Source organism: Pantoea cypripedii (genome assembly GCF_002095535.1).
Taxonomy (GTDB): Bacteria; Pseudomonadota; Gammaproteobacteria; order Enterobacterales; family Enterobacteriaceae; genus Pantoea; species Pantoea cypripedii.
Genome location: NZ_MLJI01000001.1, coordinates 2,647,834 through 2,705,504 on the forward strand (window position 1 = coordinate 2,647,834; position 57,671 = coordinate 2,705,504).

Genomic DNA, 57,671 nt, shown 5'->3' on the forward strand with positions numbered 1-57,671 from the left:
CACGTTTCAGGCGTTCGAAGTACAACTCGCTGGTCGGCTTGTCGTAATCTGCCCGCGCAATCTGCGTCACAATCCGGCCACTTTTCATCACCACGATATCGTCGCAAACGGCACGTACCGCGTGCATGTCGTGGCTGATAAACAGCACGGACAAGCCCAGCTCACGCCGCAATTCGCTGATCAGATCCAGCACCGCCGCCGCCACTACGGTGTCGAGCGCCGAGGTCACTTCATCACACAGAATCAGATCCGGCTCGGCGGCCAGCGCCCGTGCGAGGTTAACGCGCTGTTTTTGCCCGCCGGAGAGCGCCCACGGACGTCGCCATAACACGCTGCGTGGCAGTTTGACCAGGTCGAGCAACTGATGCAGCCGCTGTTCACGCGCCGCACCACTCAGACCGTGGAACAAGGCCAGCGGGCGTGACAGGATGCGCTCAACGCTGTGCGCCGGATTCAGCGCGGTGTCCGCCATCTGAAAGACATACTGGATACGGCGCAGCTCGTTATCGGGCCGCTTATGCATGTCACCGTTGATGTAGTGACCGTTGAATAACAGATGTCCCTGACTCGGCGCATTCAGCCCGGCAATGGCGTGCGCCAGCGTGGTTTTACCGGATCCAGATTCGCCAATAATGCCAATCGCCTGCCCTTTCCACAGTTTCAGATTGATGTCTTCGAGGATGCGGATTTTGGGCTGACCATCGCTGCCGCGTGGGCCATAACCGGCACAGAGGTCGCGCACTTCCAGCAAGGGCTGCATCTCTGCTGTGGCACAGCTCCAGCTGCTTGGCCGTTCGGTCTGACGTGCGGCATCCATCAGCAACTGGGTATATTCCGCCTGCGGGTCGCCGATCAGGCGTTCGGTGGTGCCGTATTCCGCTATCTGGCCGCGCAGCAGTACCAGAATGCGATCGGCCATTTGGGCCACCACTGCCAAATCGTGGCTGACGTAGATTGCCGTGACGCCACGCTGCGCCACCACACGGCGAAACGCCTTCAGCACCTCCACCTGAGTGGTGACATCCAGCGCGGTGGTCGGTTCATCCAGAATCACCACATCCGGGTCGCCAATCAGCGCCATTGCGGTCATCAAACGTTGTAACTGGCCGCCGGATACCTGATGCGGAAAGCGGTCACCGATGGTGTCCGGATTCGGCAACGCCAGTTCACGAAACAACGCGATGGCCTTCTCTTTCGCCGCTTTGCGTTTCATGCTGCCGTGGATCACCACCGGCTCGATCACCTGATCAAGAATGCGCATGCCGGGGTTAAACGACGCCGCTGCGCTCTGCGCGATATAGGCGACTTTGTTACCGCGAAACTCGCGCAGCTGGACTGGCGACAGGCTGCGGACATCAGTGCCCGCCACATGGATCATGCCATCAGCGATACGACAGCCATGACGCGCATAGCCCATCAGCGCCATGGCGATGGTGGTTTTGCCGGAGCCGGATTCACCAATCAGCGCCAGCACTTCCCCCTTCTGCACGGTAAAACGAATGTCGGAAACCAGATCGATCTCTTCGCCTTTGTCGGTCTGCGCAGTGACGCGCAGGTTCTCGACGGCGATCACCGGCATCGCGGTGTGCGGTGTCACGTTCATGCTCCCTCCTTCGCAAAACTCAGCGGACGCATCGCCTGCAGGCTGTCGATAAACAGGTTGGCACCAATGGTCAGGCTGGCGATCGCCACCGCAGGCATCAGCACCGCAGGTGAACCATCAAACAGGCCCTGAATGTTTTCGCGTACCAGCGTGCCCCAGTCGGCATACGGCGGTTGTACGCCGAGACCAAGGAAACTCAGGCCGCTGAGCAGCAGCACGATGTAGACAAAACGCAGACCAAAATCGGTCAGCATCGGGTGCACCATATTCGGCAGGATGTCATGGATGGCGATGTACCAGCGGCTTTCACCGCGCAGCTTCGAGGCACGCACGTAGTCCATATTGCGCAGGCTGCTCGCCATGGCAAACGCGATACGAAATGCCCCCGGCCAGTAGGTGAAGATTGCGGTGAGAATCAGCATCGGCAGGGAAGAACCGAACACCGCCACAATCATCAGCGACAGCACTTTGCCGGGCAGCACCAGCAGCGCATCGTTGACACGTCCCAGCAGTTCTTCCAGCCAGCGCCCGGTGACGGCCGCCAGTAATGCCAGCAAGGTGCCAATCAGGCTGGCCCCCACTGCGGCACTCAGCGCCAGGCCGATGGAGAACTTCGCGCCGTATAGAATGCGGCTGAGAATATCGCGGCCAAGATAATCCGTACCCAGCCAGTTATCTGCGGTAAAGCCCCCCAGCATCGGCCCACCGCCAATATCTTCGACGCTGTGCGGTGCCAGCTGCGTACCGAACAATGCCATAAACACCCAGAACAGCGAGATCAGCAGGCCAAAACGACCGGAGATCGATAGCGACTGAAAAAAGCGCCAGGGAAGTAGCAAGCTATTCATCAGCTCCTCCATTTCGGGTTAAAGGCGATGGTGAGGATGTCGGCTGCCAGCAACAACAGCAGGTAGCAGGCGGCAAACAGCATCACGCAAAATTGCACCACCGGCAGATCGCGGTTGCTGACCGCATCCACCAGCGCACTGGCGAGGCCAGGGTAGCTGAAGATGGTTTCGATGATGATCACGCCACCAAACAGATACGACAGGCTGAGCGAGATGGAGTTAGCAATCGGCCCGACGGCGTTAGGCAGCGCGTGACGCAAAACTGCGCGCAGCGGTGAGACGCCTTTTAAGCGCGCCATTTCCAGGTAGGGGCTGTCGAGCTGATTGATGATGGCAGCACGCGTCATGCGCGCCATTTGCGCCACCAGCACGCAGCACAATGTCAGCATCGGCAGCGCATAGGATTTCAGGTAACTGAGCAGGCTCATATCCGGGCTGCCGAATGACATCGCCGACACCCAATGTAGTTTCACCGCGAAAATCAGCACCGCCACGGTAGCCACCAGAAATTCCGGTACCGCCACCGTCGCCATGGTGCTGACCACGAGGAAGCGGTCAATCATTGAACCCCGGTTCATCGCCGCCGCAATGCCGATCACCAGCGCCAGCGGTACGCAGATAAGCGTGGTGATCGCCGCCAGTTCGAAGGTGGCTGGAATACGCTGCGCCACCAGCTGTGCCACCGGTAAATGGCTGGCAAACGAGATACCGAAATCGCCATGCAGCATGCCGCCCAGCCAGCTGAAATAACGTACCAGCAGCGGCTGATCCAGCCCGAGCTGCTGGCGTAACGCCGCCACCGTTTCCGGTGTGGCGTTTTGCCCCAGAATCATCTGCGCCGCGTCACCGGGCAGCAGGCTGGTGATAAAAAACACCACCGCCGAGACGATAAGTAAAGTCAGGACGCCCGCGCCTGCGCGCCGGGCAATCAGGAACATCATGTATCGGTTCATCGGCGTACTCCTCTCAGGGTTAGGGATCAGGCAGAGAGCCAGGCAAACTCATGGAAGCGATAACCCATCATCATGCCTGATGGCCATGCCTCTACCCCTTTCACCTTCTTGTTGTAACCATCGGTGGAGCTGATGAAGGTGGGGATGATGGTGCCGCAGTGGTCGTAAATCAGCGTCTGCATATCGCCGTACATCTGCTTGCGTTTCGCCTGATCGCGCTCACCCCTTGCCGCCACCACCAACTGGTCAAACTGATCGTTTTTCCAGCCGGATTCATTGTTCGATGCACTGGAGAGATAGAACTGGGAGAACAACATATCCAGCGTCGGACGCGGGTTGATGGAGCCGTAGCCGACCGGATCTTTAGTCCAGTGCGTTGACCAGTAGCCGTCATACGGCACGCGACGCACCTTGAAATTCACCCCGGTGTTGCGCGCCACCTGCTGAATCAGCTGACCGCCCTCCACTGCCCCTTCGATGTTCGGTGTGGTGATGATTTCCACATTAGCGCCAACCATGCCGGCTTTTTTGAAGTGGAATTTGGCTTTTTCCACATCCAGCGGACGGGGTTTCAGGTCCACGTTGTACAGCGGATGCCACGGCGGCACCGGGGTGTCATTACTCACGTCGCCATATCCCTGCAACACGGTTTTCACCAGCATTTCGCGCGGTTGCAGATACTTCATCCCCAGCACGAAATCTTCGTTGCTGCCGGGTTTCATGTCGGTGCGCACGATCAGGTTGGTGTACATGCCGGATTTACTCTCCAGCACGCCAAAATCAGAGGTGGCCTTGATGCGTTTGCAGTCGGCAGCGCTGAGGGTGGAGATGATATGCAGGTCACCCGACATCAGCGCATTGACGCGCGCTGCCTGGTCGGTCACGCCCAGCAGTTCCACCTCGTCGAGATGGGGCAAATCGGGTTTGAAGTAGTTGGGATTCTTCACGCCCACGGTACGCACGCCAGGGCTGAATTCTTTCAGTTTGAACGGGCCGGTGCCGATACCTTTGCTGAAATCTTTGGTGCCATCCTGCACGATCAGGAACGGGGCCGCCGCCAGCATATAGGGGACGTCAAAGTTGGCCTGGCTCAGCACCAGCTGCACTTCGTTATCATTGACGGCGGTGAAGGTTTTAAATTGATCGGCCAGCTTGAAGGCGTTGGAGGCGACCGCCGGATCTTTGTGGCGGCTCAGGGAATAAATCACATCTTTGGCAGTGAGCGGTTTGCCATCGTGGAAGGTCACGCCCTTGCGCAACTTGATTTGCCAGGTAATGCCATCACTGGATGCCACCGATTCGGCCAGCCCCGGCTGAATTTGCAGGTTTTTGTCCAGTTCAGTCAGACCGCTGTAGACCATAAACTGACGGGTGTAGTCGCCGCTGTTGTTGCCTTTGGCGGGATCGAGGGTATCGGTGGCTGAGGCGTTGGCCATTGCCGCACGCAGCTTACCGCCTTTGACCGGCGTTTCCGCCGCAAAACCCATTTCCGGAAAACCGATCAGACCGGTGCTCATCACCGCACCGGCGGACAACAACTTCATCAGGCTGCGACGGGACAGCGACCCTTCGGTCAATGCACGCGTCAGGGCCGGATTTACAGCGTCAGATTCTTTCTTAAATTTACTCATCTGCACACCCTCAATATGAAATGTTGTTTAAAAGACTGATTTTTCTTAGGAGAGCCGGTCCTTAGCTTTGTAATACAAGCCCGCGAGAGGCAAAAACCACGGTTTGCCGTGGTAACCGGGCAACGCAGGCCAGGCCTCACGCTGCCACGGGTTATCATTGCGTTTTTCGGCCAGCACATCGGCCATCACCCGCCCCATCCAGGTTGACATCTGAGTGCCATGCCCGCTGTAGCCGAGGGAATAGAACACGCCGTCGTGCTCACCGGCACGCGGCAGCCGGTCGGCGGTCATATCGACCATGCCGCCCCAGCAGTAATCAATGCGCGCCTTGCCCAGCTGCGGGAACAGCGCGGTCATCTCCGCCCGTAACACCTCGCCGCTGCGCGAGTCTGACGTCGGATTGCTGACGGCAAAGCGGGCGCGGCCGCCAAACACCAGACGACGGTCGGCCGTGGTACGGAAGTAGTTACCGATATTCAGCGAAGTGACGTAGGTACGATCCTGCGGCAGGATCTGGCGCAGCAACTCATCGCCCAGCGGTTCTGTCACCACAATAAAGCTGCCCACCGGCACGATACGGCGCTGGAACCACGGGAATGGCCCTTCATTTGATACACCGGTGGCCATCAACACCTTGTCGGCTACGATCTCGCCCTGAGTGGTGGTGATACGGTGGCGATAGCCGTTCAGACGGGTTAGCCCGGTGACCGCGTGATGCGGGAAAATCTTCGCCCCACTGCGGGCAGCCGCTTCCGCCAGCCCGACACCAAATTTCCCCATATGCATCTGACCGCCACGCTTTTGCAGCAAGCCACCGTGAAAGGCATCGCTACCCACTTCGCGGCGAATGTCATCTTTGCTAATCAGCTCGATCTCCGGGTCCACGGTGTCGCGCATCAGTTGCCAGGCGCTGCGCAGGCCAGGAAAGTGCGTGGCCTTGCTGGCAAGTTTCAGCTTGCCGCACAGGCGGAAGTCGCAATCAATCTGCTCGTCCTGCACCAATTGCTCGACATAGCTCACCGCCCCATCAAAAGCGCGATAGAAGCGACTGGCCTGCTCCAGCCCCTGGCTGGCGACCAGTGAGGCAAAGTTTTGCGAAACGCCGGTATTGCAGTGGCCGCCGTTGCGCGCCGAGGCCTGGCTCATGATGTCGCCGCTTTCCAGCAGCACCACATCGATGCCGCCCCGTGCCAGGTTGAGCGCTGCCGAGACGCCGGTAAAACCACCGCCAATAACCACCACGCTGGCCGTGGCGGGCAGCGCACCCGTGGCTGCGCCGGTAAATTGCGGTGCGGTGGCCTGCCAGAAAGATTCGAGTTTCATTGCGCTGCCCTCCGGGCTTAGAGTCCGACCACAGCGGGCAGACCGCCGATATCTTTGATCTCGGTGTAGCCGTAAGCCGGGTTGGCCGGATCGTGGCCGCGATTGACCCACACCTTGTTGGTGATGCCCATGTCATGGCAGGTCATCAGGTCATAACGCAGGCTGGAGGAAACGTGCAGGATCTCGTCCGGGCGGCAGTCGAGCTTTTCCAGCATGTATTCGAAGCCCTTCATCTGCGGTTTGTATGCACCCACCTCTTCTGCGGTGATCGCCATGTGGATCGGCGCACCGAGACGCGGAATATGCTGTGGCAGCAGGTCTTTCATCGAGTTGGAGAGCAGCACCAGCGGGAACTCTTGTGCCACTTTCGCCAGACCGGCTGGCACATCCGCATGCGGACCCCAGGTGGCGCAGTCGGTGTAGATAAAGTCACTGTCGGCCTTGTCCCACTGCACGCCCCACTTGATACAGGCGCGTTGCAGCGCGTTACTCACCACGTCGTAATAAGGTTTCCATGCCCCCAGCACCTCATCCATTCGGTAGCGGGCGAAATCGGTGGTGAACGCCAGCATCGCTTCCGGTGCCACGCGTTCTTTGAAGCAGCGTTCCGCCGCCCCTGCCATATCGAAGTTGATCAAAGTGCCGTAGCAATCAAAGGTGATGTATTTCGGTTTAAACAGTGCCATGACGCGACCTCGTCGTTGTCTGAAACGGAAATTAAAAATCGATTAATACACTCTTCTGGCGCTGACAGGCCTGAAAAGCCTGACGCCCCAGATCTTTGCCAATACCGGAGCCAAGGAAGCCGCCGGTGGGGATAATAAAATCGCCGGAACGGCCATAGCGGTTGATCCACACGGTGCCGGATTCCAGTGCCCGCATCGCCCGCATCGCCCGTGGCAGGCTCAGGGTGTGCACCCCGGCGCACAGGCCATAGGTGTCATGCGCCGCCAGTTGCAGCCCTTGTTCTTCGTCGTCAAATTCCTGCACGGTAAGCACCGGGCCAAAAATTTCCTGCTGCACTGCCGGATTATCCGATGCCACGCCGCACAACAGCGTGGGTTGCCAGAACCAGCCTTCGGCGGTATCCGCAAAACGCTCGCCACCCACCAGCACCTCTGCTCCCTGCGCTTTGGCTGCCGCGATCACCGACGCCACTTTGTGGCCTTGCCGTTCGTCAATCAGCGGCGCATAACGGCTGTCATCCTGCCAGGTGACACCCGGACGCGGTTGCTGGCACAGCGTCACCAGACGATCCAGCAACGGCTGTGCGATACCACGCTGCACAATCAGACGCGTACCGGCCACACAGGCCTGGCCGCCATTGGCGGTAAAGCCGCGCAGAATGCGCTGCGCCAGCACCTCGATGTCACCTGCATCATCGAATACCAGCTGTGGACTTTTGCCACCCAGTTCCAGCGTTACCGGCTTCATGCCGTGCTGCGCTGCATCGCTCATGATGCGTGCACCGGTCACGGTGGAACCGGTAAAGGAGACTTTGCGCACCAGCGGATGGGTGACCAGTGCATGGCCGGTCACCGCCCCGCTGCCCTGCACAATATTCAGGATGCCTGCCGGTAATCCCGCCTGCACAGCCAGCTCAGCCATACGCACGGTGGAAAACGGTGTCAGCTCGGAGGGTTTCAGCACCACGGCATTGCCCGCTGCCAGCGCCGGGCCGCATTTCCACGACGCCATCGATAACGGGAAATTCCACGGGGTGATGGCACCGATGACGCCATAAGGCTCGGAGATCAGCATGCCGAGGCTGCTTTCTTTGGTCGGGAACAGGTCGCCGCTGTATTTGTCGGCGCACTCGGCGTAGAAACGAATCGCTTCGGCAGTGAACGGAATTTCATGCTGCACCACGTCACCGATCGGGCGGGTGGAGCCGAGCGCTTCCAGCTGCGCCAGCAGCAGATCGCTCTCAATCAGGTCCGCCCAGCGACGCAGCACTTTGCCGCGTTCACGCGGTGGGCAGCTGCGCCAGCCGCTGGCAGTTAATGCGTGGTGAGCGAGAGTGACCGCACCATCCACATCCGCTGCCGTGGCTTCATTCAGGCTGGCGTAGACTTTGCCATCGGAGGGGCGTTTAACCGCAAAAGACGCGCCCTGCGTATGTTGATGCTGACCATTAATATAATGTCCAGCGGGTAAAGAAACTTTTTCAGGGTCGAAACTTAACATGGAAAAATCCTTATTTGTTACACCCGTCATTAGCGTGCTAATTAAAACTTCTTGCCACAGTTATCTGTGCTGTTAATAAGCTAATGCAGAAAGTATGCCAGCCCACCAAAAAATAATAATGCGTAAAAAACAGCCCAAAAAAATTTTCTGCCGTATTGGCGAGCTAAATTTTGCGGAATTGCCGAAGCAATAAACAGATGATTTACTTCACAAAATACGTGCATCCCTTTGGTGCACCTCGCATGAAACTTGCACTAAAACAGCGAATGTCGGGAAAAACATGACATTGCGCACAAAATAAAAAGCGCCTGTTACCAAAGGCAACAGGCGCTGAGCGGTTCGTTTGTTAATTTTTAATCAGAGACTGCCAATATGAAAAGTTTTCTGCTCCAGATACTCTTCAATTCCGTAGCGTGATCCTTCACGTCCTAATCCGGATAATTTAATTCCACCGAATGGCGCGGCATCTAATGAAATGGCACCGGTATTAAATCCCACCATGCCAAATTCCAGCGCTTCGGCGACGCGCCATGCACGGCGGATATTTTCGGTGAAGAAATAAGCCCCCAGGCCATAAGGCGTATCATTCGCCATAGCGATGGCTTCTTCTTCATCATCAAAAATAAACAGCGGCGCGACCGGGCCAAAGGTTTCTTCATGGGCGATACGCATGCGGCTGGTGACATTACCGAGCACCGTTGGCTGAACAAAAGTGCCGTTGGGCTGACTGATGCCACCCGTCAGCAGGGTTGCCCCCTGGCTCAGCGCATCATCAATATGGCTGTTCACCTTTTCAACCGCGCGATCGTTGATCAACGGACCGATGGTGCTTTGTGCATCAAAGCCGTCGCCGACTTTTAACGTCGCTACCGCTGTCAGTAACCGTGCGCTGAAACGTTCATAAATGCCACGCTGCACCAGGATGCGGTTGGCACAGACGCAGGTTTGTCCGGCATTACGGAACTTGCTCGCCATCACACCAGCAATCGCAATCTCCAGGTCGGCATCGTCAAAGACGATCAAGGGTGCATTGCCGCCCAGTTCCAGGCTTAAACGTTTTACGCTGTCGGCACTTTGCTGCATCAGCAACTGCCCGATGCGCGTGGATCCGGTGAAGGAGATTTTGCGCACCGTGCGGCTGGCGGTGAGCGTGCTGCCGATATCGGCAGGCAGGCCGGTCAGTACCTGAAGTACGCCGCTCGGGAAGCCTGCGCGTTCGGCCAGCACCGCCAGCGCCAGTGCGGATAACGGCGTCAGTTCGGAAGGTTTCACAATGATGGGGCACCCGGCTGCCAGCGCCGGAGCGACTTTGCGGGTGATCATTGCAATCGGGAAGTTCCACGGCGTGATGGCAGCGGCCACCCCCACCGGTTGTTTCAGCACCAGAATGCGGCGATCTTCGCTCGGTGCCGGGATGGTATCGCCATAGATACGGCGCGCCTCTTCCGCGAACCATTTCACGAAACTGGCACCGTACAGCACTTCGCCTTTGGCTTCCGCCAGCGGTTTGCCCTGTTCGGCGGTCATGATAATCGCCAGGTCATCCGCATTTTCCAGGATCAGCTGATGCCACTTTTCCAGCAGCGCCGCGCGGGCGGCATTCGGCGTCTTACCCCAGCTGACGCGTACCGATTCGGCATAATCTATTGCCTGTTCGGTTTCTACCGCACCCAGTGCCGGGATGGTCACCAGCGTTTCCTGAGTGGAAGGATCGACAACCGGCAACGTCGCGCCGCTGTGCGCATCCTGCCAGCGCCCGCCAAATAACGCCTGCTGGCGCAGTAACTCCGTATCTTTCAGTTGAATTCGCGACATGCTTTTCCCCTGTGTCTATGTCATTTCACTGTAACGCGGCGGCACAGCGCAGGATGTTTTTCTGCGAGAACGAAATGACACAGCTACGCGTTTTGCGACGGGAAAAGAAATTTTATGCTGCGCGGCCCGAACGAGCCGCACGCGGGAGGTTAGATCTGGAAATCGATGGCCGGTTCTTCGCCGGTTTCGTAGGAGAGCGCCTGACGTTTGATCTCCTCCAGCGACAGGTTGGCGTTACAGAGTTCGAGGAATTGCCAGACATAGTTACGTTGCAGCTGGCCGCGTTTCAGGCCCAGCCAGACGGTGTTGGCATCGAATAAATGACGGGCATCGATTTTTACCAGGTCTTCACCATCGTAGATATCGCAAGCCTGGTCGGCGAGGATGCCGACGCCGAGACCCAGCTCGACATAGGTTTTTACCACATCGGAATCCTGGGCGCTGAGCACGATATCCGGCTTCAACCCGGCAGCCTGGAAGGCGCGGTCAACACGCGAACGACCAGTGATACCCTGACGGTAGGTAATCAGCGGATAGCGACTCAGTTGCCCCAGCGATACTGGCTCCGTCTGCAACAGTTCATGATCGTGCGGCACCAGCAGCGAGTGATGCCAGCTAAACCACGGGAAGGCTGCCAGGCTGGCGTTATTCACCAGTTGTTCACTGGCGATACCGACATCGGCCTCCCCCGCCAGCAACATCGCCACAATTTCCTGCGGTGATCCCTGATTCAGTTCCAGCCGGACATTGGGGTAGAGCTGGCGGAAAGCTTTGATCACTCGCGGCAGGCTGTAACGCGCCTGGGTATGGGTGGTGGCGATGGTCAGCACCCCGCTGGTTTCATTGGTAAACACATCGGCGAGGCGGCGGACTTTGCCCGCTTCATCAAGGATGCGTTCAGCAATGGTCAGCAACGCTTTACCTGGCTCGGTCATCCCCAGCAGACGTTTACCGCGACGGATAAAAATTTCGACGCCAAGTTCATCTTCCAAATCGCGAATATGGCGACTGACCCCGGATTGCGAGGTAAAGAGCGTGTTGGCGACTTCAGTCAGGTTGAACTCGCAACGGGCTGCTTCACGTATAATTTTAAGTTGCTGGAAATTCACACCTTTTCTCCTTGTTCCTGCCCCTGTTTCATCCATGTTATGAAGTTGGTGGCAGTACAACAAATAATAAAAAACGGTTCGTTATGCGGAATGGTAATAAGGGGTGGGGGAGCCAGACCGGGATGGGGGCGGTGGCGATCTTGTTCGCCTGTCGCTGGCAGCAGCGGTTGTGCTCTGAGAAGGTTCCGCCCGCCAGGCTTTAGGTAGTTTCAGGACCGCCTGTGCGAGCGGACGGACCTCGCGGATTTTAAATAATTGGGTATTGCGCGATAAATCGCGCCGCTACAAATACGGTGCAATTTTTATCAATTAATTCAAATACCTGAATATACCCGTAGCGGCGCGATTTATCGCGCGCCGTTAAGCAAACAACAACGGAAAAACCCCAGAAAGTCATTGCTGTTGCAGCGTGGGTGTGAGCGCCATCCGGACTCGCTGAGCGCGGGAACGATTCCAGGATGAGCCGCAAGGATGCGGCGAAAGGCGGCGTGTAGCGGCGCGATTTATCGCGCGAAAAAGCCGCGAAGCGGCGAGGAAGGCGGCGCAGGGCCGGGGAATGCAAAGGGGACGGCCAGGTCCCCTTTGCTCGGTCGCCGCACTGGCGAGCTGAAACTGCCAGTGCCGGTAGCGAACGAAACCAGCTCGTGGCGAACGAAACCACCTCAGAACCAGCAAGTGTCGGGCGCAGCCTGACCGGTCGCCCCCGACCGCAATCAACCTACCAGCATTAATTCACGATCTTCCACCATCGGCTTATTCAGCAGCGACAGCAGAATATTTTTCACCGCCTGCGCTGATGGCGACAGTGGCAGGCGCGCAGACACGTTCAGTGACAGCGGCAGATTCAGCGATGGGCTGTTGATACGCGCCATCCAGGCATGCGTGGAGCTAACCAGCGCACGCGCAGCCGATTCCGGCAGTACGGTCACGCCCATACCGCTCGATACTGCCGCAGTCAGCGTTGAAATCGATTCAATCTCACCAATAATGCGCGCGCTGAGGCGACGCAGGGAGAAGGCTTCATCCACACGTTTACGTACCGCACTGTAATCGCGTGGCAGGAACAGGTTCATCTGCGCCACATCGGCCAGATCCACCGTAGCTCCTGGGCAGTCGGTGGCACCGACCAGATACAGTTCTTCTTTCATCAGCGGAATGCTGTTGATGCCCGCCGTCGGTGCGCGGTCGTACAGCACCGCCATATCCAGCTGGCCGTTCATCACTTTCTCGTTCAGAGAGGTACCACTGTTTTCATGCAGATACACCAGCACATCCGGGTACTGCTCGCGCACGGTTTGCAGCAATGGCATGGTCAGCGATGATGCTGCGGTGCCCGGTGCCAGACCAATCGAAACCTGGCCATTCAGCGCCTGACCCGCATTGATCACCGCCGTCTGCGCCTGTTCGCACTGACGCAGGATGGTGCGTGCGTGGGCATAAAGAATTTTACCGGCTTCCGTCGGCGTTACGCCGCGTTTGGTACGAATCAGCAATTGCTGATCCAGCTCGTTCTCCAGCGTCGCCACCTGCTGGCTAAGCGCGGGCTGCGCAATATGCAACACTTCTGCTGCCTGAGTCAGGCTGCCGATATCGACGATTTTTACAAAGTATTTCAGTCGTCTTAAGTTCATTTTGCCTCCGTCACGGATCCCCGAATGCCCAATAATTATTGGTGCTCTTAGCCTGCTGGCTTGTGGTGATATAGGTTGCAATATGCAGGCCAGGTTTTATCAAAACACGTAAAAGCTTTACCAGATTTTTCCTAACGACGCGGAAAATAAGCGTTTCTGATTACCACTTTAGAGTTAATAAGCGCAGCACATGGCACGGATTGTTGAAAGATCGCGCGCAACGCACCAAATAAGTGCAGAAAATGCGAGGCAGGTGTGCAAAAAAGTGATGACCCGGCGACTCTTTTTAGTGCACTGAATGGCGTCAGCATGGGCAAAGACAGGGAAAATCAGTGAGTTAAATGAAGGTTATATTACAATATCAATAGTAAAACTTATCGTTCCACCTCGGTGATACGCTAAATCATTCGCGTTGTAGCAAGGCGGCATCTCCGGCTTAGCCCTGGGAGCATAGCTAACTATGTGACCAGGGTAAGCGGGAGATGCCAACGCGGCTACAGCACGAAGGATGCCGCGTATCAGCGTTTTTTGCGGTTGCGGTGCATATCGATCGACACCGCTGCGACGATAATGATGCCTTTAATGATGTCCTGAACGTACGCATCCACCCCAATAAAGGTGAACCCACTCTTAATCAGGCCAAGGATCACTGCACCGATTAAGGTGCCGGTGATACGCCCCACGCCGCCCATCAGGCTGCTGCCACCGATAACTGCTGCGGCGATGGCATCCAGTTCATAGGCGAGGCCCATACTTGACTGTCCGCTACTGACGCGTGCCGCCAGTACCACACCAGCCAGGCCCGAGAGCGCACCGGCGATGGTGTAAACGATAATCAGGTATTTATTGACGTTGATGCCGGACACTTTGGCGGAGGTCATGTTGCCGCCAATGGCGTAGACATATTTGCCGTAGCGGGTGTGCTTCAGCGCGATGTGGAACAGGAACGCCACCACCAGGAAGATCACTACCGGCATTGCACCCTGACCGATCGAGGTGAAGCCATCAGACAGGAAGCTGATCGGGTTACCCTGGGTGTAGTACTGCGCCAGACCGCGTGCGGATACCATCATACCGAGGGTGGCGATAAACGGAGGAATACCTGTTTTGGTGATCAGCACCCCGTTGACCAGCCCACAGACCAGCCCCACCCCAATACCCGCAACAATCGGGATGGCAGCGGGCAGGTTAACCAGCGAAGGATACATCGGCGACAGGCTATCGGAGGTTTGCGCCAGGCTGGCCGCGACCACTGCCGTCAAAGCGATGACCGAACCGGATGAGAGATCGATACCGGTGGTAATAATGACCTGAGTCACCCCCACCGCGATGATACCGATAATCGCCACCTGCAACACAATCAGCACCAGACGATTGGTGTTCATCAGGAAGGATTGGTCACGGACATACCAGCCCGCAATTTCAAAGATCAGGGCAATACCCAGCATCACCACAAAAATACCGGTATCTTTCGGCATCTTGTGGCGCAGATTGCTGAAAAAGGACGTCTGTTGTTCAGTTGCCTGGGGGGCCGTAACTTTCATGTTGCTCATAGTTGCCTCGCGCCTTACTCAGATGCCAGCGACAAAATGGTTTCCTGGTCGGCCTCTTCTTTATTGAGGATGCCGGTTATACGTCCTGCGTGCATCACCATCACGCGGTCACTCATGCCGAGAATTTCCGGCAGCTCCGAGGACACCATGATGATGGCGACGCCACGGTTCGCCAGTTCGCTGATCAAACGATAGATCTCAGCTTTGGCACCCACGTCGATGCCACGCGTTGGCTCATCAAGGATGAGGATCTTCGGCTGAGCCAGCAGCCAGCGGGCAATCAGCACCTTCTGCTGGTTACCGCCGCTGAGGTTATTGATGATTTGGTCCATGGTCGGCGTTTTGATGTTCAGCTTGCGGATTTGCTCCATGCAGTCCTGCGCCATCTTCATATGGCTGACAAAACCGCTTTTGCCGATGTAATCCGGCATGTTGACGATGCTCATGTTCTCCAGCACCGACAGCACCAGAAACAGTCCCGACTTTTTACGGTCTTCCGTCAGGAACGCCATGCCCTTCTCAATCGCTGTGGAGGGTGAGTCGATTTTCACCGGCACGCCGTCGATCAGCACTTCGCCACTGTCGAAACTCTCCATGCCAAACAGGCTTTCCATCACTTCACTGCGACCGGCACCCACCAGCCCGGCAACGCCAAGAATTTCCCCTTTGCGCAGCGTGAAGCTGACATCTTTAAAGCGACCTTTGCTGTTGAGGTTGCGCACCGTCAGCACGTCTTCGCCAATCGCATTGTTGAATTTCGGGAACAGCTGGGTCAGCTCACGTCCCACCATCTGGGTAATCAGCGACTGACGGGTAAACTGCGTGGTGCTGTTGCTGCCCACCCAGGCACCGTCGCGGAAAATGCTGATTTCATCGGTGATGGAGAAGATTTCATCCATTTTGTGACTGATATAGATGATGGCTTTGCCCTGCTCACGCAGGTCACGAATAATGGTGAACAGGTGCGAAACTTCTGTTTCTGTCAGCGCAGAGGTCGGTTCATCCATAATCACGATGTCGGAGTTCCACGACACCGCTTTGGCGATTTCCACCATCTGCTGGGCTGCGATGCTCAGTTCACCGACCATACGGTCGGCTTTCAGACGGATATTCAGTTTGTTCAGCAGCTGTTGTGTCTGCTGGTTGAGTTTGCTGTGGTCAACAAAGCCGTATTTCATCGGTTCGCGACCGAGCCAGATGTTTTCAGCTACGGTCATATGAGGCACCAGATTCAGTTCCTGGTGAATCATGGAGATCCCGGAACGCAGAGCATCCATGGTGTCCTGAAACTGCACTGGCTCCCCTTTAATGCGGATGGTGCCCTTATCGGGACGATACATCCCGATAAGGCATTTCATTAAAGTGGATTTGCCCGCGCCATTTTCGCCCATCAGGGCATGTACCGACCCCGGTTTAACGCGCAGTGAGACATTGTCGAGTGCCTTCACTCCAGGGAAGAACTTGCTGATGCCTTCGGCTTCAAGCGCAAAAGCGGTCATACATCACCTCCGTACGGCTTTGTCGGGATCGGTTTATTTCTGATTACGGGTTTCGAACTGTGCCATGTTTTCTTTGGTGATCAGCTGATACGGGATGTTGATGACCTTCTCAACTTTCTCGCCATTAACCAGCTTGATGGCTGCCTGTACCGCGCCTTCACCCTGGCCTTTTGCGTCCTGGAAGACGGTGGCGACCATTTTGCCGTTCTTCAGCATCTGTAACGCATCAGGTGTGCCGTCAACGCCAGCAATCAGGATGTGGTTCGGGTTTTTACCCAGTGCCTGCAGAGCACCAATCGCCATTTCGTCGTTGTTAGAAGCAATCGCCTGGATGTCATCACCTGCGGTCAGCCAGTTGCTCACCACATCGACTGCATCGTTACGCATAAATTTGGCTGTCTGTTTCTGTACCACTTTGATACCTGGGTATTTGGCGACCACCGCTTCCACCCCTTTGGTACGGTCACGGGTTGATTCGTTCGCCAGGTCACCCATCAGGATCGCGACGTTGCCTTTGCCGTTCATCGCTTTGGCCAGCGCTTCCATTTGCAGACGCCCTGCCAGCTCGGAGTCAGAACCGACGTAGGCCATTTTGTCCGTCAGTTCTCCGGCCGGTTTGCGGTTAACGAAGATTAACGGGATGCCCGCTTTGGTGGCCGCATCCATGACTGGTTTCACGGCGTTGGTATCCACCGGGTTAACGATGATGGCGTCCACACCCTGACCGATAAAGTTCTGCACCTGTTGCAGCTGCTGTGATACGTCGCCTTTTGCGTCTTCGACCTGGCCTTTGACGTTGTCTTTAGTCATCTCTTTCTGCATCGCGGTGCGCAGAATCGTCAGAAAGTTGTCATCAAACAACGCCATAGAGACGCCAACCTGGATATCTTTTGCCATTACAGCGGCAGGTAACATGCAAGCTAACAGGGAAGTCACTAACGCTTTTTTAATGTTCATAGGTAACCCTTCATTATCGTTAACATGCGCAGGTTGGCTGATACCGCGAATGAAAAAATTCTTTTACATTCATTCAACGTCGCTGGCGTTTTTTATCTGGTTGTAGAGGTAAGGCTTCTGGTTTAACGCTATCGGTTTTCAACGACTCCTTATTGCAACTTATTCCTTATCAACAAGTTATTTTCAAAACGGCGTTTCGGGTTATAAAAGTTGTTCCACCCGTGATGATAAGCAGTTCATTTATTCCATCTTAACGACATTTGAAATTTTCATCATAAAAGCACTGAAACAGTTGTTTTAAAATCGGCAAATAACAAAACTTTGACACGCATCTAACATCTGCAAGGAATTGCGTTTAAAGTGAGATCTTGCTGGCAGTTTGAATTGTGATCATTCAAGGCAGAAAAACAGCAATCCGCTGCTTTTCCGCGCACTTAAACCAGAAGTGTGCAGGAGGGCTTTGACAACGGGGATCGGCATCGCTAATATGCGCCTCGTTCCAACGATTCCTCTGTAGTTCAGTCGGTAGAACGGCGGACTGTTAATCCGTATGTCACTGGTTCGAGTCCAGTCAGAGGAGCCAAATTCGAAGAAAAGCAGCCTGAAAAGGCTGCTTTTTTTTGCCTGGCACGGTGCGATTACTGACTATAGTAGAAATGCAGCGTGCCATATTGCGGGAGTATGTCCCCAGGGGTGATAAGCCCGTGCACATCCTTATCACCGGTATCCATATGTTCCTTATTTACGGTTGGCGCTTTATCGGTGTTTTCAAACGTTGATAGCGGCTTCCAGCCTACATTGGTAATAATGAGTATCAGCGGGCCACTCTCTTTTATCGCATCATTGATGGCCTGATAAGTCCCTGCTGTGATCCGGTGCTGTTTATAGAGGCTGCTTAGCGTTAACCAGCTATCATCCGCCAGATAAGGTATCGGTGCAGGCCGGTTTTCATCGCCCCAGTTCAAAGTGCAGGGCTGCGCGGCGTCAGCAGGACTTCCCGGACACTGCATAAGGAAGTTGAAAGGTGTGATGGAATCATCTTTTAACGGCGTGACCAGCTGCGTGCGGTTTAACTCCTCATTTTGCGCAATCACCACCGCCGTCAGGCTGAAGCTAAAGGGATCGGTGGGGATAGGAAGATCAGCATTAAAACAGCTGGCATCCTTAACATCGCATTCTGTCTGTAGCGTCATCGGCCAGCTGTGTGTGCCGTCGGTCAGACTGAGTTTATCGGTTGATTCCATCCCCTCGGCGACAACATGCGCGGTGAAGGTCTTCTTATCTTTGACCTTCTGCGATCCAGCCTCCAGGGCATGCACAGAAACCCGTGTTTCAACCTTCACATTTTTTTTCCCGCCCGTTACGCTGTTCTGAGCAACAATCCGGTCCGCTGAATCCAGTTTCACACTTGCCGACTGCCCGATGGCGGCTTCAATTGGGGCAAGCTCTGCGGGCAGGGTCTTCTCCAGGGTCAGTGGCACCGTCAGGCTGTAGCTTTCTCCCGGCTGTAAATCCAGCGCGAGGAGAATCATCTGATGCCCTTCTTTACCTGTCCAGGTGTTATCAATATCGTATTTGCAGTCGGTATGCTGCGAGCAGCGCACCACGATATCTCCGTGGGTTGAACGCACGACTCCCGCAGGGAGGATTAATTTCAGTTCGGTAGCTTTGACGACTTTATCTATCTGCGACTGGGTTTTGAAATTCACCGTCAGGCTTTGCACGGATTGTGTCTTGCTGAATGTCAGGGGTTGATCAGGATCCATATCAATGGAATAAACATTCTCAGCTTTCAGCAGAGAATCATCGGTATTAAGAACCTGGTGCCGCTGTTTAATATCAGCGGTTGTTCCAGATACATTGGTAATTAATGAATCATTGTTATTTATAAAGTTACCGGCCTGTACAGAGACCGGAGCAACAGAGATCAACACTGCGCTCAGGGGAATATATTTATCTGCTATCATCTTAACCGTCCTTGCATATGATTGATTATTCCAGATTTATTCAGAGTGAAGCTTATTCCCCTGCAAATCTCAGCTTCTGAGCAATATGTTAAGCGTTATAATAATCACAACTGACATGACAACACTGGCTGAATGGAGGATTTTTCCGGTGTGGGAATTGGGAAGTTACCACTATCATTGCTGCATGAACCACCTCATACTTCGGATAATTTTCTGATAAAAACCAGAAGAAAAAATAGAGGGAATAAAAAATATCATTATTATAAACAATTACGCCCCCTGTAACCAATTGGTGTTAGTCTTGATAACTTTAATTTTTAAATGCTGGATAATGAAATTTTTCTGTGTTGAAAAAAAAGCCGGAAGGATCGTTAAGATCACACCCGGCTTTTTATCAGAGATATGCGTTTATTCTTTTCCCGATATATTCAATAAAATCTTCCACATAACATTCTTTTTATTACCTAACTCAAGGTAAACTTGATTGCCGCCATCTGTTCTAAAATAAAACTCCTCACCAAAGTCTGTATTAGATAAAACAAGCGCGTGGTCACCGCCTTCCCACCCAGCCTGCCCTGCACCAGCGGCTGCCGCGTTTTGCTGATACGGCGGTCCAGCGGGTCATACTCAGTACGCGTCGTCAGCCCGCCCTGGCTGCGGCTAAGCTCCCGGTGCAGCGTATCGCGGGTGAATTCGCTCACCGTCAGGCTGTCCAGCGCGATGCTCAGCAGATGCCCAGCGCATCGTGACGGAGGGTGATTTCCTTCTCCTCTTCTCGGTTCCAGGCCGTGTCCGCGAACTGCGGATTATTGAGCAGATCGCACAACCCAGGTAGAGTTTCCTTAAAGGGATATACCATTCGGAACAGCTATTCATTTAAAATCAGTCAGATATAAAATCATGGACCATAAAAATGCATTAAGGTATCAAGATCATCCCGATCTTTTTCAGTTAATGTATTTTTTTCCATGCTGTCATATTTATGCCTAATTCCTTTCATTGGAATAGAATTATCGTTAGCTTTTGCTAAATCCATTAATTCATCAATATCAGACTGGTTTTTTAAAGTCCTTTTCAGCAGTTCCAACAGCATTATTTCTGCATCTTTTTTACCTAGCGCATACATTTAATTAATCCGGTAGTATTGTAATTTAGTCAAAATTGATAACCTGTACATCTGCATGTATTACCGTCTGGGTGGAGGCGGGCTGTCTTATCCTGACCACCGGCGGATAATAAAAAAGCCAGAAGGATCATTTAGAACACTTCCGGCTTCTTTAGGCATCAGACATCATTTTTAGCATATTTTATCAAGCGCAGGCACTGATCTTTAACTGACGGTTCCTGACCTAGATTTGATAACCAACCTTCTAGAAACTCATTAGCCAGGAATATTTCTAAAAAATATTCTGCATTTATTTTCGCTGCTTCATCCGGCACGCCACCCTCATCAGGTTCAGTTGCAACAATGGCCTCTGAGTCAGGGCTCCATGGCTTCTTCACATAGATAGTACTTTCATCGTCTAATCTATCTATTTGTTTTATAATGTCATTCAAGGTCATCTTATTTCCCCATGGGACATATTCGCCGTAACCATCAGAATGTAACACCTTCCAGAACTCACTTCCTGGAAGCGTCGCCCTCGGGAATCTCCAGGATAAGATGTTTTAGCAAGTTTCATTTCATAGGTTATGGAATAATAAGCATTAGCCTCTTTGCTACTGCATCTATTTAATCCAGTGCATTAGAATAAATGTTCAGTCTGCCTCAGATCTATCGAGTCCTGCTGAGTAAATCACCTATATTGTATGTGAAACTTCACCACTCCGTCATAATAATAATTAATATTTCCAAAACGATTACAATCAGTAAGCTGGTCCCTCCCTAAGTAATCGCATATTTTTATAATCAAAAGAATAATGCCAGTCATGCCAACCCTCTAGCTTTTCATCAAATACACATATTATCAGAACACTCCGTGCGAGAGTTTTTGTCAAATAGTAAAAATTCGAACCTTGAGGTGCTGAACAAGAAAATACTTCCATCCCTTCTTCATCCAATATTTTCAGTTCTGTTGGGAGCTCTTGCGCTCCACTTAATATAAATATTATCTGCCGACTTTCATCAACCATAGCTTGATCTAAGTTACTTACCAACCGCAAAATTTCTGTTTTATTGCAGAACCATCTAAGGCTACCTTTATCTTTCTCTATCTCAAATTTTTCTATCATTTTGCTACTCGCGAAAAACCAAACCTATGGTTTGATGGGATTTTCATCAATAACATCCAGGTAACTCATGCGCTCTTTTGGTGCAATAGACATTTCAACCTGAGATCCTCCCCCCGGAAGATAAGAACCCGTGCCTTTATCAACCTGGGGGCCAACTGCGCCTATTTTCACTGGCAATGGCTTTTTAACTTCATAAGTGATCACTCGATCAATGTCTGGCTTCCATTCGTTTTTAACTGCAAGGTTATTTCGGACATAGGACACATCAGGTATTTCATCAAATGTAGCAAATCCACCTGGTCTCGTGGCGGGCTGGCCTGGCGATACTGCCATTTTCAATTTTGTTCCTGGAATAAGAGTCGCATCTAAAGGTGGTGCATCCATCGGCCATGGCGATTGTTCCTTGACCAAAGTATGATATGCAGCCGCAGCGTCAGTCGATGACTTGAACTGACCGCGATGATGGCTTTGGAATTCATTCCAGGTATTAGTTGTTTTACAGCGCAGCCCCAGCGGATCGATCCACGTTAACGCATTCGGCGCATACGCATACAGGTTCACCCCACCCGCCAGCCCTATCGGGTCCTGCTGCGTAAACCGTCCGCTGTCCGGATCGTAATACCGGAACAGATTGTAGTGCAGTCCTGTTTCCCGGTCCAGGTACTGGCCCTGCATCCGCAGGTTCTGCGCAAAGCCGGGGGTCTGGAGGGCCGACTCACGCAGCAGTTTGCCCCACGCGCCGTTAACTCCTTCCCAGCTGATGCGGCCTTCGCGGTCCGTCAGCCGCTCCGGCATGCCGTTTGCCGCGCAGTGGAACCAGAATATTTCCGGGCTGTCCACGCCGTCGATACGCGCCAGCGGCTCAAAGCTCTGTGCCCCGCTGTACACATACGTCAGCGGCACGTCATCCTGAATCTCCTGCAACAGGCGGAAGCCTTCCCAGACGAAGCGCGTGGTCACCGCCTTCCCGCCCGGCCTGCCCTGCACCAGCGGCTGCCGCGTTTTGCTGATACGGCGGCCCAGCGGGTCATACTGAAAACTCACCCGCACCGCTGGCCGGTTGCGGTCGTGGGGTTCGCTCAGCACCTCCGTCAGACGATGTTCACCGTCGTAACGGTAGCGCCAGCGGACCTGCCCGTTGTCCTTCTCCGTGGTGCGGCCATGCACGTCATACTGCCAGCGGATGCCGTTCAGCTGCGTCACCCGGTTGTACGACACCGCACCGGCATGGCGCTCCAGTGGATTCCCCGCCGCGTCCCAGCGCCACTGACCATTCCCCGGCTGCACGCTAGCTAGCTAGACCGTAATCGGCAAAACTGGCAGGCGACTGCGGTTCCGGCGCGGGAGTATCGCCGGAAGTCAGGGTTCCGGCAGCCCGCGCAGCGGCAAGGCCATTGATGATCACATCGTCAGAGCCGCTGATGATCACCCCGGACGGGGACGGCGGGAACAGAAAGTTGCCGATTTCGTCCGCACCCGCGCTGATTTTGCTGCTCAGACCGGTGGCATTGGCGGCCACCCCCGCTACAATCCCGCTCAGCAGGCAGCTGCTGCCGAGCGCAGTCAGTGCCCCGATGCCGAGAACCGGCCCGGCAAAGGTGGCCGCCCCCGCGACAATCGCCCCCATTGCCGCATAGGTCACGCCCTCCGCGACGATGCTGGTGATATCCGCCAGGATGCTGGAATGAATGATCTCATCGCCCTGCCGGGCTGCGCGGTTATCCATGCCTTAAGATTTCCGTGGGTTATGTAACGTCAGGCTCTGCCGAAATGCGTTCCAGCGTCCAGTATCCTCTTCACTGAAGGGACGAAGGGCGGAGAGGGTAAAAACCATCAAGGTGCGGGTTCCGGGTACTTCGGCGGCCAGCTGCTTTTGCCATAGTGCCTGACCATTGCGTTCATAAGCGGTTTCCACTTCAATGGCGCGCAGAGTATGGTCTGGGCCAGCAGTGACATGCGCAAAGGTGCTCTGATGGATTTCCCCCATCTGCTGACGCAGCGCGTCCCATTGATGCTGAAACTCTTGTTCAAAGTCGCTGCCTTCCGGAATAGGACCACGGCTGACAATCAGCGCAAGGCCACTGGCCTCATCACGCAGGATATTCATGGTGGTATCCTGCCAGGCAGCCGGAAACAGGGAAAACGCGCCCTCATTGAATTGGTAGTGCATGTTAGTTATCCGTTCTGGGGGTTTAAATCGGGGTGTAGAGGCGAGAGGTTTCGCCATATTTTCGCTGCGGGTTACTAAAGGTGGTTTGATTAATTCTTAGCCTGTGCGATTCAGCGTTTCGAAAGAATGTGGTGTAGGAGTAAAACAACAATCGGGATCTTCCAGCAATTCCCAGGAAATTTTTCCCTCTTTTTTTAGAGTGATTCTGGCTTTGCGTTTGTCTGGTTCACCACCTGTAGAGGGAAACCACACAATGGCCGAGGAACCTTTTACGACTCCGTGCAAGGGATCTGACTCGCCAATCGCCGGACAATCAATCTGATCACCGCCATCCATATAACAGTAGGTTCCGGTGATCTCGTTGCCTGTTTGTTTTAAGGTCAGTGATAAAGAAATTTGCTCCCCACGCTCCCCTCGCCAAATACCACTGAAAGAGGCGGGAATTTCTAATTCATCCGCTCTTTGAGCAGTCATCTTCAGATTACAACTGTCGCCGACCAGCAGTGCTAACGTGCCTCCCGCTTCAGTGGCCATCCATGCATTACAGTTTGCATCGCGGTACTTCAACCATAGCCGCTGTGCTTCCACAAAGGATTTTTTGGTATCACTATCATGTGATGCTAAGAAGGCTTTGTAGTTTTTATTTAATCGCGCATCCTGTTTAATGATTTCATCGTTATAACAGTCACGCATCGCAACGGTAATTCCGTTTGAATTGGACATGCATTTTTTGAAAGCTGGAGTAAAACTCTCCTCACTCGCTTTTGCCGCATGAAAGGGTAGAGATAAAGACAGAACTGTCACCAATAGATACGTATCAAATTTCATTTACTCATCCTTGTGTGAATTGCAGATACTTTTTATTTTTTAATAGTGTAAAAATCGCCACTATCCGAATTCGCATCCGTCATTAGCGAATGATTATTTCGATTAATTTTGAAGGTAAAAAGATGGATAGATGTTTCTGGATCACCACCGCAAATGGCATAGCGTTTATCTTCTCTAACATCCACAATAAAGAAGTCTTTATCTGAGGTTTCATCATAGTCATACGTCAGGCATTGATCACGTAGCGGCGAAAGCTGATGATCTCTGATTGCCTGATGCACGGCTAAAATGGCGGCATCTTCATTGCTTTTTATTATTTCTGCCGATACTTCGGCTTGAGGGAAAATATAAAAAAACATCATTGCACTAGCAAAGATGCCAGGATTTCTTTGCATGTCAGATACCGTTTTCATCAGGATTCAATGCCAACATGATACGACTCACCTTATCGTTTATAATCTGAAAAGAAAGGCGTTTTCCATCGCCATCATAATAGAGCCAATGCTGATTATCACTGTTATCTACTTTAACCTGGCCATACTTTTCAACCACCCTCTGCTGGCTGTCTCCAACCGAAATACCTCGGGAAGTGATGCCTCCTGGCTCATACAGTGTTAGCTGGGAAATGATATAACTATCAATATCCCGATGTTCTTTCCGCCAAAACATATTGGCCGTGTAAATTTCAAAACCGTCATAATTATGTTGGTAGTATTTGTAATAGTCTTTGCCAACCGGTATATCACCAATAAAACTCTCGCTGATTTGAGCACCAGCCCTTTTTCTTACTTCTTCATCCCATTTTTCACCGAGTGAAATATATTTATTATTAAGCATAACGGTGAAATCTGAAGATCCCGTGACCGTATTGACCTCTGTCGGATATGGGGTGTTATAATCAGGTGCAATTCCTTTATGCGTTTCTGACAACCTATTCTTTTCCACCCACCCACTTACCTGTTCATTGTTTCGGGAAAAATACATAACCCGATAAAAATTTTCATATTCAATATAAGCAATGAGTGAGTCACCCGGAATGACAAAAACATGGTCAATTAAACACTTTTTGTCCGGTGCAGAATAAAATTGCAACCGACCTTCACCGCCTACTCTGTAGATGTTTTTAGCGTTGTTAAAGCGGGTACCTTGAGAAATTGCATTATTATCTAAATTCTGGCAAAAATCATTAGCGTATACGAGAAATGGAATACATAAAAATAACATTAACAGTCTCATTTCTCACTCCCTGAAATGAAAATATAGAAACATCCATCATCCTCATCAGAACCATTTACACCTGTATTTAATGACAGGTTATTCCCAATAAGCATCTTTTAGCTTCTGTTGAAGTCCGGGCAGCATTGCATATTGAATAACTGCCCAACTCTGACTTCACAGTTCGGAAGTGAAAAAATTTACTCCCAGTGCCCATCCTGCTCAACCAGTACTTTATCTCCCTGAGAGACTTTTAACTTTAACGGATCAAAATCAATCAAATACTCAATATTACCATTTTGAAATATCATCCCTTTTGCCACAGTTGAGGCCGAATCTTCAATTGTACGGCCAACAAGGGCAATTTGGCTGTGATCTTTATTCCTCAAGCCATAATATTCGACATTCTGGCATGGCTTATAAAAAGCCCCACAATTATTTACTAGCGTTATAGTGAATCCACTGGTAGAGAGAACCTTAAGCTGATTTTTATTATTCAACTTACTTTCCTCTCTTGTAAGTTGATATACCTCTGGTGCATAGAAATCACCACCTTTAGGGTCACTAATCAAGTGCCACGTGAGGTCGTTCTTTTCTAATACCAATTCGGCGACTCCTCCCTTCCCTCCAAAACTGGAATCAAACTCAACCGTCGCTTTATCATCCTTTACCACCCCTTTCATATTGGAAACATTATCATCGGGGCAATCAATTCTATTGCCATTTCTTGTAACGTAACAATAACGACCAACCAGCTCCTCACCTGACTGACTAATATTTAACATCAATGTCGAATAAAGAGAGCCATCTTTATTTTTTTCGGAACCACCCCACCCCCCTAAAAAAACACCAGAAGCGAACAATATCTTAGGAAACAACATCAGAATAAAAAGGGGTGCATTAAGATTTTTCATAGAGTCCCATTAAAACCTGCACAGTCACCTACGATAATAAAATTCACCCATTTGTCACACTTATTGCTTTCGAGATTAATGCCACTGACCTTTTTCATAGATATCTTCCTTGCCTTGCGTTGAAACAAAGAGAACATCATCATTCAATGAAAAAACATAGCGCGTTTTTGTATTTTTATTCTCAAACTGTAAACTTTTCACAGGGCAATCTGGTTTATTACACTCCTGGCTATTAATTAGCCCCAACACAGCATGAGAAGAAGCATCACGCTTATCTGTAATTTTTAGGAGAGCCTTAGTGCAGAGCGTACTGTGGTCCGGGCAAAGAAGTGTTATTGTCGCGGAATAGTTCTTGGTATCGAAGTGACTGACATCGGGTATTTTTTGTTTAATTTGAATTTTGGCAGGCTTGTAATTAAAACCAACCCCATCAAATCGAGATGACCATTGTTGTATATCTTTCTGTATTTTACTTTCGCCAGCATCATTTGTGATATATTTAATATAATCATTCTCAGGACTCAACCATGCCGCATATAATTTACCATCGGGTTGAATAACAAAAGCCGAAGCCTGATAAAGATATAAATCTTTCAACCAACCCTCTACAAACAAACCACCTTCTTTTGTCTGGGACGGCTGACCAAACACATCAAAATTATCACTAAATGCAGCATAATCTGATCCCAGCAGCAACTTCAAGGCCGAGACAACTTTCACATCATCAAATATATATGAAGTCTGCCAAAAATTTCCATAACGTAAAAAAACTGGTCAGATTTTGATAACCAATAATACCCGAACAGAGAGTAAAAACGATAAAAATACCCAAGAATTTTATTTTAAGTGCATACTTTATCAACCTTATATATCAACAGAGCCGTTCCCTCCTTTCCTTAACGCATGGTTAGAGTATTGGAATATGATTATTAGTAACTAACCGCCTCATTTTGATCATGATAAATATAATTCATTGAAAGTTTAATTTCTGGTGAAGTCATCCACACGACTCGCAGTCATTTTTAGATAACAGCTATCACCAACAATCCACCCGTGTCTTCAGTAGTAAACGCACCACAATTAGCATCTCTAAATTTAACCCATTGACGTTGAGTAGACACAATTTTTTTAACTTCAGGAGAGAGTGATGAAATATATTTACTATAGTTCATGTTAACCTCGCATCCTGTTTGATTATTTCATCGTTATAGTAATCGCGCATCGCAACGGTAATTCCGTTTGAATTGGACATGCTTTTTAGAAAACAGGAGTGATGCTTCCCTCACTAGCCTTTGCTGCATGAAAGAGTACAGATAAAAATACAGCCACAAATAGTATAAACTTCTCAAATCTCATTTACTCATTCTTGTGTTAATTGCGGATAATGTTCTATTTTTTATATCATGTAAAAATCGCCACCAGTTGCCAAAGCGGACATATTTCTTGTTTTCCCACCTTTAAATAAAACGACACAGAGTGTTAAATACAATTTTCACTCTGTGAAATATTGAAATAATTAAAAATTACACCATCATAAAATCACAGTGGGCATTAAAAACTTCAATAAAATAATTACCACCTTATAAAACATGATATTACAACCTGCTTTTTTTACTCAACTACTCATCATAATTCGGTGCGATACCTTTATGTGTTTCAATTAGTCTATTTTTTTTAACCCAACCAGTTACTTGATCATCATCAGCAACATACATCACCCTGTAAAAACCTCCATATTCAACATATGCAATTAGATCGTTACCAGGAATAACAAAAGTCCCTTTCATTATACACTTCGCATCAGGTGCGGAATAAAACTGCAACCTCCCTTGCCCACCAACTTTATAAAGGTTATCTGTATTATCAAAGCGAGCACCTTGAGATATTCCTGTTTTATCAGCTTCCTGGCAGGAAACGCTTGCTGAAGACGTCAACGGGAGCAAAACAAGTAACAACCCAAAAAATTTTATCATATCATCCCTCGACTTTTCATAATGTCAATTAACTTCTTAGCATAATTAGGATCAGTTGCATAGCCTTTAGCTTGCAAACCTTTAGCCCAGTCGACCGGATCCGTTGAATGGAACAGACTACTATAACGCGGATTCTTTAATAGAAACTGAGCATGTTGTTCAATGCCTTCATCTATAGAGTCGTAGCTTGCAAACTTATCCATTACTCGTACTCTCTTACCATTAATATTCTCATGGGTCCATGTCTCCACATAGTTAGGCGATCCATGAGCTTTTATACCAAAAAGATTGTTACTAACTTTTTTGGTTTTTTCATCAATAGGTACAAGTGTTCCCCAGCTTGATTCAAGAATTGCCTGAGCTGTAATAATTTCGGCTGGAATTCCTGTTTTCTTCTCGATAGCCTTCGCTGCGGAATTTACTTTATCAAAAAAGACTTGTTTTTCATGTGGTAAAGGACGTCTTTTCCCAGCCGGCTTACTACCGGCAGATTTTGCAACTACCGCTCTTAACTTCAGAGGGTTAGGTCCCTCCCCCTCACCCCCCTTTTTTGCCGGGAATAGATTCGTCACCGCCTCCGCAATATTCTGCTTATGGCTGCTTCCCGGCGCACCTGTACCTGGCTGTGCGCCTGCGGTATTCAGGTTAAGTTTGCCACCCGAGGTGGTGATATTTCCGTCACCCTGAACGAAGAGATTAAACCCTTTGCCGACGATATTGATCTGCCCATTGGCGTTCAGTTCTATCGCGCTTTCACCGCACTCCAGCCGCAATTTTGTGCCCGACCCCAGCACATACGTTTCCACCGCCGCATCGATTTTGCCTTTGCCGGTCAGCAGTTCTTCACCGCCTTTCACGCCGTGTACACGGTTGGTTTCAACCCGATATAGCTCATTGACGCCGACATAGTGGCTGTGATTTTTGGCGACAGTATGGGTGGCGTCATTTTTGACGTTGGTATCCATATTCTTCTGCGCCTGGATCCACAGCTGCTCCTCGCCTGCCTTGTCCTCAAAACGCAACGCATTGGCGGTGTCTGCTGTGCCATCTTTGGTCCGGCTGAGGAAGCCCATCTGGGTTGCCGCCGCTGGCAGCGCCCACGGTGGCATGCTCGCCTCGTTGTAAACACGGCCAATGATCAGCGGGCGGTCCGGGTCGCCGTTGATGAAATCCACCACCACTTCATCACCCACGCGCGGGATTTGTACCCCGCCGAACCCCTGACCCGCCCAGGCGCTGGAGACGCGTACCCAGCACGAACTGGTATCGTCGCCTTTTGCCAGCCGGTCCCAGTGGAACTTCACCTTCACCCGGCCATAACGATCGGTCCAGATCGACTCGCCTTTTGGTCCCACCACTTTTGCCGTCTGCGGGCCATGCGTTTTTGGCCACGCCGTGCGTGGCGGTGTGCGGTAAGTAATTGATGCCGGGAGTACGGTAAAACGGATGTTGTGCGAAGTGGTCACATCCCCGCTGGCGTAGCTGTTTTCCTCGAAGGAATATTTCGCGGTGACCGTCAGGTATTTGCCGTTGTCACTGAAGTGCGGCGCATTGAGCAGCCCGAAGGTGTAGCCTGGTGCGATACCCGTTGCCGTGCCCACGCCGCTGACGCTGTGGTGCTCCACTTCCCACACTTCCTGGCGGATGCGGGTGTAAAACTCGCCGTGGCTGTGATCGACAAAGTGCCCCGGCCAGTCATAAACATCCACGGAGCCGGGACTCGGTGCCACCGGATTCTGTCGTGCCTGTAGCATCCAGGCGTTTGGCTTGCGGAAGTCATAATCGTCGGTGCTGTACATCCCCGGCGTGACGCTCTCTTCAAGCGACCACTGGCTGATACCCTCTTCCGTCACGCTGCCGCCCGAGGGCGCAACGTGGTAAGGGATGGTTTCATAACCGCTGAACGGCTGATGCTGATCCGCCGCGTCGCACAGCACCAGGGTGTGTTTATCGGCCTCGTGGCGGAACCAGAAGTAAATACCTTCCAGCTCCATCAGACGGCTGATAAAGTCATAGCTGCTTTCCTGGTACTGCACACAGTAATCCCAGACCCGGTAACTGCTGCTGAGCCGCGACTCCACATTGACGCTGTACTCCTTCAGCAGCGTCTGCACAATCTGCGGCACCGTCTGGCTCTGGAAGATGCGCAGGTTACGATCGCGCCTCATCGGCCACAGGTCCGACTCCACTGTCAGGGCATAGACCGCGTAGCGGGTGCCGTTCAGCTCCTCATTGCGTACCGCCACGCGAGTGATTTTACCGTTGATATAGCGCGTACTCAGCAGATGCTCTGTCGGTAGCGTAAAGGTGATCGGTTTTCCCAGCAGAGACTGACGATCGATGCGCGCATCGGTCGAAAGCAGCTCCGCGTCCAGGGCAAATGATTCCGAGAGGGCTTCAGACCCGTTGAGTTTCCAGAACAGCAAGCCCTCCATGGGCAGCTGAACGGTTATGCGTGAAAACATAAGCAAATCCCTTGTAGTTAGCTATGAGGATCGAGCAGCCAGACGCCTTCATCACCGATGGTCAGCGTCTGTTCACGTGCGCCATGCTGGCTGTGAATGGAGAAAGTGTAATGACCCGGTGCGAGCTGCAATGCGGCGAAGCCATTGGCAGCCGGTACCAGCGCCTGTTGCTTACCATTCACCTGCACCTGTTCACCCGGTTGTAACCTGATATACACCTGCGCGACCGGTGCAGGCGGCGGTGCCGGTTGGGCTTCACGTGGTGCCGTTGGTGGTTCTGCCGGGGTAGCTGGTTGTTGCCGAGCCGCAGGTGCCGCACTGGCCGTGGCGACCGGAGGAGATTCCGGCTGTGACTGAGCCTGCACATCATCATCACCTCCTCCCGCCACCAGCAGGCCAACACACAAGCCCAGCACCACACCTGCCGCCACCAATCCCGGTAGCGCGAAACGATGACGCAGCAAGGCTTTAACCGGCGAAAGAGGCACTGCTTCTTCCTCTACTTCCTCAACCGGTACCAGCATGGTCCCTGGCCCACTGACATTGGCGGTGAGCGGGGTCTCTGCGGTGTTTTCCGGCAATGCCATCAGTTCCGCGAAGGCATCGATACTTTGCGGACGATCTTCCGCTTTCAGCGCCAGAGCCGCATCGACAGCGTTGAGCAGCGCCGGGGAGAAGCCTGCCGGACGACGCTGCGCCAGCGGCTGGTAGTTATCTTCGATGCTGCGCACCACGCTTACCGGCGGTGGCGCGCCAGTGATCAGCGTATGCAGCACTGCGCCCAGCGCATAGATATCTGTCCAGGCCCCCTGCTCGCTTTCATCGTTGTCGCTGTACTGCTCAATCGGCGCATAACCTGGACGCAGCATAGTTTCGCTTTCGTCAGACAGGTTACTGATGGTCTTACGTGCCGAACCGAAATCCAGCAGTACCGGTTCGCCGTTACTCTGGATCTGGATGTTATCCAGCGAAATATCACGGTGCAGATAACCCGCATCATGAATGGTTTTAATCGCCCCCAGCAGCGGCGGCAGCCGACGGCGGATCCACGCCTCATCAATCTGCTGTGGATTACGCGCACGCACGATGGAGAGCGTAGTACCGCTGTAAAACACCGTGCCCATATAGGCCGTGTCGTTTTGGACCCAGAAGCGCAACACATGCAGCAGGTTGGGATGGTTGAAACGCGCCAGCAACCTGGCTTCCTGGATAAAACTGTTCAACCCCGCCGCGAACGTTTTGCTAAAGCGTTCGCTGCGCAGCACCAGATTCAGCCCCTCGCTGCGCACCGCCAGCGAGGCAGGCATAAATTCTTTAATCGCGATGTCGCGTTCCAGCTGATGATCCCAGGCGCGATAGACAATGCCAAAGCCGCCACCGCCGATGACTTCCTTAATTTCAAACTCATTGAATCGGTAACCCAGCGGCAAGGCGTTGGGTACATTGAGGTGATTATCGTGTTCCGACATAGACGAAAACTCTCTGATAACGAACGGCTTTAGACATCAAACTGGCAAACAAACTCGCCCAGCTCACAGCGCACCTGTACCCGGCGATAACGTTCATCACGGGCATGGGCGCTGAGCAACATCTGGCTCATTTGCGGCAACAGGGTATTGGTGAGAATGGCATCGACCATGCGGCCACCGGATTCCACTTCGGTGCAACGCTGCACGATCTGGCTGACGACCGAGTCCTCAATAACCGCCTCAATGCCGTGGTTCTCAGCCAGGCGACGCACAATGCGCGTTAGCTGCAAGCGAACGATCTCCGCCAGCATCGCATCACTCAGCGGGTAATAAGGCACCACCAGCAGGCGTCCCAGCAATGCCGGAGGGAAAACCTCCAGCAACGGTTTGCGCAGGGCGGTACTCAGCGTGTCAGGTTCGGGCAACAGCTCTGGATCGGCACAGAGTGCGCTGATCAGCTGCGTACCGACATTGGAGGTCAGAATGATGATGGTGTTACGAAAATCGATATGGCGTCCTTCGCCATCTTCCATCCAGCCTTTATCGAACACCTGGAAAAATAATTCATGCACGTCGGGATGGGCTTTCTCGATTTCATCCAGCAGCACCACGCTGTAAGGACGGCGGCGCACCGCTTCGGTCAACACGCCACCTTCGCCATAGCCGACGTACCCCGGAGGTGCCCCCTTTAGGGTAGAGACGGTATGCGCTTCCTGGAATTCGCTCATATTGATGGTGATGACGTTCTGTTCGCCGCCATACAGTGATTCCGCCAGCGCCAGGGCGGTTTCCGTTTTCCCTACTCCGGACGGACCGCACAACATAAACACGCCTACCGGCTTATTCGGGTTATCCAGCCGTGCACGTGCGGTGCGTACCCGTCTGGCAATCAGATCCAGACCATGACGCTGACCAATCACTCGCTGATTCAGGGTGTCGGCAAGATTGAGCACCGCATCGATTTCGTTCTTCACCATGCGGCCCAGCGGAATGCCAGTCCAGTCGGAGACCACGGCGGCAACCACACTGGCATCCACTGCTGCAAACAGCAGCGGTTCTTCCCCCTGGAGCGCACGCAGCTGTTGCTGAGTGGCGTCCAGTTCACTGCGCAGCGTGGTTTCCCCCTCGCTGACACAGCGGGCACGCAAGGCGATCAATTGATTAACCAGTTCCCGTTCCTGCTGCCAGCGGGCCGTAAGCGCATCGCGGGTGGCAGATAGCTCAGCATACAGCAGCGCAATTTCCTGCTGACGCTCGGGCGCACCCAGCCCGACTTTTGCCTCGCGCTCGGCGATTTCCGCTTCGATATCGAGCGCCGCCAGCCGGTGAAGGCAATCCTCCAGCGCGGCGGGCTGCGCCCCCTGGCTGACCGCCACACGCGCGCAGGCGGTATCCAGCAGTGCGACAGCTTTATCCGGCAACTGGCGTGCCGGGATATAGCGATGGGACAGCTTAACCGCCGCGCTCACCGCCTCATCCAGCAACAGCACCTGATGATGTTTCTCCAGCGCACTCACGGTACTGCGCAGCATCTGGATGGCTTTCGCCTCATCCGGCTCCTGTACCTGCACCGTCTGGAAACGGCGGGTCAGCGCCGGGTCCTTCTCAATATATTTTTTGTATTCGGCCCAGGTGGTAGCACCGATGGTTCGCAGTTGTCCGCGTGCCAGCGCCGGTTTCAGCAGGTTTGCTGCGTCGCCGGTGCCCTGCTGACCGCCCGCACCGACCAGCGTATGGATCTCATCCACAAACAATACGATCGGCGTCGGGCTGGATTGTACCTCGTTGATCAGCGCCTGGAGCCGCGCCTCAAACTCGCCTTTCATCCCGGCACCGGCCTGTAGCATGCCAATGTCCAGTAGCCATAGCTGCACATCACGCAGCGGCGCAGGCACGTCACCTGCCGCAATACGCAACGCCAGCCCCTCAACCACGGCTGTTTTCCCGACACCCGCTTCACCGGTCAGCAGCGGATTGTTCTGGCGGCGACGCATCAGGATATCCACCATCTGGCGGATCTCTTCATCACGCCCCGTCACCGGATCGATCGCGCCACTGCGCGCCCGGGCGGTGAGGTCCTGCGCGTACTGCGCCAGGGTGCTGGTACTGGCCGCCGCAGGTGCGGAGACATCTGGCTGCGTCAGTGCCTGCTGCACTTCCTTACTGTTGCTGAGTAAGGTGTCAAACTGCTCCAGCAGCACGTCGGCATTAATTCGCGCAAACTGCGATGAAATGCCTTTCAGCACGCTGGCGAGGTTGAAGGTTTTCAGCATGCCGATCAGCAGATGCCCGCCACGGATGCGTGTTGCACCGTATTTTAGCGAGGCGTAAACCCAGGCGCGTTCTACCGCACTGTCGATGTGTTCGGCAAGATCGGAGACGGCACTGGCACCGCGCGGCAGGCGATCCAGCGCCGCCACGATATCCCGCGTCAGCGCGTTTTCATCCAGTGAAAAGTGGCTGATTATCTGCTGTAAATCCCCCTCCTGCTGCTGCATCAGCTGGTGCAGCCAGTGCACCAGTTCAACATAGGGATTGCCGCGCAGCTTGCAAAAGGCGGTGGCGCTTTCCAGCGAGGAAAATAACAGCGTGTCCAGTTTACCGAATAACACGGCTCGGCTGATTTCAGACATATCGGGTCCTGTAATATGAAGAAGCTGGCTATGTGGCAGGGAAAAGGGGTTGGGCTAGAGCGAAGCGGCCTCAACCTCAAAAACGAAATCTTCGCGATCGACAGGCTGGTCGGGCTGTCCCAGCCAGCTGGTATAACCCAGCCGGGCATTGCCACCTAAGGTCACGCCGCTGACATCTTCAGCCGCAAGAATCAGGCTGAGATCCCATTGCATTTCGATGCCGAGATAGTGGCGCACCCAGTCGCGCACCTCACATGCCCCTTTCCCGTCGGGCAGGAAATGCGCATATTGCTCAGCGCTAAGCGGGCCAAAACGCAGGCGGAAGCGATGCTGAACATCACGCACCGCGACCCCAAGAAAGGCGGACTCTCCCAGACGGGGCATTTGCCTTCCGGCACCGAGGCGGGCCTGGTCGCGATGATCCAGCGTCAGCCATTGCGGTACGTTTTGCTCCATCGCCACTGGCACACCAAAATAGAGGCGCAGAATGCGTTCTAAACCTTCAGCATCGTGTCCGTGGCGGCTGAGATGGCCCACCAGCATCAGTCGGGCATGCAGGCTGAGCGAACTGGCCTGCTGCTGCGCCGGAAAACCAATGCCCGCCAGACACGCCAGATAATCCTGAAAGCGTTTATCATCGCCGCGATCCAGCGAGGCGGTCGGCTGTGCATCAGCCCAGGCGCGATAAAACAGCAGAGTGGCGCGATGGTGGAACAGGTCAGCAAAAGCTGAAAGGCTGTGGTCCTGATGGTGACTGATGCGCTCGCGCACGTATTCAGTCAGATGCGTCGGGAGCGGACCATTCGGGCCAAACAGGCCAAAACTGTAGATCGAGACATCATGACGGCCATCCTCTTCGCGCTCGCTGACTTTAGCCAGCGTCGCCGGGGCAAACGCCAGTGAGGGCGTCTGGCCGAGACGGACGGCTTCGAACTTCGGCAGTGGCGCACGCCCCAGGCTATAACGCTGACCACTTTGCGCATTCAGCCTGCGCAACAGCTGGAAAAGATCGTAGCGCCAGGGCGCAGCCATCACCGCCTGCCAGAAATCATCAGGCAGACGGCTGGCGCGCTGCAGCGGAATAACCTGTGCGACATCACTCATAGCAGTGCCTTCTGGCCCATACGTGGCGGCCAGTAACCGATTTCGCCCCGCTGCTGGCTGCTCAGAGTTAATTCGGTAAAGCTGTTGAGCGCCACCAGCCGCGAGAAGACACGCTCCAGCACGCTGCCAAACAACCATGGGCTGGCACCGGAGAACACCTGCTCATCCACCTCCAGCGCGATACTCACGCCGCGCGCAAACACCACCGGACCCGGTTCAGGGACACGACGATGCACTGCCTTCAGCTGGCAATGGCGGATACCTTCAATCTGGCGGGCTACCGGTGCTTCAGCCAGATTCGCGTACAGGCTGAGTAACTGACGCAATGCAGCAGCCCCTTCGCCGTCAGCGCTGTCCATCAGGCTGAGGTAATTCATTTGCAGATGGCTAATCAGCCGCCAGGAGGATAACCCTTCAGCCAGCGCCGGACGCGGCGGTGTTGGCCCTTTGCATAGCGTCAGCTGGCTTACCGGGATGGAGTCCGGCATGACAAAGTTGCCCTGCTCCTGTTGCAGCAACATCAGCGGTAAATCACGGCTGGTGCACATCACTTCAGCGGAGAAGAAACGCATGTCATCCCGCCACGGCGAATGATGTTCATCAACCAGTGAGAGAAAAACTTCAGAACCGATATAGCCGGTGCGGGTGCCGTAACGTTGTGCATGTTCCGAGAGGGTGCGTTGTTCGCGGCGCAGAGAAAAATACGCGCCATAGTCACCGCTATCCGGGCTAAAAGTGCTCCAGAACGGGCGGAAAACCTGTTCCTCGCGTTGCCCGTCTACCGTGGCAAACAGCCGCTGCACCGAGTACACCTCGTAATCCAGCGGGCGGATATTGTCCACCACCAGATGATATTCATGCTGACTGTCGCTGACCTTCAGGCGCTCAGCCGTTTTGGGAAACAGGTTAATCACCGGTGTGCAGTGCAGCGCCAGATGGCTGCAATCCACCACACTTTCCAGACCAGCGTCGGCCTTATCGAGCAATATGATGATGTCGAATGCCTGCGCTTTGTCACAGCCTGACAGAAACGACGCCAGCTGGTGCAGGCTGATAAACTGGAAACGTGCCGGGAAGGCAAAATATTCCTGCAACAGCCGATAGCCATCGAAATTGCGCAAATCATCCGGCAACAATGCCTGCTCCGGCGCAAAGCCTTGCTGTTGCAGCGCGCTGTCCGCCAACACCAGGCGCTGCGGTTGGGCCTCCACCGATTGCAGCAGGATGCCAACCCGATGCTGCATCAGCAGTTCCAGTAACTTCAGTGCCTGAATATCCGGACCACTGAGATACAGCATCAAATCATCGAGTTTCAGCTGGCTGAGAGAGGAAACACCCTCGCACTCAATACGCACCCGTAACGCGCTGCTGGCACCGCGCCCGCTGAGTTTCAGTTCACCCAACGGGATATCACCAGGGACGCCACCCAGTGACACCTCACTGATGCGTAAGGGATGGAGCATCACGTCATGTGCCGTGGTGTAGCTGCAGGTGACGCCGGATTTTTTCAGGCTCTGGCTTTCCATCATGGTGCCGCGTGGCACCAGAAAGCCGTTGCTGATATCCCCTTTGCGGCTGTCCGGCGTTAACTGCGCTATCGCCATCGAAGGTGTGGGTGCCAGATAACCCGGTGCAATCATTTCCAGCAACCGCTGCGAGAAGCGTGGGAACTCCGCATCCATTTTCAGCTGCACGCGGGAGGTGAGAAACGCGAACCCCTCCATCAACCGTTCTACATAAGGATCAGCGACATCAATGCCGCGCATCCCCAATCGCCCCGCCACTTTGGGGTAATGGGCAGCAAACTCCGCTCCCATCTCGCGCAGATAGGCAAGTTCACGGTTGTAGTAGTCGAGCAGTTTACTGTCCATGATTACCCCGCATCCTGTAGTTCGAAATGACCGCTTTCAAGATCCACCTCGGTACGGAACAGGAACTCCAGCGGATAAGGTACGCACCACAGGCGACCTTTGATCTCCAGTGACAACACGTTGTGCAGATCGAGGGAAGTCAGGTCGCTGACGCAGCGCACCTGCAACCCCTGCGGCAGGATACGGGGTTCAAAATGCAGGATGGCATCGGTCATTTTGCGCTGAACATCCTGCCATTCGATATCGGACATATTTTGCCCCGCCAACGGTGCGACACCAAAATTCCATACCGAGCGCTGCACATGGGAAAAGCAGTCGAGATCCTGCTGCGCTTCGTTGTTGATGGTGTTAAACAGCCACTGCAAATCACGCAGCACATGGCGACGCAAGGTACTGTGGCTGATCAGGATACTGTTGCCAGGCTCCGTGCGTTTGTCGGGGGCATCATCGGTTAGACGATCCAGCAGCGATGATTGCAACTTGTCACGCGAAGTGAGGGTGTCGCGATTTTTACGCGCACGATAGCCGCCATGCAGCTGGGCATAGCCGTCCTGTTGCGCAGGATAATCACGGCTCATAAGACGACTCGACGAGATCGAACGTGAGATGTTGCAACGCCAGCAGCGGATATTCAGCGCTGTCGCTCAGCCAGACTTTCTGACCATGCCCCATAAACTGGCTGTCGTCATTGCCCAGCGGTTGCCATTCGGTGACGCTGCTACGCAGCCAGCGCTCTTCAGGCGTTGCCGTGAGAGGATAACGTACCGGAATCTGACAGACCTGCTCGCTGCCATCCACCAGTTGTACCCGAGTGTGACGCCATATCAGATCCGTCACGCTGGTCGGTGCCTGAAACTGCATTTCACGAATGGCGGCAAACGGAAGCCAGTAATAACGCCCGTTAACCAGCGCCTCGCACACCGGGCCAAAGCGGCTGTCGCCATCCATCAGCCAGGGGAAATCCCTCTGCTGGTCCTGCTGTTCCAGCGAACCCGGATTCGCGGCGGCGTTTTCCAGCGCCTGCTGACGCAGTTCGGTGCCATGTGCAACATCCCCGGCAATGTCAGCCTGCAACGCGGCCAGCAAGGTTTCACACCACATCCAGGCACTGCCCGGCAGATGTGGCTGAGCTTCACCCTGCAATACTGCGGCGCGCTGTTGTTCACCGGCAATCGCCTGTTGCAGCAGCGTGACCGTCGGTTGCGCCTGCGGGGTCAATGCCAGCCAGGATTGCAACTGGGTTTGCGCTCGCGTCCAGTTGCCAGCCAGACACAGCAGTTGCACAAAAGTAGCGCGCAAATCGGCATCAGCCGGATTCGCCTGGATCTGCGCCGTAATGCTGGCAAGATTTTCCGCCAGTGATGCGGTAGCCAGACGCTGTTGTAACCTGTCCATGCATGCTCCTTTGCGTTAGTTAACGGTGCGATAAACGGCAGCAGCCGGATCCTTCAGTTCCGGGTGCAATTGTTCCACCAGCAGGATTTTCAGCGGTGATGCATTGGTCAGCCACGGCGACCAGACTTTGCGTACTTCCTGCAGCCGGGCGCGTAATGCGCTTTCATCCGCAGCATCGCTGGCTGGCATTTGTACCACCACCTGATCAGGTGCCTGCCAGCCGTTAAACTGCGGGCTAAACGGCAATACCAGCCAGCTTTCTGGTGATTTCTCGTTACTCAGTACCATGCGCTCACGGTTGACCGTGGTAATGGTCAGTTCACGGGGTGAGGGTTTGCTATTCAGCCCGGTAACCGGGAATCCCTGCAGGAAGGTGACTTCCACCGATTTTGCTGCGCCATTCCCCATCTGCGTCAGGGTGCTGTGACCACTCAGCCAGCCATCCTGAGCGCAGACCAGCCCCTGTTTCGACGGGACAAAAATCGCGCTGGACTGTGCCGGTTGCGTCCACCAGGTACGGAAATGGCACCCATCCAGCAGACTAAATTGCTGCCAGGGGGTGGTATCTGCAGGGGGAGAATTGAGCACCGGTGCCGCCGGTGCTGGGGCAGCGACGGGTGGCGGTGGCGTGGTGACGGGCTGCCAGTTCTTCGTCTGCTCGGCACTGCCCTCTGCCAGCGCGTTACCTTGCTCATCTTCCAGCTGCCAATGCAGCTGTTGCAGCGACTTACACTGAGAAGCCATCAGCCCCGCCACTCGCGGCAGGAATCCATCCAGGACCGCTGCATTTTTTTCACCTTTGGTGACGATGCGCAGATCCACACTCTTCTGGCACCAGCTTGCCAGCTGGTTATCTTTTACGTCATCAATCCAGACATCCAGTTTCTGTGCCGGGGACTGAACAATGCGATAGTTCTCTGCAAAAGCGTGTGTGCTCAGCAGCAACGCAGCCAGACCCAGTAATCCATATTTCATGTTGGCGTTCTCAATCGCGAAGAGGGAAAAACTGCGCCGCGTCTGACAGCGAGTGCAGTAAGGTGGTGTCCTGAGGTGAACCAACCCAGACAGCCAGCGCACTGAAATTATCCTGCTGACCGTTTTCCGGTTGGTCGTTTCTGATGATTTGTTGCATCAGCGTCAGCCACTCCTGTGGCGTATTGACCATATGCAACGATTGCTGCATCTGCTCCAGCGTGACGCCGTGCCAGAATCCATCGGTGCACAGCAGAAAGGCGTCACCATCTTCAATCTCCACCACATCGCTATAGCTGGCATCACGCTGTTCATCCCCCATACCAAGGGCAAAATACAGCAGGTTGGCATTGATGCCTTCCGTCTGATGGCCAGCATCTTTCATTTGCTGGACCAGGCTGTGATCGGTCGTGACGTGATACAGATAACCGCGCCGAAATAAATAAAGACGGCTATCTCCGGCATGCGCCCAATAGGCCAGCTCGTAATCACGATCGATAAACAGGCTGACCAGCGTCGTGCCCATGCGACTGTGTTCGGTGCTGGCTTTCTGCTGCTGACGGATCGCGTGATTGGCGTGGTTAACATAATTGCGGATGGACTGTGCATTCAGGTGGCTATCACCGTTGAAAGCATCCATCAGACTGCTGCGGGCGATGGTGGCCGCCACCTCTCCACCGGGGAAACCCGCTACGCCGTCACAAACGACAAAGCAGGCTGAACGTTCACCGATGATTTCACCGGTCTGATCCTGATTGCTGGCGCGGTCGCCCTGATTCGACGTGGAAGCAATAGTGATATTCATGCGTCATCCGTGTGGGTTTGTGAGTCTTTGTACTGATTAACTTCCATGTCATAGGCGTGCAGAAAGGCTTCACCGAACAGGGTGTGGAAGTCGTCTTCGATTTCTCCGGCTGTTTCGCCGTAGCGCTCAACAAAATGTTCCCACAGTGCCGCCTTGCGACTGCCGGGCAGCCCCAGACGCGATACCGATCCCGCCTGACGCGCCTCTTCTTCCAGCTGATCCGGGTTAAAGGATTGCAGCATCGACGCGATAATGGCGCGGATACCGGCGATCATTCCTAACTGATGCGCCTGCAAATCGATCAGTGCATCACGCACCGCCTGACGGGGCGGCATAAAGCCGGGCATGCGGCTGCCAAACATCTGCATCAGCACGGTTTTACCCGAGGGCAGCAATTTGAAGGGGTTGTTGGCATCGTCGAGAATCACCGTCATATCCGCTTTGACGCCACGCTTCAGAATCGAACGTGATGAGAGCAGCGCCACCGTTCCCTGGGAAAACATGCTGAGCATCTGACCAAACTGGCGCATTTGTTCACGATCGAATTGCGGCGTGGGCTGTAAATCCTGCAAACCCATACCTTCCAGCAAGGCATCCAGCAATTCGCCTTTTAATGCGTCGCCACTGCTCTGGGCTGAAGCACCGTTCTGGCTGCTGGAGGCCACCGGGTCAATACGCAGTCGACCTTTCGGTATCGGTGATGGCGTGCGTTGCACCGCCTGCGGGGTCGGCAAGGTGATGCCGCCGTATTCAACCTGGCTCACCGGGCTGGCTTCGGCTGCTTCCACTGCCTCCTCAATTAAAGGCACGGGCTCGGCAGCGGGTTTTGTTTCGGTGTCGTCAAACAGCGGTGAACTGCTCAGATCGGCCAGTGTGACATCTGAGGTTTCTTCCTCAGGTTCGGGAGGAATGATGCTGGCAGATTGCGCTGGCTGTGGCTCCGGCGGTGCCAGTGGAACAGCACCGCCCATCATCAGGCCGAGCGGATCGTCATGAATACGGGGATCGGGAGCACTCTGGCTGCCAAACAGGCTGAGCGGGTCCAGTTCCGCAGGTTTTGCTTCTGGCGGAGCTGCCGCAACGATACTCTTCTGCCCTGCCAGTGCGCTCGGCGTCGCATCGTCGAAAATACTGTCCTGGGCGAACAGGGCGTCACCGGCATCAAACAGGCTGTTATTTTTAGGCTGCTGACCAATATCCAGCGGGGCATCATTAATCAGCCCCGCCAGCGGATCTTCCGGGTTACGATCGTGCGATGCGGGGGCCGTCAACGGATTCACGTCTGGCGCTGCGGGTGCCACTTTGTTTGGCTTCGAGAGATCATCGGAGATGGAGAACTCCTTCGCCAGGCTATCCCAGATTTCACTCGGGATCGCAGCGGTACTGCTACCCGCTGCTGCGGGTGGCTCATCGGCAATCACAACAGGTTTGGCCACCGGCTGGGATGGGGCCTTCGGCGGCTGAGCTGGTTGCTGTGCGTTAATATCATTAACCAGCAGCTGATAGTCATCAATGCCGAGAATATCGCCGTCCTGTAATTCCACCTGCCGCCCACGTTCCAGCGGAATATCGTTCAGCATCACGCGCGTGACGTTGCCGCGATTCGTCAGGCGACATTCACCGTCAGCGGTAATATGGACAATGGCCTGTAAACGGGAGATGGTACGGTCGTCATCGGGTAACACCAGGTTGTTATCAACACCGCGACCAATGGTGCCACCAGGTGGTAAGAAGTCAAAAAGGGCTTGCGGCGGCTGATGGCCGGGTTTAGTCGTTATTATCGTAAAGCGCATAACGGATTCCTGCGGTTAGCTGTTCGGCATCTATATTGCGCACCTCTCGGCGGAAAGGGGCGGGATATAGGGAGCTGATATTTTCTGAGTCCTGGAGATTTAATTTATGAAGATGGAATGTTTTGAGGCAGATTCAATCAGTTATAAGGTATGGTTTTAAGTTGTTCGACACGCTCCATATCGATGCGGGAGATGCATGTATTATTAAGGGTATCGTGAACAATGGTTCCTTTCTCGGCGAGAAAGGATTCAAGATTACATTGACCATCACGATAGATAAGCCATCCACGCTGGGACTTCGTGAGAATATCGAGGTAATTATTCAGGTCGACAGGTGAAGATTTGTATTCATCGCCTATTCTTTTTTTCGCCGCAAGATATTCCGTATTTAATATTTTTTCTGAAGTGATTTTTTCTTCTTTACGGCAGGCATAGTTTTCACTATCACTTACCGCATGGCTACATACATCCTGAGCATTGGCATAACATTGATACAGAGCCAGTAAAGATGCTATTACTACGCTTTTATTCATGAGCCCCTCTCTCCTTTTGAGGAAATCTACTCGACAACAGGCATGTTAAATCTACAAGTCACTTACACGCATGAATAAAAACCACCATAAAAGTAAAAAATAAAGCCGTAATAAAATAAATCACCCTATACAAATGCAACAACCCTTTCATCCAACCTATTTTATAACTGGGTTGTTTTTGAACAAACTCATACGCTTCCCTCCTGACAAATTCATTACGCGAAAATCGTATTTTCTCACCGCGATACAAACGCATAAAAAAAGCAAGCTTCTGATAATTAGCATAGAAACCCATATGACTAGCAACTTTGGTGGTAAGATCTAACTGCAGCCCTGCTTGTTCATACTCATCTAAAAAATCATCATATTTGTTTTTATTTCTCTTAAAAACAAAGTTCGCATATATATGCAAAAGCCCAATCAAAAAGAACAAAAATACGCTTCCGTACATAAAAAAATTACACATATTAACCTGACTCATCCTTGATAATTCAAAAATACAAAAATCTCCAGATCAAAGCGACCACAACGAACAACCCGGCCATACAGAAAGCGAACATATTTATTCGATGAAGTTTAATGATCCAGCCAATCCTATCCTCCGGGAGCTCCTGAACAAACTGATATGTTTCAGCACTTACCACCTCATTTTTCTTGTAATACCACTTCTTCCCATAGTAGAGACGGGCAAAATACATGATTTTAAACTCATTAAAGAAACATCCAAAATGAGTGGAGATACTGGTTATTATATCTAATTGCAAGCCTTCACTACCAAAATCCTTTAATAAAGAATCATAGATTCTGGCATTACTTTTGAATAGAAAAACCCCATACAGATGAATACTGAAAGTCAGAAGTAATAAAAAAAATTGTAAGCAAAGTAGGAAATCATAAAAAGCATCGTATTTATCCACGACAGTACCTACCTCACCACCGTTGAGCTACTTCAGAAAAGAATTGGATATAAAACTTAAAGCAACAGCAAGAAACAGCACCGTAAAACTGGCAACATTTAACTTATGCAAACTCAATACCCAGGAAATTCTGCTCAGCGGCTGGCTTTTAACAAACAAGTTAGCTTCTTCACTCACGGGTTTATTTCTATCCAGATAAATTTTCTTTCCGTGATAAACATCAACAAAATAAGCTATTTTATGTGCATTAAACATTGGACCAAGAAAATATGCAAAATTCGTGATGATATCCAACTGCATACCGCGCTGTCTGAAGTCGATTAATAAAGATTCGTACTTACTTTGATTTTTTTTGAAAACAAAATAAGCGACCACCTGCGAAGCGAAAGCAATAAAATATAACACCAGAGATAAATATAGGAAAAAATCAGCCAATGTCATAATAACTCCTCCACCAACGTATTCAACATACCTTTTAAGATAAAAAGAGTGTGACTTTTGGGGTAAAGGGTTATTAATTTAATACATATGAAAACACCACCAGAAATACAGAAAATATAGCCGTTAATAAATAAATAACTTTATAGAAATTGAGCAACTCCAACATCCATGTTATTTTTTCATAAGGTTGTCCCTGAACGAAATCGTAAGCCTCTTGCTTAACATATTCTTTTTTCGAAAAGCGCATCTTCACACCGCGGTATAATCGGATAAAAAATGCGAGCTTTTGATAGTTTGCATAAAAACCCATAAATCCTGAAACTCTTGTTGTTAAATCCAACGGCAACCCTGCTTGCTGATATTCGCCGACAAACTGATCATATTTGTCTTTGTTTTTTCTAAAGATTGCCGCTGCACAAATATGCAAAACACCAATTAAAAAGAATAAAAATACAGAGCCATACATGAAAAAATTATAAATCGTCATAAAATCTTATCCATCAAAATACTGGTCCCTGTTTCTGCTGCTTTACTAAGACCATACCCCCCAGCAGCCGCACCTATAATTCCACATGCTAACGCAGCAACCCCGCCAGTTGCTGCACCTAAAACCACACAGGCACCTGTTGCTATCAATGCGGAAAATGCGCCACCATAAATGCCTGCCGCAGTGCTGGCAGCAAACTGGGTGTATTTACTTACCGCAACCTTAGCACATTCATCTCTGCGGTCTACGGTGCAGGCATCATAAACATCATTTGTCGTATTCAGCGCACTAAATCCAATCGATACCCAGCCACCCATTTTCATAAACTTTGCGGCCTTCGCGGCACCATCAACGTAGGTGGAGTAACCACGAATCGTGCCAACGCCCGCACTCTCCCAGTCGTGGACAATCGCTGAACTGGACAGGTTTAAAGCGTGTTTTAACTTCTGATAAGGCTGTAATTTCAGTACCAGACGGGAAAATTTATTTAACAGCACATCAAGTTCGCCAAACAAACGACGACGTTCAACAAAGAACTGCTCGCCGATAAGCGTACCCGCCGTCAGGTATTGGTTGCGGTAAGCGACCTCAATGGCAGTCAGTTTTTTGCCAATCTCCGCGAAATATTTCTCTCCGGCATCACCGATAACACCCGATGATTTGTCCATAAAGTTGGTGATTGCTGCAATCGAAGCGTAATGCTGATGGAAAAAGCTGGCTTCATCTGCAGAGAGATGACCCAGGCTGTTATTGGTCGCAGTTTTTGCCGCTTTCAACGCATTCATGGCTGCCGGGCTATTATTACCGTAGGGATCGGCTACTATCAGTATCTGCCCTGGCTTTGCCCAGGCGACATCCGCATTTAATTGCAAAAAGTAATTGGCCGCCGCAATATTGCGGTTTCCGAACAGAAACATCGCCTGTTCTGTCAGTCTGCCGGGACGTTGCACCACACAAAAACCCGGTTCAACCATGCTATTTCCGCTCATCACAATATCCTTTTGCTATTAAATACAGTTATTTTTTAATATTGAATAAAGCGGCCCCGTAAGGCCGCCTTATAAAACAATTATGACTCTTTGTTTTCTTTAATATTCCAGCCAGCGCTGCTCTCAGCACCTTTACCACCAGAAGAACTTTGCTCCCAGTATTGCTGTTTCACTTTCGCTGCCTGGAAACCGTAGGTCACAGCCAGAGTGTCGCCATTGGCAGCACCGGTGTAATCCAGACGAGAAACCAGCACGTCTTCCAGCGTGATACGCGCATATTCAACCTGAGAACCACCGGCTTTGCACACGGACAGTTCCACTTTAGTCACGTGTTTACCGTTCGCACAGTACTTCAGAATAGCGGAGGTGGATTTGTCGATCAGGGCATTCACGCTCAGATCATTAAAATTCACTTTACCGGCACCGCCGCCGCCGCCGACTGCCATATTGCCAGGCTGAGTTGCCCCCCAGCTAAAGGAGGTAATATCAGTCCAGCCGGTGTGATTAGAGTCCTTTGACTCACCCGTCACACCATCAACTTTCAAAAACATATCAATAGCCATAATTATCTTCTCTTGCTTGATTTACGTTTTGCTTTGAAAAAGCATCGTTATGGCAAACAGGAAAGCATGGGGCTGAATAAAACAGTCCATATTTTACCTCTGCCTCGTGTTCTGAATAGCGCTACATGTGTTATTCAGAGGGGTTCTTATTACATATACAGGTAATAAGAATGCGGCTCAGAGAAACAGGGAAACTGATTCTCTGAATAATTCCATATTAAAAATGCAAGTCCGTTTAATCCTTTACCGCGTAATAATTATTTATCATTCGATTTCAGCGACGGCAATTTTGATACCAGTCGCAGTGATACCGTCAAACCTTCCAGCTGGTAATGCGGACGCAGGAAGAATTTCGCCGCGTAATAACCCGGATTATCTTCCTGTTCTTCAACATTCACCTCAGCTGCTGCCAACGGCTTACGTGATTTGGTTTCCTGGGATGAGTTAGCCGGATCACCGTCTACATAGTTCATCACCCAATCGTTCAGCCAGCGCTCCATCTCATCGCGCTCACGGAAGGAACCAATTTTGTCGCGCACGATGCATTTCAGATAGTGAGCAAAGCGGCAGCAGGCAAACAGATACGGCAGACGAGCTGCCAGACGCGCATTGGCCGTCGCATCAGGGTCATGATATTCAGCCGGTTTCTGCAGCGACTGCGCACCAATAAAGGCGGCGAAGTCAGAGTTTTTACGGTGCACCAGCGGCATAAAGCCATTTTTCGCCAGCTCGGCTTCACGGCGATCGCTGATGGCAATTTCGGTCGGACATTTCATATCCACGCCGCCATCGTCGCTCGGGAAGGTATGGCAAGGCAGATTTTCTACTGCCCCGCCCGATTCCACACCGCGAATGGAGGTACACCAGCCGTACTCTTTAAACGAACGGTTAATGTTGGCCGCCATCGCATAAGCCGCGTTGCTCCAGGCGTAATTGTTATGATCGGAACCGTCGGTCTTTTCTTCGAAATCAAAGCTGTCGACCGGATTGGTGCGTATACCATACGGCAGACGCGCCAGGAAACGCGGCATCACCAGACCGAGGTAACGCGAATCTTCTGATTCACGCAGGCTGCGCCAGGCCGCGTATTCCGTGTTCTGGAAGATCTTGGTCAGATCGCGTGGATTGGCCAGTTCCTGCCAGGACTCCATCTGCATCACTTCCGGTGCCGCACCGGTAATAAATGGACAGTGCGCGGCTGCGCCGATACGTGCCATTTCGCCCAGCAGCTCCACATCCTGCGGACCGTGGTCGAAGTAGTAATCGCCCACCAGGCAACCAAAGGGTTCGCCACCAAACTGACCATATTCCTGCTCATAAACTTTCTTGAACAGCGGGCTACGATCCCAGCCAACACCTTTGTAACGCTTCAGGGTGCGTCCCAGCTCCTGCTTGGAGATGCTCATAAAACGGATTTTCAGCATCTCATCGGTTTCGGTGTTGTTCACCAGATAATTCAGACCACGCCAGGCGCTTTCCAGTTTCTGAAATTCATCGTGATGAATAATCTGGTTAATCTGCTGCGATAATTTCTCGTCAATTTCCGCGATCAGCGACTGAATGGTGCGATAAGAATCGTTTGAGATGGTCACGGTATTTTCCAGCGCCTGATGCGCCAGAGTTTTTACCGCGTTTTCTACCGCTTCCCGTGCCTGATCGTTTTTCGGGCGGAACTCTTTACTGAGTAACGCACTAAACTCATCCTGGCTAAAGCTGGTGCCACTCTGTAGTTGCTGCTGTTCGGTGCTCTGGCTCATGATTACTCCTCCTTCCCTTCTGCTGCGTCAGCCTGCTTTGGCAGATGCGTCAGCGCCTGCAACAGCGTGGGATCATGCAGAATCTTGCCAATCAACTCTTCCGCACCGTTTTTACCATCCATATAGGTCAGCAAGTTGGCGAGTTGAGTACGTGCTTCCAGCAGTTTGTTGAGCGGCTCAACATGACGGGCAATCGCATCGGGCGAGAAATCATCCATGCTTTCGAAAGTCAGTTCGATATTGAGTTTGCCCTCGCCGCTCAGGGTGTTGTCCACCTGGAACGCAGCACGAGGCTTCATCGCTTTCATGCGCTCGTCAAAATTATCAATATCGATCTCAAGGAATTTACGATCATCAACGGCTGCCTGCGGTTCCAGCGGCTTGCCTGCGAGGTCTGCCAGCACGCCCATGACGAACGGCAGCTGAATTTTGCGCTCCGCGCCATAGATCTCCACGTCATATTCGATCTGAACGCGAGGCGCGCGATTGCGGGCGATAAATTTCTGCCCACTGGATTTCATTGTGGCCATGGTTTTCTCCATAAATGATGCGCGGGTAAAGGCGCAGGTCTCACTGCGTGATGAAGAGGTAAACGCGCGTTAGTTACGGCGTCCGAAAATATTTTCCAGTTGGTGAACCCCGTCCGGGGCCAGATCACGGATGATGTCCATAAAGTCGAGCTCGATCAGTCGTTGTACACGATCAATCATCAGCGGTGCCGGATGGCTGGGTTCATGCTGGCTGAAGTATTGCTTCACCTTTTCCAGCATCAGCTGTGCATCGGCGCGGGTGCTGAGTTGCGCGCTGCGCCAGTCAGGTGCGTTGCGTGCCGCACCAGCGGCGGCAGCCGGGGAAGATTCATCTCCGACCTGATCAGCGGTAGCATCAGGTTGCATCGCCCCCAAATCACTGGGCTGAGCCAGCTCCGCCAGCAGTGCAAAACTTTTCTGCAACTGCGCCATATCAGGCGCTGCGGTTTCATCCAGACGTTCCACCAGGATTTCGCGGATAGCTTGCAGACGCGCATTAATACTCAGCACCGCTTCAGCCGCAGGTTGCCCTGGCTGTGCCAGTTCATCCCGCAAGCGCGCCATGCCGCCGGGGTAATCAGCAATTTCCGCTTTACTGCCGTCGCACAGGGCGGCGGCATCGCGCAGGATGATGCCATCGGAAGCATGGCGTAACAGCCAGGCCTGACGTACTGCCGCTGTCAGCGAAGATTGATCTCCCAGCAGCGCCAGCGCGTTAATACGATAGAAGGGATCCTGCTCGCCATCCTCTTCCAGACGGGGCCAGAGCGGTTCCCAATACAGCAGCAGGGCCTGTTCAATCAGTTTCAGCCCCTGGGCATACCCCGGCAGTCCCTGGAGATTGGCCCACGCCTGCGTCAGTGCCAGCATCACGCGCAAATCTTTGCTGCGACTAAGCAACTCAGTCGCCAGTTTTTCTACCCGGTTCCAGTCAGCCGCTTCTGCCGGGATGATAGTGTCACCAAATTGCTGTTCCGCCTTACCGGCACTGGCCTGCTCCATCGCCTGATAATCTGCGTGGTATTCCAGGTTTTCACCGCAGGGATGGTCATTGCTGACTGGTGCCAGCAGCTCCTCAATATTGATCGTCATGCGGGTACACCTCAGGATTCAAACATCGGGGGATAAAGTCCGTTTCGTCCGGGCTTCGCGCCGCCTGCGGGATCAAACAACAGCGAAAACAGCTGCGCGGTAAAGTTGCCACTATGCACATGGGTGTACAGCGGGAATCCGTCGCTCTGATTTGTCCACCAGAAACTGGTGTAAAACTGTGGGTCGAAGCTGTCGGCTGGCAGTTGCCAGCTCAGGGTCGAGACACTTCCCCCTTCCCCGATAATCGCCAGAATATCCGATGGCTCGCCACTCGCCTGCTGCTGTGGCTGCGGAATACTGAGCAGCGCCTGATCCAGTTGCTCCGCTGTGCTGCCATCCCTCACCACCCGCAACAAGGTGTTGCCGACCTGCTGATACCAATCACCGGAATGGGCCAGCAAAGCAGGTGACCATTCCGCAGGGCTGAAGTGGCGCAGCGCGCACAGCGGGTAGTGACGACCCACGCTATCGCGCGAGGCGGTCAGGCTGCCCATCTGGATGAGCTGGCTCCCCAGCATCGGGGGCACCACAAAATTCCAGACAGGTGCGCTCAGAAAGTCACGCGAAGGAGCGCTTTCCCCCTCGGCGCTGGTTTGCCAGTGGTGCAAACCCACCTGAAACCAGTTTGACCATTGCCGCAGCAAGGTGTCGGGAAAGCGTCGCTTCACAAAATCACCCGCATTGGGCAGTTTGCCGTACCAGCCGGGTGCTGCGTATTGCGTCATTGTCAGGCTCCAATTCAGGGGCAGCTAAAAGCGGGAAGCTGGAACGGGTTACGAATACTGCCAGGCGTGAACGACAGCGTGACCTGATGACCCTCAACATTAAAGCTGGCTTCGCGTGTCAGACCACCTGCGTCCGTCAGTCGGGCGCGGTCAAAAAAACGGTTCAATGCCCAGGGGCCACTGGTCACCAGCGTTGACGTGGTACCGTTGGTTAAACCGAGCTGCATACGCACCTGGCTGGTCCCACCGGTTCCTGGCCAGCTCACCATTTGCACCGCCTGCGGACCGTGGCTGTAGCGCAGAATCTGCCCGTCCACATCAAGCGTCAGGTTGAGGATGTCGTTATCCATTTTCACCGTGCGCAGCGTGACGCGGAATGACGGCGTGGTGGCACCGTTGGTGAAGAAAGCATCGCGGATTGACTGGGCCTGCTGGAACGGGCGTAACAGCGCTTCACCACCAGGCAGGGTTTTGCCATCAATGCCCGGAGTAAAACGCCAGGCCGCATGGGTTGTATCCACTTTGTTCGCCAGATTGTCACGGAAGAAGCTATCCATCAGGCCACTGCCGGGCGCAAACATTCTCGCTAAATCATCCGGCGTCACTTCATTGCGGCCATTACGTACCAGCGGATAGCGACCGGCAATGGCCTGCTGACAGAAGCTGCCGACCTCCATGCGGATACGCTTACGCACATTTTCCATGTCGCGCTGCTGTGCATCGCTGCTGGCCCCGACAGCCATACTTGAGACCATATTTTGCAGTGAACCCGGTAAGCGTCCGGCACTGGCCTGCACACGACTGATCGCATCACCTGAAGGCGGCGGCATGCCGCTGTTAGCCGCATCCTGTACTGCGGTGAGATAACGATAAAGATCGTCAATCTGGCGCAGAAAATCGTCCACTGCCAGCACCTTGCTGCCCTGCTGCAACGGTTGCGCCAGTTCGATAATGGCCGCAAAGTGCGCACCAACCACCTGCTCCGGCGCCGGACTGCCCTGACTTTGTGCCGCATTGGCTTTCGGCGTGCTAAACAGCGCCTGGAGGGTGCGTGTTGCGCTGTTGTCTGAAGAAGACGGCTGCTTTTGTGCCGTTTTGTCATCCGTCGGCGCGCGCGTGAGGGTCAATATTTTGCTGAGATTCACCACCAGTTGGCGCAGCGGAGAATGATTGCCGGAAAGCAGACGCGCGGTGTTAATGCGTTGCGCGAGATCAGCGCTGCTGTTGAGCTGGATATCACCGAGGAATTGCTCCCACTGGCGGATGTAGTCCTGCATATAAAGCTGACGCACCGCCAGATCGGTTTGCTGGCTGTTGTCCTGCTGGCTGGTGCCGCCCAGCACCCACATATCATCCTGGAACAGCGCCTGGGTTACCGGGGCTATTTGTTTATCCACGTGCTGCCAGTACCCTTCCGGCGTATACAGGCCGGACACACCATCATTGACCGATTTACCACTTTTACGGGAAAAGACCAGTTCACTTTGCGGACCGCCCAGCGCTGCCAGCGTCACCGGGGGTAAGGTGCCATCACGTTGCAGCAGACGCTTCAGGCGTCCGTAAACGCGCTGGGATAGCGGCATCTGATTAATCAGCGCCTGCTCGCGCTTTACCAGCGCGTCATCCTTCGCATAGGGCGAGGACTGAATTTGCGTTTCCAGCAATTGTTGCAGATGCCAGGCCAGCTGTTTCACTTCCTGCTGCGTCACGTTCTGTGGCAGTTCACGCGAGATGTTCAGCATCAGCCACGCCTGCAGGAACTTGCCGTCGTAGTGCTTCGGCTGATACAGCATCTGATAGGCCTTCAGCGCTTCGTAGCTGTAGTCAGCATCGCTGCCGTTGTCATTACGTAACCAGCGGGTGATATGCTGCGCCACCTGCGGCATCAGCAGTTGTTTCAGAGCCTTATTGTACAGCGCCTGGGTAGCGTCACTGACTTCAGTACCGCGGTACAACCACATGCGACGTGTCAGCGGCGGATCCTGCAACGAAAAGTCATTGCTTTCCGGCAGGTGCAGAATGGTATTGAGATAAGGCACCAGCGCAAACAGATCGCCCGTTCCTTCCCGTTGCAGCTGCGCCCCAAGTTTTTCCACTTCAGGCGTTTTTGCCGCCATTTCCTGCAGGTAAGCCTTATTTTTACTGTAGCTGGTCAGCCACAGCGCACCGGCGATCAGCACGATGACCAGTAACGCCAGATAGCCGGACCACAGACCCGCACGGTTGCGCAGTTCCCACCAGCGATTGCTGGCCGCCAATCCTGACTCCTGGAACACCACATCTTCGAGCATGTCTTTGAGAAAGAAGCTTTGTCCCTTCGGCGGCGGAATCGGCGCATCTTTTCCGACCTGGTCCCAATTGCCTGACTCGCCGTCCCGTTGTCCGGGCAGGTGCAACGCACGGGTCAGTTCCCCCATCACACGGTCAAATGGCAAACCTTCCTGGGTGCCGCTGGCAAAATAGATGCCGCGCGGCGCAAACTGGGTCTCGAAATCCGAACGGGCAAATAACGTATCCAGCGCCTCCGCCAGATGGGGACGTAAGGCGGCAAACTCCTGCGGGAACAGGTAACTTTCAGCACGTCCCTGCGCATCACTGACCAACGGCAGAGTATCGGCCAGGCCAGCATCAAGACGTTGTTGCAGCAGTGAATACTCCTGCTGGAACTGACTGCTCAGTTCAAACTCAGCCGTTGAAGCCTGCGCCCAGGGAAAAGTGAAGCCCCAGATTTGTTCCCGCTGTGCTTTGTCCAGCCCGCCAAAGTAGCTGCGAAATCCCTTAAGCAAATCTGCCTTGGTGACCAGCACATACACCGGAAAACGAATACCGAGACGATCGTGTAGTTCCATCAAACGCTGACGTAACGCCAGCGACTGATTACGCAACGCTTCCGACGTCTGGCTCAACAGATCCGCCACGCTGAGGGTGACGATTACGCCATTGATCGGCTGACGGCCACGGTACTTACACAGCAGCCCAAGAAAATGATGCCACTCGCTGGCATCACGCTCCTGCTGGCTCTCCTGGGTGGTATAACGTCCGGCGGTATCCAGCAGCACTGCTTCATTGGTAAACCACCAGTCACAATTACGTGTCCCACCAATGCCACGCAGCGCCGCCTTACCAAACTTATCCGCCAGCGGGAATTGCAGACCGGAGTTCACCAGCGCCGTGGTTTTCCCGGCACCCGGTGCGCCAATGATCATGTACCACGGCAGCTGATAGAGATACTGACGGCTGAAACGCTGCGCCCAGAAGGGTGTACCTTTGCTGTTATGGCGCTGAAAATGCGCCTTTTTGAGCATGTCGGTCGCTTCGCTAAAACGACTCGCCAGCACTTGCTCCTCGTTGGTCAGGCGCTTGCGATCCTGCTCTGGAGCATCCGCCGGTGACGTTTCGAGACTCGACATCAGTTTGCGGTTCAGCCACATATTGTAGATGCGGGGAATCGCCTGACTCAGGCCCCACACCAGATAGAGCAAAGCGATGCTGATAACACGATTCTGTTCCGGCTCCAGTGGCCGGGAGTCAACAATAGAAAATACCGGACCAATGACCCAGATAATGAATGAAAGCGCTGTGATCCCGACAAACCCCCAGGCAAGGCGGCTGGTCAGCACGGCAAAAAGCATATTCAGCATGGATTAGTTCCCTCTCGCCAGGCCGTTGAGTTCAGCTTGCGTCGCATCCGGTGCCACCAGCAGCGTAATTTCTACGCGGCGGTTACGGGCGCGATTTGCGGCGCTGGAGTTTGGCACCAGCGGATTGCTTTCGCCCCGCCCTTCGGCCTTCACCCGATTCGGCTGCGTCAGCTGCTGTTGCAGCAGGGTCTGGACTGACTGCGCACGCGCCAGGGAGAGTTCATAATTGGAGGCGAAACGGGCGCTGCGGATTGGGACGTTATCGGTATATCCCACCACCAGAATCTTGCCGCTGACATTGTTCATGGCCGCCGCAATACGCTGAATAACCGCCTCATAGCGGCCACGTACCGTCGTTGCCCCCGAAGTAAACAAACCATCGCCTTTCAGCGTCACCACACTTTGATCGGCTTCATCACGTACCGCCACCAGACCGGCATCAATTTCCGGTTTGAGGAAGGTTTTCAGGTTAAGTGCCGCAGGGGGTGGCGGTGCCGGATTACGAATCTGGATTTCTGGCAGCGATGTCTGATAGATGTTGGCCAGCACCGGCGTGGTGTAGTCCCCCAGACGCCAGTTCAGGATGATATAAAACAGACAGGCCCCCAACGCAGCCACTGCCGCGCAGGCCCACAGCGGGATCATCGGACGCCACAGCTTACGCAGCACCGGCTGATCGGTAGGATGCACCGACAGCGCAGGCGCATAACTGCCACGCACGCCTCTGATCATCTGCAACAGACGCTGTTTGATGGTTTCAAGCTGCGAGCGCCCATTATCCAGCACCCGATAGCGCCCTTCAAAACCGAGCAGCAGGCAGAAATAGATCAACTCCAGCAACAGGATATGCTGACGTGGATTCTGCGAGAGTTTCGCCAGCAGCTGAAAAAACTTCTCACCGCCCCAGGTTTCATTATGAAAGGTCACCAACAGGCCATTACTGGTCCAGACTCCACGGCTACCCCACGGCGTGAGCGCAGCGGCCTCATCCAGTGCGGTACACAGGCAGTAGCGCGCACCAATGATCACTTCATAGCTCAGGCCCGATTGCTGACAACTCAGCTCGAAACGGCGAATCTGATCAATCAATTGCTGACGCAGACGCGCAGGATCGTCGTGAGACACGGAGTGGCGGATTTGAGGGATGGCGTTAATCAGCGGATTCGCCGCTGCCACCAGGATATTCTGGTGACTCAGCTCTGGCGTGACGGCGTCGCTATTCGATTTTGGTTGTGGCTGCATCATGCGTGCTCAGTTTTGATTATTCAGACTGACTGCGAATGGCCCAGAACTCCATATTCAGGCCCGGAAACTCACCGGCAAGGTGTAGCGCAAAGGCTCCTGAGCGCTCCATCTCCTTCCACAGCTCACTGTTTTTATCCAGTTCAAAGTAGCTGTAGCCCGCATGCCACGGGATTTGCGGCGGTGCGCCTGGCATGGCAATCAATGCCAGACCGGGGAGTTGCAGCTGCACCAGGTCGCGGATTTTGGTGACTGGCGCGACTTTCATCTGCGCCGGGAAATGTGTTTTTAAGGCATCGGCCGGGACGCTGGCTTTCACCGCCAGCACAAAGCCAAACTCGCGCACCATACTGCTTTCCGGCACAGTGGCGACATTAAGACCGTGTGAACGCTGCGTCAGCGGCAGCTGGATCGCGCTTTCCTCCATCACCTGCGATAGCCCCTGACGTAATAACAGCGACAGACGGGTAAAACACCCGCGTAAGTCGTCATGGTCATAGCGTGGGAACACATCCGGCGTGCGTGCTGGCATCCAGGTGCAAAGCTCGGCCGCCAGTTGTAGCCAGTGGCAGTACAGCGATTCGGGGTGGAGCAATGGCAAATGTTGCAGATGGGCATGTAAACCGAGTTGGCGATTCAGCAGCGCCAGCAGCATGAAATCAACCATGTCAGCACTATTAAAACGGCCCGTGTTAGGTGCACGCTGGCTAAGTTGCTGACTACGCTGTTGTATCAGTCCATGCAGATCGTTCATCATGCTTTGTAAGGCATGGCTACCGGTAAGGGTCAGCATCGGCGGGATGTAGTCGCTGTCGAGGCGGATATGGTTATCGCTACGCTTTTCCACTACCCGCGCAACACCCATCGCGGTCCATTCGGCGGTAAGATCCTGCTCCAGCATCAGGCGCAGGCGTAATTTGCCAAACTGCACCGTTGCCGCACCAACAGCCATCGCATTGTCGTCTTCCACCTCGCTTTCCCAGGCAAGGTAGCGCGCCAGCGAATCCTGTGAATCCTGGAAGGCCACCGCTTCACGCCCGTTGCGTCGCGTCGGAATGGCCAGCACCACTTTGGCGCGATCAACATTTTCTGGCAGATCGAGTGGTGCCGGGCCCTGCTGCGGCTGACTGAAGGAAAAAAAGGTGCCATCCGGCAGACAACCACTGGCAGCACTTAACGCCAGCTTGCCCTGACGCAGTAAGGCTTCATCAAATTCAACGTCAAAAAAACCCCAGGTATAGACGCGCTGAGATTGCCCCCATTCGCGCAGCGTACTGTGCAGAAAGTTTTCCGACTGCTGGAAATGATGCGGGCGCAGGAACATACCTTCTGTCCACACCACCTTTTCGGCTCTGTTCATAATCATCCTTTACTGCTTAACCGGGCGCAGACCGTTGATATCAGCAACAATGCGGGCGTTAAGCTCACCATCGTTACTTTTCCAGAATTGCCAGAAAGAACTGTTGTCACCATCCGGGAAGGGCAATGCCAGACGCCATACCTTGCCATCCAGCGTCTGATATTCCGCCATAACGCCAATGAAGCGCGCTTCCGGCAGGCTCTTGCCGGTGAGAGTTTTGCTGAGTTGCCCTGATCGCAGGAAGAATTCCTGCGTATTGAGGAGTGAGTTGCCCAGGGCAGTGGCCGGCTGGTTTTGCAGGGAATAGAAATCCGCGGACATAAATGCCGCATCAGAAGTTAATAGCATTACCCGCACCTTGAGCGGCGCACCGGCATTGATTTGCGGGTGCGCCTGAAAGTTCAGGTTGTAGCGCGCCACTGGGGTCTGGCTACTGCTGCAGGCAGTCAGCAGCAGGACCAGCAGCGGCCACAGCCACT

51 protein-coding genes, 1 tRNA gene and 2 pseudogenes (2 of these 54 only partly in view) are annotated in these 57,671 nt (G+C 53.2%); 1 reads left to right on the plus strand and 53 read right to left on the minus strand.

Features of this window, described 5'->3' with window-relative positions:
• The 14 genes from HA50_RS12240 to HA50_RS12310 form a co-directional block, all read right to left on the minus strand.
• On the minus strand, positions 1 to 1,603 hold the 5' portion of the coding sequence (locus HA50_RS12240) for an ABC transporter ATP-binding protein (protein WP_084875784.1). The gene continues 62 nt to the left of window position 1, outside the view; the window shows 1,603 of its 1,665 coding nt (coding positions 1–1,603); its start codon is at positions 1,601 to 1,603; its stop codon lies off the left edge, out of view.
• Positions 1,600 to 2,451 carry an ABC transporter permease gene (locus HA50_RS12245; RefSeq protein ID WP_084875786.1) on the minus strand — a complete coding sequence of 284 codons (852 nt, stop codon included), beginning with the start codon at positions 2,449 to 2,451 and terminating at the stop codon, positions 1,600 to 1,602. The genes HA50_RS12240 and HA50_RS12245 overlap by 4 nt, the downstream gene beginning before the upstream one ends.
• Positions 2,451 to 3,404 (minus strand): ABC transporter permease, encoded by a 954-nt coding sequence (locus HA50_RS12250; RefSeq protein ID WP_084875789.1) that lies wholly within the window; start codon positions 3,402 to 3,404, stop codon positions 2,451 to 2,453. Before HA50_RS12250 ends, HA50_RS12245 begins: the two co-directional genes overlap by 1 nt.
• Before the next feature lie 26 nt (positions 3,405 to 3,430).
• On the minus strand, positions 3,431 to 5,035 hold the full coding sequence (locus tag HA50_RS12255) for an ABC transporter substrate-binding protein (RefSeq protein WP_084875792.1): 1,605 nt from the start codon (positions 5,033 to 5,035) through the stop codon (positions 3,431 to 3,433).
• 45 nt (positions 5,036 to 5,080) lie between these two features.
• On the minus strand, positions 5,081 to 6,358 hold the full coding sequence (locus HA50_RS12260; RefSeq protein WP_084875795.1) for an NAD(P)/FAD-dependent oxidoreductase: 1,278 nt from the start codon (positions 6,356 to 6,358) through the stop codon (positions 5,081 to 5,083).
• A gap of 17 nt (positions 6,359 to 6,375) precedes the next feature.
• Positions 6,376 to 7,044 (minus strand): haloacid dehalogenase type II, encoded by a 669-nt coding sequence (locus HA50_RS12265; RefSeq protein ID WP_084875798.1) that lies wholly within the window; start codon positions 7,042 to 7,044, stop codon positions 6,376 to 6,378.
• Between the two features lie 31 nt (positions 7,045 to 7,075).
• Positions 7,076 to 8,545, minus strand: coding sequence for an aldehyde dehydrogenase family protein (locus HA50_RS12270; protein ID WP_084875800.1), 1,470 nt, complete (start codon positions 8,543 to 8,545; stop codon positions 7,076 to 7,078).
• 357 nt (positions 8,546 to 8,902) lie between these two features.
• Positions 8,903 to 10,360: an NAD-dependent succinate-semialdehyde dehydrogenase gene (locus tag HA50_RS12275; RefSeq protein WP_084875802.1), complete on the minus strand. Its 1,458-nt coding sequence runs from the start codon at positions 10,358 to 10,360 to the stop codon at positions 8,903 to 8,905.
• Between the two features lie 149 nt (positions 10,361 to 10,509).
• Positions 10,510 to 11,469, minus strand: a complete 960-nt coding sequence (gene cbl, locus HA50_RS12280; protein ID WP_084875805.1) for an HTH-type transcriptional regulator Cbl — start codon at positions 11,467 to 11,469, stop codon at positions 10,510 to 10,512.
• Between the two features lie 247 nt (positions 11,470 to 11,716).
• Positions 11,717 to 12,130, minus strand: a complete 414-nt coding sequence (locus HA50_RS31070; RefSeq protein ID WP_139810926.1) for a hypothetical protein — start codon at positions 12,128 to 12,130, stop codon at positions 11,717 to 11,719.
• Positions 12,131 to 12,182: 52 nt separating this feature from the next.
• On the minus strand, positions 12,183 to 13,100 hold the full coding sequence (gene nac, locus HA50_RS12290; RefSeq protein WP_084875810.1) for a nitrogen assimilation transcriptional regulator NAC: 918 nt from the start codon (positions 13,098 to 13,100) through the stop codon (positions 12,183 to 12,185).
• A gap of 518 nt (positions 13,101 to 13,618) precedes the next feature.
• A complete protein-coding gene (locus tag HA50_RS12300) occupies positions 13,619 to 14,644 on the minus strand; it encodes an ABC transporter permease (RefSeq protein ID WP_208617316.1) in 1,026 nt (341 codons plus the stop codon).
• 23 nt (positions 14,645 to 14,667) lie between these two features.
• Complete coding sequence (locus tag HA50_RS12305) at positions 14,668 to 16,152, minus strand: sugar ABC transporter ATP-binding protein (protein WP_084875814.1); 1,485 nt, start codon at positions 16,150 to 16,152, stop codon at positions 14,668 to 14,670.
• A gap of 33 nt (positions 16,153 to 16,185) precedes the next feature.
• The gene (locus HA50_RS12310; protein ID WP_084875816.1) at positions 16,186 to 17,109 is read right to left on the minus strand and encodes a sugar ABC transporter substrate-binding protein; all 924 of its coding nucleotides are present in this window, start codon (positions 17,107 to 17,109) and stop codon (positions 16,186 to 16,188) included.
• A 507-nt stretch (positions 17,110 to 17,616) separates the two neighbouring features.
• Here HA50_RS12310 and HA50_RS12315 point away from each other — a divergent pair.
• A tRNA-Asn gene (locus HA50_RS12315) sits at positions 17,617 to 17,692 on the plus strand.
• 55 nt (positions 17,693 to 17,747) lie between these two features.
• Here HA50_RS12315 and HA50_RS12320 read toward each other — a convergent pair.
• From HA50_RS12320 to tssJ, 39 genes and pseudogenes are all read right to left on the minus strand, one after another.
• A complete protein-coding gene (locus tag HA50_RS12320) occupies positions 17,748 to 19,076 on the minus strand; it encodes a hypothetical protein (protein ID WP_084875818.1) in 1,329 nt (442 codons plus the stop codon).
• Positions 19,077 to 19,684: 608 nt separating this feature from the next.
• A pseudogene (locus tag HA50_RS31690) lies at positions 19,685 to 19,816 on the minus strand (hypothetical protein); the annotation flags it as partial.
• Between the two features lie 158 nt (positions 19,817 to 19,974).
• Positions 19,975 to 20,202, minus strand: coding sequence for a hypothetical protein (locus HA50_RS12330; protein WP_084875822.1), 228 nt, complete (start codon positions 20,200 to 20,202; stop codon positions 19,975 to 19,977).
• A 158-nt stretch (positions 20,203 to 20,360) separates the two neighbouring features.
• Positions 20,361 to 20,639 carry a hypothetical protein gene (locus tag HA50_RS12335; protein ID WP_084875824.1) on the minus strand — a complete coding sequence of 93 codons (279 nt, stop codon included), beginning with the start codon at positions 20,637 to 20,639 and terminating at the stop codon, positions 20,361 to 20,363.
• Between the two features lie 303 nt (positions 20,640 to 20,942).
• Positions 20,943 to 21,308 carry a hypothetical protein gene (locus HA50_RS12340; protein ID WP_084875827.1) on the minus strand — a complete coding sequence of 122 codons (366 nt, stop codon included), beginning with the start codon at positions 21,306 to 21,308 and terminating at the stop codon, positions 20,943 to 20,945.
• A gap of 24 nt (positions 21,309 to 21,332) precedes the next feature.
• A pseudogene (locus tag HA50_RS31695) lies at positions 21,333 to 22,592 on the minus strand (RHS repeat domain-containing protein); the annotation flags it as partial.
• A 4-nt stretch (positions 22,593 to 22,596) separates the two neighbouring features.
• Positions 22,597 to 23,034: a PAAR domain-containing protein gene (locus HA50_RS12350; protein WP_084875829.1), complete on the minus strand. Its 438-nt coding sequence runs from the start codon at positions 23,032 to 23,034 to the stop codon at positions 22,597 to 22,599.
• Positions 23,035 to 23,037: 3 nt separating this feature from the next.
• The gene (locus tag HA50_RS12355; protein ID WP_084875832.1) at positions 23,038 to 23,478 is read right to left on the minus strand and encodes a DcrB-related protein; all 441 of its coding nucleotides are present in this window, start codon (positions 23,476 to 23,478) and stop codon (positions 23,038 to 23,040) included.
• 96 nt (positions 23,479 to 23,574) lie between these two features.
• On the minus strand, positions 23,575 to 24,306 hold the full coding sequence (locus tag HA50_RS12360) for a lysozyme inhibitor LprI family protein (RefSeq protein ID WP_084875834.1): 732 nt from the start codon (positions 24,304 to 24,306) through the stop codon (positions 23,575 to 23,577).
• Positions 24,307 to 24,338: 32 nt separating this feature from the next.
• A complete protein-coding gene (locus tag HA50_RS12365) occupies positions 24,339 to 24,719 on the minus strand; it encodes a hypothetical protein (RefSeq protein WP_139810927.1) in 381 nt (126 codons plus the stop codon).
• Positions 24,703 to 25,542 carry a hypothetical protein gene (locus tag HA50_RS31700; protein WP_244193576.1) on the minus strand — a complete coding sequence of 280 codons (840 nt, stop codon included), beginning with the start codon at positions 25,540 to 25,542 and terminating at the stop codon, positions 24,703 to 24,705. The genes HA50_RS12365 and HA50_RS31700 overlap by 17 nt, the downstream gene beginning before the upstream one ends.
• Before the next feature lie 179 nt (positions 25,543 to 25,721).
• Positions 25,722 to 26,435 (minus strand): hypothetical protein, encoded by a 714-nt coding sequence (locus HA50_RS12380; protein ID WP_084875839.1) that lies wholly within the window; start codon positions 26,433 to 26,435, stop codon positions 25,722 to 25,724.
• Positions 26,436 to 26,510: 75 nt separating this feature from the next.
• Complete coding sequence (locus tag HA50_RS12385; RefSeq protein ID WP_158087404.1) at positions 26,511 to 27,137, minus strand: hypothetical protein; 627 nt, start codon at positions 27,135 to 27,137, stop codon at positions 26,511 to 26,513.
• Between the two features lie 320 nt (positions 27,138 to 27,457).
• Entirely contained in the window at positions 27,458 to 27,607 is a 150-nt protein-coding gene (locus HA50_RS31080; RefSeq protein WP_139810928.1) for a lysozyme inhibitor LprI family protein, read from the minus strand.
• A gap of 447 nt (positions 27,608 to 28,054) precedes the next feature.
• Positions 28,055 to 28,408: a hypothetical protein gene (locus HA50_RS12390; RefSeq protein WP_084875844.1), complete on the minus strand. Its 354-nt coding sequence runs from the start codon at positions 28,406 to 28,408 to the stop codon at positions 28,055 to 28,057.
• Positions 28,405 to 30,873 (minus strand): type VI secretion system tip protein TssI/VgrG, encoded by a 2,469-nt coding sequence (tssI, locus tag HA50_RS12395; protein WP_084875847.1) that lies wholly within the window; start codon positions 30,871 to 30,873, stop codon positions 28,405 to 28,407. The genes HA50_RS12390 and tssI overlap by 4 nt, the downstream gene beginning before the upstream one ends.
• A gap of 17 nt (positions 30,874 to 30,890) precedes the next feature.
• Positions 30,891 to 32,342 (minus strand): serine/threonine protein kinase, encoded by a 1,452-nt coding sequence (locus HA50_RS12400; RefSeq protein ID WP_084875850.1) that lies wholly within the window; start codon positions 32,340 to 32,342, stop codon positions 30,891 to 30,893.
• A 29-nt stretch (positions 32,343 to 32,371) separates the two neighbouring features.
• Positions 32,372 to 34,975 (minus strand): type VI secretion system ATPase TssH, encoded by a 2,604-nt coding sequence (gene tssH / locus HA50_RS12405; protein WP_084875853.1) that lies wholly within the window; start codon positions 34,973 to 34,975, stop codon positions 32,372 to 32,374.
• Positions 34,976 to 35,029: 54 nt separating this feature from the next.
• The gene (tssG, locus tag HA50_RS12410) at positions 35,030 to 36,079 is read right to left on the minus strand and encodes a type VI secretion system baseplate subunit TssG (protein ID WP_084875856.1); all 1,050 of its coding nucleotides are present in this window, start codon (positions 36,077 to 36,079) and stop codon (positions 35,030 to 35,032) included.
• Positions 36,076 to 37,950 (minus strand): type VI secretion system baseplate subunit TssF, encoded by a 1,875-nt coding sequence (gene tssF / locus HA50_RS12415; RefSeq protein ID WP_084875859.1) that lies wholly within the window; start codon positions 37,948 to 37,950, stop codon positions 36,076 to 36,078. The genes tssG and tssF overlap by 4 nt, the downstream gene beginning before the upstream one ends.
• A 2-nt stretch (positions 37,951 to 37,952) precedes the next feature.
• Entirely contained in the window at positions 37,953 to 38,528 is a 576-nt protein-coding gene (tssE, locus tag HA50_RS12420; RefSeq protein ID WP_084875861.1) for a type VI secretion system baseplate subunit TssE, read from the minus strand.
• Positions 38,518 to 39,345 (minus strand): type VI secretion system accessory protein TagJ, encoded by an 828-nt coding sequence (locus HA50_RS12425; protein WP_084875862.1) that lies wholly within the window; start codon positions 39,343 to 39,345, stop codon positions 38,518 to 38,520. The genes tssE and HA50_RS12425 overlap by 11 nt, the downstream gene beginning before the upstream one ends.
• Before the next feature lie 15 nt (positions 39,346 to 39,360).
• Entirely contained in the window at positions 39,361 to 40,320 is a 960-nt protein-coding gene (locus HA50_RS12430) for a hypothetical protein (protein ID WP_084875864.1), read from the minus strand.
• Between the two features lie 10 nt (positions 40,321 to 40,330).
• A complete protein-coding gene (locus HA50_RS12435; RefSeq protein ID WP_084875866.1) occupies positions 40,331 to 41,122 on the minus strand; it encodes a PP2C family protein-serine/threonine phosphatase in 792 nt (263 codons plus the stop codon).
• Positions 41,119 to 42,915 carry a type VI secretion system-associated FHA domain protein TagH gene (tagH, locus tag HA50_RS12440; RefSeq protein ID WP_084875868.1) on the minus strand — a complete coding sequence of 599 codons (1,797 nt, stop codon included), beginning with the start codon at positions 42,913 to 42,915 and terminating at the stop codon, positions 41,119 to 41,121. The genes HA50_RS12435 and tagH overlap by 4 nt, the downstream gene beginning before the upstream one ends.
• Before the next feature lie 137 nt (positions 42,916 to 43,052).
• Positions 43,053 to 43,448, minus strand: coding sequence for a lysozyme inhibitor LprI family protein (locus HA50_RS12445; protein WP_084875870.1), 396 nt, complete (start codon positions 43,446 to 43,448; stop codon positions 43,053 to 43,055).
• Positions 43,449 to 43,506: 58 nt separating this feature from the next.
• Positions 43,507 to 43,881 (minus strand): hypothetical protein, encoded by a 375-nt coding sequence (locus HA50_RS12450; protein ID WP_139810929.1) that lies wholly within the window; start codon positions 43,879 to 43,881, stop codon positions 43,507 to 43,509.
• 511 nt (positions 43,882 to 44,392) lie between these two features.
• On the minus strand, positions 44,393 to 44,806 hold the full coding sequence (locus HA50_RS12460) for a hypothetical protein (RefSeq protein ID WP_084875876.1): 414 nt from the start codon (positions 44,804 to 44,806) through the stop codon (positions 44,393 to 44,395).
• Positions 44,807 to 44,879: 73 nt separating this feature from the next.
• A complete protein-coding gene (locus HA50_RS12465) occupies positions 44,880 to 45,293 on the minus strand; it encodes a hypothetical protein (protein ID WP_084875878.1) in 414 nt (137 codons plus the stop codon).
• Positions 45,290 to 46,282 (minus strand): hypothetical protein, encoded by a 993-nt coding sequence (locus tag HA50_RS12470; RefSeq protein WP_084875881.1) that lies wholly within the window; start codon positions 46,280 to 46,282, stop codon positions 45,290 to 45,292. The genes HA50_RS12465 and HA50_RS12470 overlap by 4 nt, the downstream gene beginning before the upstream one ends.
• 80 nt (positions 46,283 to 46,362) lie before the next feature.
• Positions 46,363 to 46,845 (minus strand): Hcp family type VI secretion system effector, encoded by a 483-nt coding sequence (locus tag HA50_RS12475; protein WP_084875884.1) that lies wholly within the window; start codon positions 46,843 to 46,845, stop codon positions 46,363 to 46,365.
• 257 nt (positions 46,846 to 47,102) lie between these two features.
• Positions 47,103 to 48,602: a type VI secretion system contractile sheath large subunit gene (gene tssC / locus HA50_RS12480; protein WP_084875886.1), complete on the minus strand. Its 1,500-nt coding sequence runs from the start codon at positions 48,600 to 48,602 to the stop codon at positions 47,103 to 47,105.
• Between the two features lie 2 nt (positions 48,603 to 48,604).
• Positions 48,605 to 49,132, minus strand: a complete 528-nt coding sequence (gene tssB / locus HA50_RS12485) for a type VI secretion system contractile sheath small subunit (protein WP_084875888.1) — start codon at positions 49,130 to 49,132, stop codon at positions 48,605 to 48,607.
• Positions 49,133 to 49,201: 69 nt separating this feature from the next.
• On the minus strand, positions 49,202 to 50,224 hold the full coding sequence (tssA, locus tag HA50_RS12490) for a type VI secretion system protein TssA (protein ID WP_084875890.1): 1,023 nt from the start codon (positions 50,222 to 50,224) through the stop codon (positions 49,202 to 49,204).
• 11 nt (positions 50,225 to 50,235) lie between these two features.
• Positions 50,236 to 50,949, minus strand: coding sequence for a type VI secretion system-associated protein TagF (tagF, locus tag HA50_RS12495; RefSeq protein WP_084875892.1), 714 nt, complete (start codon positions 50,947 to 50,949; stop codon positions 50,236 to 50,238).
• Positions 50,950 to 50,963: 14 nt separating this feature from the next.
• On the minus strand, positions 50,964 to 54,590 hold the full coding sequence (gene tssM / locus HA50_RS12500; RefSeq protein ID WP_084875894.1) for a type VI secretion system membrane subunit TssM: 3,627 nt from the start codon (positions 54,588 to 54,590) through the stop codon (positions 50,964 to 50,966).
• 3 nt (positions 54,591 to 54,593) lie between these two features.
• A complete protein-coding gene (locus tag HA50_RS12505) occupies positions 54,594 to 55,835 on the minus strand; it encodes a DotU family type VI secretion system protein (protein ID WP_084875896.1) in 1,242 nt (413 codons plus the stop codon).
• 16 nt (positions 55,836 to 55,851) lie between these two features.
• On the minus strand, positions 55,852 to 57,192 hold the full coding sequence (gene tssK / locus HA50_RS12510) for a type VI secretion system baseplate subunit TssK (RefSeq protein WP_084878507.1): 1,341 nt from the start codon (positions 57,190 to 57,192) through the stop codon (positions 55,852 to 55,854).
• A gap of 9 nt (positions 57,193 to 57,201) precedes the next feature.
• Positions 57,202 to 57,671: the 3' portion of a type VI secretion system lipoprotein TssJ gene (tssJ, locus tag HA50_RS12515; protein WP_084875898.1), read on the minus strand. It continues 34 nt past the right edge of the window; only the last 470 of its 504 coding nucleotides appear in the window; the start codon falls outside the window, past its right edge — the gene reads right to left on this strand; its stop codon occupies positions 57,202 to 57,204.

Excerpts from the sequence above, each read along its gene's own strand:
- tagH (WP_084875868.1), bottom strand. The coding sequence starts at position 42,915 with ATGCGCTTTACGATAATAACGACTAAACCCGGCCATCAGCCGCCGCAA.
- HA50_RS12425 (WP_084875862.1), bottom strand. The coding sequence starts at position 39,345 with ATGGACAGGTTACAACAGCGTCTGGCTACCGCATCACTGGCGGAAAAT.
- HA50_RS12260 (WP_084875795.1), bottom strand. The coding sequence starts at position 6,358 with ATGAAACTCGAATCTTTCTGGCAGGCCACCGCACCGCAATTTACCGGC.
- HA50_RS12310 (WP_084875816.1), bottom strand. The coding sequence starts at position 17,109 with ATGAACATTAAAAAAGCGTTAGTGACTTCCCTGTTAGCTTGCATGTTA.
- HA50_RS12360 (WP_084875834.1), bottom strand. The coding sequence starts at position 24,306 with ATGAAATTTGATACGTATCTATTGGTGACAGTTCTGTCTTTATCTCTA.
- HA50_RS31080 (WP_139810928.1), bottom strand. The coding sequence starts at position 27,607 with ATGAACTATAGTAAATATATTTCATCACTCTCTCCTGAAGTTAAAAAA.
- HA50_RS12430 (WP_084875864.1), bottom strand. The coding sequence starts at position 40,320 with ATGAAATATGGATTACTGGGTCTGGCTGCGTTGCTGCTGAGCACACAC.
- HA50_RS12245 (WP_084875786.1), bottom strand. The coding sequence starts at position 2,451 with ATGAATAGCTTGCTACTTCCCTGGCGCTTTTTTCAGTCGCTATCGATC.
- tssG (WP_084875856.1), bottom strand. The coding sequence starts at position 36,079 with ATGAGTGATGTCGCACAGGTTATTCCGCTGCAGCGCGCCAGCCGTCTG.
- HA50_RS12505 (WP_084875896.1), bottom strand. The coding sequence starts at position 55,835 with ATGATGCAGCCACAACCAAAATCGAATAGCGACGCCGTCACGCCAGAG.
- HA50_RS12335 (WP_084875824.1), bottom strand. The coding sequence starts at position 20,639 with ATGACCTTGAATGACATTATAAAACAAATAGATAGATTAGACGATGAA.
- HA50_RS12340 (WP_084875827.1), bottom strand. The coding sequence starts at position 21,308 with ATGATAGAAAAATTTGAGATAGAGAAAGATAAAGGTAGCCTTAGATGG.
- HA50_RS12390 (WP_084875844.1), bottom strand. The coding sequence starts at position 28,408 with ATGATAAAATTTTTTGGGTTGTTACTTGTTTTGCTCCCGTTGACGTCT.
- HA50_RS12435 (WP_084875866.1), bottom strand. The coding sequence starts at position 41,122 with ATGAATATCACTATTGCTTCCACGTCGAATCAGGGCGACCGCGCCAGC.
- tagF (WP_084875892.1), bottom strand. The coding sequence starts at position 50,949 with ATGACGCAATACGCAGCACCCGGCTGGTACGGCAAACTGCCCAATGCG.
- HA50_RS12250 (WP_084875789.1), bottom strand. The coding sequence starts at position 3,404 with ATGAACCGATACATGATGTTCCTGATTGCCCGGCGCGCAGGCGCGGGC.
- tssC (WP_084875886.1), bottom strand. The coding sequence starts at position 48,602 with ATGAGCCAGAGCACCGAACAGCAGCAACTACAGAGTGGCACCAGCTTT.
- nac (WP_084875810.1), bottom strand. The coding sequence starts at position 13,100 with ATGAACTTAAGACGACTGAAATACTTTGTAAAAATCGTCGATATCGGC.
- tssH (WP_084875853.1), bottom strand. The coding sequence starts at position 34,975 with ATGTCTGAAATCAGCCGAGCCGTGTTATTCGGTAAACTGGACACGCTG.
- tssM (WP_084875894.1), bottom strand. The coding sequence starts at position 54,590 with ATGCTGAATATGCTTTTTGCCGTGCTGACCAGCCGCCTTGCCTGGGGG.
- HA50_RS12320 (WP_084875818.1), bottom strand. The coding sequence starts at position 19,076 with ATGATAGCAGATAAATATATTCCCCTGAGCGCAGTGTTGATCTCTGTT.
- HA50_RS12275 (WP_084875802.1), bottom strand. The coding sequence starts at position 10,360 with ATGTCGCGAATTCAACTGAAAGATACGGAGTTACTGCGCCAGCAGGCG.
- tssF (WP_084875859.1), bottom strand. The coding sequence starts at position 37,950 with ATGGACAGTAAACTGCTCGACTACTACAACCGTGAACTTGCCTATCTG.
- tssI (WP_084875847.1), bottom strand. The coding sequence starts at position 30,873 with ATGTTTTCACGCATAACCGTTCAGCTGCCCATGGAGGGCTTGCTGTTC.
- HA50_RS12355 (WP_084875832.1), bottom strand. The coding sequence starts at position 23,478 with ATGCACTACCAATTCAATGAGGGCGCGTTTTCCCTGTTTCCGGCTGCC.
- HA50_RS12270 (WP_084875800.1), bottom strand. The coding sequence starts at position 8,545 with ATGTTAAGTTTCGACCCTGAAAAAGTTTCTTTACCCGCTGGACATTAT.
- HA50_RS12465 (WP_084875878.1), bottom strand. The coding sequence starts at position 45,293 with ATGACGATTTATAATTTTTTCATGTATGGCTCTGTATTTTTATTCTTT.
- HA50_RS12330 (WP_084875822.1), bottom strand. The coding sequence starts at position 20,202 with ATGTATGCGCTAGGTAAAAAAGATGCAGAAATAATGCTGTTGGAACTG.
- HA50_RS12265 (WP_084875798.1), bottom strand. The coding sequence starts at position 7,044 with ATGGCACTGTTTAAACCGAAATACATCACCTTTGATTGCTACGGCACT.
- HA50_RS12305 (WP_084875814.1), bottom strand. The coding sequence starts at position 16,152 with ATGACCGCTTTTGCGCTTGAAGCCGAAGGCATCAGCAAGTTCTTCCCT.
- HA50_RS12350 (WP_084875829.1), bottom strand. The coding sequence starts at position 23,034 with ATGGATAACCGCGCAGCCCGGCAGGGCGATGAGATCATTCATTCCAGC.
- tssA (WP_084875890.1), bottom strand. The coding sequence starts at position 50,224 with ATGACGATCAATATTGAGGAGCTGCTGGCACCAGTCAGCAATGACCAT.
- HA50_RS12460 (WP_084875876.1), bottom strand. The coding sequence starts at position 44,806 with ATGACATTGGCTGATTTTTTCCTATATTTATCTCTGGTGTTATATTTT.
- HA50_RS12475 (WP_084875884.1), bottom strand. The coding sequence starts at position 46,845 with ATGGCTATTGATATGTTTTTGAAAGTTGATGGTGTGACGGGTGAGTCA.
- HA50_RS12255 (WP_084875792.1), bottom strand. The coding sequence starts at position 5,035 with ATGAGTAAATTTAAGAAAGAATCTGACGCTGTAAATCCGGCCCTGACG.
- HA50_RS12400 (WP_084875850.1), bottom strand. The coding sequence starts at position 32,342 with ATGTCGGAACACGATAATCACCTCAATGTACCCAACGCCTTGCCGCTG.
- HA50_RS12470 (WP_084875881.1), bottom strand. The coding sequence starts at position 46,282 with ATGAGCGGAAATAGCATGGTTGAACCGGGTTTTTGTGTGGTGCAACGT.
- HA50_RS12300 (WP_208617316.1), bottom strand. The coding sequence starts at position 14,644 with ATGAAAGTTACGGCCCCCCAGGCAACTGAACAACAGACGTCCTTTTTC.
- HA50_RS12365 (WP_139810927.1), bottom strand. The coding sequence starts at position 24,719 with ATGAAAACGGTATCTGACATGCAAAGAAATCCTGGCATCTTTGCTAGT.
- HA50_RS31700 (WP_244193576.1), bottom strand. The coding sequence starts at position 25,542 with ATGAGACTGTTAATGTTATTTTTATGTATTCCATTTCTCGTATACGCT.
- HA50_RS12380 (WP_084875839.1), bottom strand. The coding sequence starts at position 26,435 with ATGAAAAATCTTAATGCACCCCTTTTTATTCTGATGTTGTTTCCTAAG.
- HA50_RS12445 (WP_084875870.1), bottom strand. The coding sequence starts at position 43,448 with ATGAATAAAAGCGTAGTAATAGCATCTTTACTGGCTCTGTATCAATGT.
- tssE (WP_084875861.1), bottom strand. The coding sequence starts at position 38,528 with ATGAGCCGTGATTATCCTGCGCAACAGGACGGCTATGCCCAGCTGCAT.
- tssB (WP_084875888.1), bottom strand. The coding sequence starts at position 49,132 with ATGGCCACAATGAAATCCAGTGGGCAGAAATTTATCGCCCGCAATCGC.
- tssK (WP_084878507.1), bottom strand. The coding sequence starts at position 57,192 with ATGAACAGAGCCGAAAAGGTGGTGTGGACAGAAGGTATGTTCCTGCGC.